The sequence below is a fragment of the Caminibacter pacificus genome, assembly GCF_003752135.1.
In the GTDB taxonomy this organism is placed as follows: Bacteria; Campylobacterota; Campylobacteria; order Campylobacterales; family Nautiliaceae; genus Caminibacter; species Caminibacter pacificus.
This window is the reverse complement of record NZ_RJVK01000001.1, coordinates 633,330-691,000: the sequence shown is the minus strand read 5'-3', so window position 1 is coordinate 691,000 and position 57,671 is coordinate 633,330. Positions and strand designations below refer to the sequence as shown.

The 57,671-nt window shown below is 33.1% G+C and carries 57 protein-coding genes, 1 tRNA gene and 2 pseudogenes (2 of these 60 cut by a window edge); 46 read left to right on the top strand and 14 right to left on the bottom strand.

The features are described 5' to 3' along the window. The 7 genes in view from EDC58_RS03600 to EDC58_RS03570 are tightly spaced (at most 9 nt apart) and all read right to left on the bottom strand, a layout consistent with a single transcriptional unit that may run on beyond the window. Positions 1-309, bottom strand: partial view of a lysophospholipid acyltransferase family protein gene (locus tag EDC58_RS03600; protein WP_123352132.1) — the 5' end (the start) only. The gene continues 393 nt to the left of window position 1, outside the view; only the first 309 of its 702 coding nucleotides appear in the window; it begins with the start codon at positions 307-309; the stop codon falls past the left edge of the window. Continuing rightward, the gene (locus tag EDC58_RS03595; RefSeq protein ID WP_123352131.1) at positions 293-1,267 is read right to left on the bottom strand and encodes a hypothetical protein; all 975 of its coding nucleotides are present in this window, start codon (positions 1,265-1,267) and stop codon (positions 293-295) included. The genes EDC58_RS03600 and EDC58_RS03595 overlap by 17 nt, the downstream gene beginning before the upstream one ends. After that, on the bottom strand, positions 1,264-2,364 hold the full coding sequence (locus EDC58_RS03590) for a M23 family metallopeptidase (RefSeq protein ID WP_123352130.1): 1,101 nt from the start codon (positions 2,362-2,364) through the stop codon (positions 1,264-1,266). Before EDC58_RS03590 ends, EDC58_RS03595 begins: the two co-directional genes overlap by 4 nt. Next, on the bottom strand, positions 2,361-3,029 hold the full coding sequence (gene purQ, locus EDC58_RS03585; RefSeq protein WP_123352129.1) for a phosphoribosylformylglycinamidine synthase subunit PurQ: 669 nt from the start codon (positions 3,027-3,029) through the stop codon (positions 2,361-2,363). Before purQ ends, EDC58_RS03590 begins: the two co-directional genes overlap by 4 nt. Beyond that, positions 3,026-3,268: a phosphoribosylformylglycinamidine synthase subunit PurS gene (gene purS / locus EDC58_RS03580; protein ID WP_123352128.1), complete on the bottom strand. Its 243-nt coding sequence runs from the start codon at positions 3,266-3,268 to the stop codon at positions 3,026-3,028. The genes purQ and purS overlap by 4 nt, the downstream gene beginning before the upstream one ends. After that, on the bottom strand, positions 3,265-3,972 hold the full coding sequence (gene purC / locus EDC58_RS03575) for a phosphoribosylaminoimidazolesuccinocarboxamide synthase (RefSeq protein ID WP_123352127.1): 708 nt from the start codon (positions 3,970-3,972) through the stop codon (positions 3,265-3,267). The genes purS and purC overlap by 4 nt, the downstream gene beginning before the upstream one ends. A 9-nt stretch (positions 3,973-3,981) precedes the next feature. Next, positions 3,982-5,241, bottom strand: coding sequence for a S41 family peptidase (locus EDC58_RS03570; protein WP_211325218.1), 1,260 nt, complete (start codon positions 5,239-5,241; stop codon positions 3,982-3,984). Positions 5,242-5,414: 173 nt separating this feature from the next. Here EDC58_RS03570 and EDC58_RS10305 point away from each other — a divergent pair, with 173 nt between their 5' ends. The 7 genes from EDC58_RS10305 to EDC58_RS03535 all read left to right on the top strand — a co-directional run bounded on the left by EDC58_RS10305 (position 5,415) and on the right by EDC58_RS03535 (position 13,739). Beyond that, positions 5,415-8,027 carry an ATP-dependent Clp protease ATP-binding subunit gene (locus EDC58_RS10305; RefSeq protein ID WP_123352126.1) on the top strand — a complete coding sequence of 871 codons (2,613 nt, stop codon included), beginning with the start codon at positions 5,415-5,417 and terminating at the stop codon, positions 8,025-8,027. 198 nt (positions 8,028-8,225) lie between these two features. After that, the gene (locus EDC58_RS03560) at positions 8,226-8,600 is read left to right on the top strand and encodes a hypothetical protein (RefSeq protein WP_123352125.1); all 375 of its coding nucleotides are present in this window, start codon (positions 8,226-8,228) and stop codon (positions 8,598-8,600) included. Between the two features lie 12 nt (positions 8,601-8,612). Then, entirely contained in the window at positions 8,613-9,194 is a 582-nt protein-coding gene (locus EDC58_RS03555; RefSeq protein ID WP_123352124.1) for a PAS domain-containing protein, read from the top strand. 2 nt (positions 9,195-9,196) lie between these two features. After that, complete coding sequence (locus EDC58_RS10380; RefSeq protein WP_123352123.1) at positions 9,197-10,642, top strand: methyl-accepting chemotaxis protein; 1,446 nt, start codon at positions 9,197-9,199, stop codon at positions 10,640-10,642. An 8-nt stretch (positions 10,643-10,650) separates the two neighbouring features. Continuing rightward, positions 10,651-11,952 carry a glutamate--tRNA ligase gene (gene gltX / locus EDC58_RS03545; RefSeq protein ID WP_123352122.1) on the top strand — a complete coding sequence of 434 codons (1,302 nt, stop codon included), beginning with the start codon at positions 10,651-10,653 and terminating at the stop codon, positions 11,950-11,952. Between the two features lie 9 nt (positions 11,953-11,961). Then, positions 11,962-12,240 carry a YggT family protein gene (locus EDC58_RS03540; protein ID WP_123352121.1) on the top strand — a complete coding sequence of 93 codons (279 nt, stop codon included), beginning with the start codon at positions 11,962-11,964 and terminating at the stop codon, positions 12,238-12,240. Next, the gene (locus tag EDC58_RS03535) at positions 12,240-13,739 is read left to right on the top strand and encodes a lytic transglycosylase domain-containing protein (protein ID WP_123352120.1); all 1,500 of its coding nucleotides are present in this window, start codon (positions 12,240-12,242) and stop codon (positions 13,737-13,739) included. The genes EDC58_RS03540 and EDC58_RS03535 overlap by 1 nt, the downstream gene beginning before the upstream one ends. Here EDC58_RS03535 and EDC58_RS03530 read toward each other — a convergent pair. Next, positions 13,729-14,175: a hypothetical protein gene (locus EDC58_RS03530; RefSeq protein ID WP_123352119.1), complete on the bottom strand. Its 447-nt coding sequence runs from the start codon at positions 14,173-14,175 to the stop codon at positions 13,729-13,731. The two genes, EDC58_RS03535 and EDC58_RS03530, sit on opposite strands and share 11 nt — an antisense overlap. Before the next feature lie 42 nt (positions 14,176-14,217). On the opposite strand from EDC58_RS03530, the gene EDC58_RS03525 reads away from it, so the two are divergent. The 12 genes from EDC58_RS03525 (at position 14,218) to EDC58_RS03465 (ending at position 24,617) form a co-directional block, all read left to right on the top strand. Then, a complete protein-coding gene (locus EDC58_RS03525) occupies positions 14,218-14,754 on the top strand; it encodes a DUF3293 domain-containing protein (RefSeq protein WP_123352118.1) in 537 nt (178 codons plus the stop codon). After that, positions 14,754-14,972: a hypothetical protein gene (locus tag EDC58_RS03520; protein ID WP_123352117.1), complete on the top strand. Its 219-nt coding sequence runs from the start codon at positions 14,754-14,756 to the stop codon at positions 14,970-14,972. The genes EDC58_RS03525 and EDC58_RS03520 overlap by 1 nt, the downstream gene beginning before the upstream one ends. Continuing rightward, positions 14,956-15,522, top strand: coding sequence for a ComF family protein (locus tag EDC58_RS03515; protein ID WP_123352116.1), 567 nt, complete (start codon positions 14,956-14,958; stop codon positions 15,520-15,522). Before EDC58_RS03520 ends, EDC58_RS03515 begins: the two co-directional genes overlap by 17 nt. Before the next feature lie 44 nt (positions 15,523-15,566). Beyond that, complete coding sequence (gyrA, locus tag EDC58_RS03510; RefSeq protein ID WP_123352115.1) at positions 15,567-18,020, top strand: DNA gyrase subunit A; 2,454 nt, start codon at positions 15,567-15,569, stop codon at positions 18,018-18,020. 43 nt (positions 18,021-18,063) lie between these two features. Beyond that, the gene (locus EDC58_RS03505; RefSeq protein WP_123352114.1) at positions 18,064-18,663 is read left to right on the top strand and encodes an LPP20 family lipoprotein; all 600 of its coding nucleotides are present in this window, start codon (positions 18,064-18,066) and stop codon (positions 18,661-18,663) included. Then, positions 18,626-18,997, top strand: coding sequence for a hypothetical protein (locus EDC58_RS03500; RefSeq protein WP_123352113.1), 372 nt, complete (start codon positions 18,626-18,628; stop codon positions 18,995-18,997). Before EDC58_RS03505 ends, EDC58_RS03500 begins: the two co-directional genes overlap by 38 nt. Further along, positions 18,994-20,109 (top strand): sigma-54-dependent transcriptional regulator, encoded by a 1,116-nt coding sequence (locus tag EDC58_RS03495; RefSeq protein ID WP_123352112.1) that lies wholly within the window; start codon positions 18,994-18,996, stop codon positions 20,107-20,109. The genes EDC58_RS03500 and EDC58_RS03495 overlap by 4 nt, the downstream gene beginning before the upstream one ends. A 10-nt stretch (positions 20,110-20,119) precedes the next feature. Then, entirely contained in the window at positions 20,120-21,148 is a 1,029-nt protein-coding gene (locus EDC58_RS03490) for an aspartate-semialdehyde dehydrogenase (RefSeq protein ID WP_211325217.1), read from the top strand. Next, positions 21,148-21,729: a YqhA family protein gene (locus EDC58_RS03485; RefSeq protein WP_123352110.1), complete on the top strand. Its 582-nt coding sequence runs from the start codon at positions 21,148-21,150 to the stop codon at positions 21,727-21,729. Before EDC58_RS03490 ends, EDC58_RS03485 begins: the two co-directional genes overlap by 1 nt. A 14-nt stretch (positions 21,730-21,743) precedes the next feature. Beyond that, the gene (locus EDC58_RS03480) at positions 21,744-22,649 is read left to right on the top strand and encodes a radical SAM protein (protein ID WP_123352109.1); all 906 of its coding nucleotides are present in this window, start codon (positions 21,744-21,746) and stop codon (positions 22,647-22,649) included. After that, positions 22,646-23,152, top strand: coding sequence for a hypothetical protein (locus EDC58_RS03475; RefSeq protein ID WP_123352108.1), 507 nt, complete (start codon positions 22,646-22,648; stop codon positions 23,150-23,152). The genes EDC58_RS03480 and EDC58_RS03475 overlap by 4 nt, the downstream gene beginning before the upstream one ends. A gap of 394 nt (positions 23,153-23,546) precedes the next feature. Then, the gene (locus EDC58_RS03465; RefSeq protein ID WP_123352106.1) at positions 23,547-24,617 is read left to right on the top strand and encodes a hypothetical protein; all 1,071 of its coding nucleotides are present in this window, start codon (positions 23,547-23,549) and stop codon (positions 24,615-24,617) included. Here EDC58_RS03465 and EDC58_RS03460 read toward each other — a convergent pair. Then, positions 24,614-25,399, bottom strand: coding sequence for a hypothetical protein (locus EDC58_RS03460; RefSeq protein WP_123352105.1), 786 nt, complete (start codon positions 25,397-25,399; stop codon positions 24,614-24,616). The two genes, EDC58_RS03465 and EDC58_RS03460, sit on opposite strands and share 4 nt — an antisense overlap. Before the next feature lie 40 nt (positions 25,400-25,439). Here EDC58_RS03460 and asnB point away from each other — a divergent pair, with 40 nt between their 5' ends. From asnB to EDC58_RS03440, 4 genes are all read left to right on the top strand, one after another. After that, positions 25,440-27,140, top strand: a complete 1,701-nt coding sequence (asnB, locus tag EDC58_RS03455; protein WP_123352104.1) for an asparagine synthase (glutamine-hydrolyzing) — start codon at positions 25,440-25,442, stop codon at positions 27,138-27,140. Beyond that, positions 27,137-27,904, top strand: coding sequence for a CorA family divalent cation transporter (locus EDC58_RS03450; protein WP_123352103.1), 768 nt, complete (start codon positions 27,137-27,139; stop codon positions 27,902-27,904). Before asnB ends, EDC58_RS03450 begins: the two co-directional genes overlap by 4 nt. A gap of 64 nt (positions 27,905-27,968) precedes the next feature. Further along, positions 27,969-29,099 (top strand): SIR2 family protein, encoded by a 1,131-nt coding sequence (locus EDC58_RS03445; protein ID WP_123352102.1) that lies wholly within the window; start codon positions 27,969-27,971, stop codon positions 29,097-29,099. After that, the gene (locus EDC58_RS03440) at positions 29,099-30,976 is read left to right on the top strand and encodes an ATP-binding protein (protein WP_123352101.1); all 1,878 of its coding nucleotides are present in this window, start codon (positions 29,099-29,101) and stop codon (positions 30,974-30,976) included. Before EDC58_RS03445 ends, EDC58_RS03440 begins: the two co-directional genes overlap by 1 nt. A 3-nt stretch (positions 30,977-30,979) precedes the next feature. Here the strand turns inward: EDC58_RS03440 and EDC58_RS03435 are convergent. Together EDC58_RS03435 and EDC58_RS03430 are read right to left on the bottom strand one after the other, a co-directional pair. Further along, a tRNA-Leu gene (locus tag EDC58_RS03435) sits at positions 30,980-31,065 on the bottom strand. 44 nt (positions 31,066-31,109) lie between these two features. Further along, positions 31,110-31,388, bottom strand: a pseudogene (locus EDC58_RS03430) (HU family DNA-binding protein); the annotation flags it as partial. 89 nt (positions 31,389-31,477) lie between these two features. Here EDC58_RS03430 and EDC58_RS03425 point away from each other — a divergent pair. The 10 genes and pseudogenes from EDC58_RS03425 to EDC58_RS10140 all read left to right on the top strand — a co-directional run bounded on the left by EDC58_RS03425 (position 31,478) and on the right by EDC58_RS10140 (position 40,644). Continuing rightward, entirely contained in the window at positions 31,478-31,924 is a 447-nt protein-coding gene (locus EDC58_RS03425; protein WP_123352099.1) for a CoA-binding protein, read from the top strand. Next, positions 31,921-33,129, top strand: coding sequence for a threonine ammonia-lyase (gene ilvA / locus EDC58_RS03420; RefSeq protein ID WP_123352098.1), 1,209 nt, complete (start codon positions 31,921-31,923; stop codon positions 33,127-33,129). The genes EDC58_RS03425 and ilvA overlap by 4 nt, the downstream gene beginning before the upstream one ends. 46 nt (positions 33,130-33,175) lie before the next feature. After that, positions 33,176-34,603, top strand: a complete 1,428-nt coding sequence (gene gatB, locus EDC58_RS03415) for an Asp-tRNA(Asn)/Glu-tRNA(Gln) amidotransferase subunit GatB (RefSeq protein WP_123352097.1) — start codon at positions 33,176-33,178, stop codon at positions 34,601-34,603. Between the two features lie 98 nt (positions 34,604-34,701). Continuing rightward, a pseudogene (locus tag EDC58_RS10405) lies at positions 34,702-36,194 on the top strand (ion transporter). Beyond that, on the top strand, positions 36,191-36,883 hold the full coding sequence (locus EDC58_RS03405) for a potassium channel family protein (RefSeq protein WP_123352096.1): 693 nt from the start codon (positions 36,191-36,193) through the stop codon (positions 36,881-36,883). Before EDC58_RS10405 ends, EDC58_RS03405 begins: the two are co-directional and overlap by 4 nt. Further along, on the top strand, positions 36,876-37,766 hold the full coding sequence (locus EDC58_RS03400) for an NAD(P)H-dependent glycerol-3-phosphate dehydrogenase (RefSeq protein WP_123352095.1): 891 nt from the start codon (positions 36,876-36,878) through the stop codon (positions 37,764-37,766). The genes EDC58_RS03405 and EDC58_RS03400 overlap by 8 nt, the downstream gene beginning before the upstream one ends. 219 nt (positions 37,767-37,985) lie before the next feature. Continuing rightward, the gene (gene tlyA / locus EDC58_RS03395) at positions 37,986-38,699 is read left to right on the top strand and encodes a 23S rRNA (cytidine-2'-O)-methyltransferase TlyA (RefSeq protein WP_123352094.1); all 714 of its coding nucleotides are present in this window, start codon (positions 37,986-37,988) and stop codon (positions 38,697-38,699) included. Next, a complete protein-coding gene (locus EDC58_RS03390; protein ID WP_123352093.1) occupies positions 38,699-39,109 on the top strand; it encodes a hypothetical protein in 411 nt (136 codons plus the stop codon). Before tlyA ends, EDC58_RS03390 begins: the two co-directional genes overlap by 1 nt. 9 nt (positions 39,110-39,118) lie before the next feature. Then, positions 39,119-40,171, top strand: a complete 1,053-nt coding sequence (gene ispG / locus EDC58_RS03385) for a flavodoxin-dependent (E)-4-hydroxy-3-methylbut-2-enyl-diphosphate synthase (protein WP_123352092.1) — start codon at positions 39,119-39,121, stop codon at positions 40,169-40,171. After that, positions 40,168-40,644 carry a hypothetical protein gene (locus EDC58_RS10140; protein ID WP_180937088.1) on the top strand — a complete coding sequence of 159 codons (477 nt, stop codon included), beginning with the start codon at positions 40,168-40,170 and terminating at the stop codon, positions 40,642-40,644. The genes ispG and EDC58_RS10140 overlap by 4 nt, the downstream gene beginning before the upstream one ends. Here the strand turns inward: EDC58_RS10140 and EDC58_RS03375 are convergent. Next, the gene (locus EDC58_RS03375; protein ID WP_123352091.1) at positions 40,641-40,889 is read right to left on the bottom strand and encodes a hypothetical protein; all 249 of its coding nucleotides are present in this window, start codon (positions 40,887-40,889) and stop codon (positions 40,641-40,643) included. The genes EDC58_RS10140 and EDC58_RS03375 overlap by 4 nt on opposite strands. A 37-nt stretch (positions 40,890-40,926) precedes the next feature. Between EDC58_RS03375 and EDC58_RS03370 the strand changes: the two genes are divergently transcribed. From EDC58_RS03370 to EDC58_RS03360, 3 genes are all read left to right on the top strand, one after another. Further along, positions 40,927-42,333 (top strand): replicative DNA helicase, encoded by a 1,407-nt coding sequence (locus EDC58_RS03370; RefSeq protein WP_123352090.1) that lies wholly within the window; start codon positions 40,927-40,929, stop codon positions 42,331-42,333. A 130-nt stretch (positions 42,334-42,463) separates the two neighbouring features. Next, positions 42,464-43,534, top strand: a complete 1,071-nt coding sequence (locus EDC58_RS03365; protein WP_211325216.1) for a ComEC/Rec2 family competence protein — start codon at positions 42,464-42,466, stop codon at positions 43,532-43,534. A gap of 10 nt (positions 43,535-43,544) precedes the next feature. Beyond that, a complete protein-coding gene (locus tag EDC58_RS03360) occupies positions 43,545-45,476 on the top strand; it encodes an IGHMBP2 family helicase (RefSeq protein WP_123352088.1) in 1,932 nt (643 codons plus the stop codon). Positions 45,477-45,487: 11 nt separating this feature from the next. Here the strand turns inward: EDC58_RS03360 and EDC58_RS03355 are convergent, their stop codons facing one another. Beyond that, positions 45,488-46,558, bottom strand: coding sequence for a peptidoglycan-binding domain-containing protein (locus EDC58_RS03355; protein ID WP_235823161.1), 1,071 nt, complete (start codon positions 46,556-46,558; stop codon positions 45,488-45,490). A gap of 175 nt (positions 46,559-46,733) precedes the next feature. Here EDC58_RS03355 and EDC58_RS03350 point away from each other — a divergent pair, with 175 nt between their 5' ends. From EDC58_RS03350 to EDC58_RS03330, 5 genes are read left to right on the top strand one after another with little or no spacing between them, the layout of a single operon-like run. Continuing rightward, complete coding sequence (locus EDC58_RS03350) at positions 46,734-49,166, top strand: bifunctional diguanylate cyclase/phosphodiesterase (RefSeq protein ID WP_123352086.1); 2,433 nt, start codon at positions 46,734-46,736, stop codon at positions 49,164-49,166. Between the two features lie 46 nt (positions 49,167-49,212). Beyond that, positions 49,213-50,346 carry a class I SAM-dependent rRNA methyltransferase gene (locus EDC58_RS03345; protein WP_123352085.1) on the top strand — a complete coding sequence of 378 codons (1,134 nt, stop codon included), beginning with the start codon at positions 49,213-49,215 and terminating at the stop codon, positions 50,344-50,346. Further along, positions 50,346-50,819, top strand: coding sequence for a SixA phosphatase family protein (locus tag EDC58_RS03340; protein ID WP_123352084.1), 474 nt, complete (start codon positions 50,346-50,348; stop codon positions 50,817-50,819). Before EDC58_RS03345 ends, EDC58_RS03340 begins: the two co-directional genes overlap by 1 nt. Further along, the gene (locus tag EDC58_RS03335; protein WP_123352083.1) at positions 50,800-51,327 is read left to right on the top strand and encodes a hypothetical protein; all 528 of its coding nucleotides are present in this window, start codon (positions 50,800-50,802) and stop codon (positions 51,325-51,327) included. Before EDC58_RS03340 ends, EDC58_RS03335 begins: the two co-directional genes overlap by 20 nt. Further along, on the top strand, positions 51,314-53,116 hold the full coding sequence (locus tag EDC58_RS03330; RefSeq protein ID WP_123352082.1) for a menaquinone biosynthesis decarboxylase: 1,803 nt from the start codon (positions 51,314-51,316) through the stop codon (positions 53,114-53,116). The genes EDC58_RS03335 and EDC58_RS03330 overlap by 14 nt, the downstream gene beginning before the upstream one ends. Here the strand turns inward: EDC58_RS03330 and EDC58_RS03325 are convergent. After that, positions 53,109-53,405 (bottom strand): hypothetical protein, encoded by a 297-nt coding sequence (locus EDC58_RS03325; protein WP_123352081.1) that lies wholly within the window; start codon positions 53,403-53,405, stop codon positions 53,109-53,111. The two genes, EDC58_RS03330 and EDC58_RS03325, sit on opposite strands and share 8 nt — an antisense overlap. Positions 53,406-53,440: 35 nt before the next feature. Here EDC58_RS03325 and EDC58_RS03320 point away from each other — a divergent pair, with 35 nt between their 5' ends. The 5 genes in view from EDC58_RS03320 to EDC58_RS03300 are tightly spaced (at most 9 nt apart) and all read left to right on the top strand, a layout consistent with a single transcriptional unit that may run on beyond the window. Then, complete coding sequence (locus tag EDC58_RS03320) at positions 53,441-54,292, top strand: AAA family ATPase (RefSeq protein ID WP_235823160.1); 852 nt, start codon at positions 53,441-53,443, stop codon at positions 54,290-54,292. Next, positions 54,252-54,992, top strand: coding sequence for a DUF58 domain-containing protein (locus EDC58_RS03315; protein WP_123352080.1), 741 nt, complete (start codon positions 54,252-54,254; stop codon positions 54,990-54,992). Before EDC58_RS03320 ends, EDC58_RS03315 begins: the two co-directional genes overlap by 41 nt. Continuing rightward, positions 54,961-56,685, top strand: coding sequence for a transglutaminase TgpA family protein (locus EDC58_RS03310; protein WP_123352079.1), 1,725 nt, complete (start codon positions 54,961-54,963; stop codon positions 56,683-56,685). Before EDC58_RS03315 ends, EDC58_RS03310 begins: the two co-directional genes overlap by 32 nt. Continuing rightward, positions 56,685-57,320: a Crp/Fnr family transcriptional regulator gene (locus EDC58_RS03305; protein ID WP_123352078.1), complete on the top strand. Its 636-nt coding sequence runs from the start codon at positions 56,685-56,687 to the stop codon at positions 57,318-57,320. Before EDC58_RS03310 ends, EDC58_RS03305 begins: the two co-directional genes overlap by 1 nt. Before the next feature lie 9 nt (positions 57,321-57,329). Further along, positions 57,330-57,671, top strand: the 5' portion of a protein-coding gene (locus EDC58_RS03300; protein WP_123352077.1) for a KamA family radical SAM protein. Its footprint extends 921 nt past the window's final position; only the first 342 of its 1,263 coding nucleotides appear in the window; the start codon lies at positions 57,330-57,332; its stop codon lies beyond the right edge, outside the window.

Sequence of the window (57,671 nt, the reverse complement as noted above, 5' to 3'; positions counted from 1 at the left end):
ATATTTGATAACGGGGGTTTCACCAAGCTCTTTTTTTGCTACCCAGATAAGTTTTTCGGGGATTATCGTTTCCATAAGAGCGATATCCATATTGTGAGTGTGATTTCCTATAAGTAGCTGCGCTTCAGGGTCAAGTTTGCCTTCTATTATTATCTCTTTTGCGAACATTTTAGTGAGGATTTTGGAGCAAGTTTTTCTATAAAAAAGTTCGTTTTTTGGGTTTATACCGCAAAGTATCGACGTAATAAAAACGCAGAGAGCTCCAATTATTATTTTGAATATGGAAATAATACTATTTAGTATCTTCATCTCTCACCCATCCGATTTTGTTGTTAATTTTTACTTTAATATAACCTTTTAATTTTTTAAGTACTTCTACTTTTCTTCTTTGGTGAGTAATATAAATGACCGTGGATTGTTTAGTCGGTAAGATATATACTTTTGTGTTTTTAGGAAGTGTGACGCTTCCTTTTGGAATATAAGGATACACAAGAAGTGCGGAAAGAAGAATAGGGAATATCAAAAGCCAAATTTTTTGATAGATAATAAAAATCAAAAGAGTGAATGCAATTAATGATAATATTAAAATGTTTATAGGTGTGAAAAAGTTGTTTTCTTCAGGGTTAATATTTGTTTGAGTGCTTATCGTTTCGTCTTTTAAAATTATCGGTATCGTTATTTTATTAAAAGTATTTGTTTGAGTGTTGAAATAGTAAAAAGTCAATTTTTTTTGGTTTTTCGGAAGAATTACGTAATAAGACGCCGAATTAGCATCTCTTATAGTTATATTTTGTTCGTATGGTAGTTTGAAATCGGAGATATTACAATTTTTGCAAAAAATATCAAATGATAAAATAGTCGAGTTTTCATCGTTTTTTGCGGCTATAGGGTTTTTTACTACCAAGTTATCGGCAAACACTCCGCAAAACATTTTATTAGGTGAATTTAATGTTCTAACTTTGATATATTTATTTAAATCTAGCTCTTTATAAAATTTTCGACCTATTAAAATAACTTTAGGAATTTGCGGAGTGATTTTTGTTTTTAAATTTAAAATATATAAGTAGTCGTTTTTTTTAGTAAGATTTACTTCCATATTTTCTGGTGGAATTATAGTTAAATTATTTGCTTTTGAAAGGGCTATTCTGATATTGAAATTAGCAATTTGATTTTGATAATAAAAAGGTTTTATGTTTTCAAATTTAATTATTGCATCTGTTTTTGCAAATAAAAAAGTGAAAAAAAGAAGAAAAACTAACTTTCTCATTTGCTCGCTAATTGATATTCGTTTTCAAATTTTTTAATGTAACTGAAAAATTGTTTTCTTCTTTTACCCCATAGAGTGATTTTTGCAGATTTTCTGATTCTAAGCGGATTTATCCAATGTCCGTAATGCATAACTCCGAAGTGAAGGTGAGGTCCTGTGGAAAGCCCGCTGTTTCCGAGATATCCTATTACTTGTCCTTGTCTTACCCATTGACCGATACGAAGACCTCTTGGCCAGCCGTGTAAATGTCCGTATAGAGTGATATATCCGTTTGCATGTTTAATTTTTACTACTCTACCATATCCTCTTACCCAGCCTTTATAAATTATTTTTCCGTCGGCTACTGAGTGAATAGGAGTTCCAATTCTATTTACGTAATCAATACCGTCATGCATTCTCCATTTATGAAGAATAGGATGAAATCTTCTTCCAAAATAAGATGAAATTCTTTTGTAATGAAGTGGGGCCGGTAAAAACATACCTCTTAAACTTCTCGCTTTTTCATCATAATATCTACCGTCGTAAGGATTATAAAAAGCTTGATAGTTGAATTGCTTGTTTTTTATATTCGCATATAAAATTTTAACGTCTTTAACTTCACCGAATCTTGTTTTTTCTTCATAAATGATTTTTATTTTTGTATTTTTCGGAATATGTCTGAAATTAATTTTATCGCTGAATATATTGATAAGTTTTGAAGAAAGCTTTCTAATGCCGGTAGTTTTATAAATATCATAACTTAAATAATTATTAAGAGTAATATCGGCACTTTTGATTTCGGTGTCATATATAATTGGAACTACTTTTGTTATGTATTTGCCGTTGTTGTTAATTATTTGAAGTTGTTCTTTTGAGTTTAAAGGAATTAACGCTTGTTTTAGAATATTGTTATCTTTTAAAATAAATATTTTTTCGCCTATTGGAAGTCTTCTGACTTTTCTTTTTAAATTACTTGGTAGGTTGTAATAAATGCTTACAGGAAGTGAGTTGTTTTTTAAGAAGTCATAAAACGTGTCTTTATGACCCCATGTTTTTATATCCACTTTGTAAGCAAGTGCGAAAATCGGTACTAAAAGTATCAGTAAAAATTTTTTCATTTAAAAAAGCCCTTTAACATTTTGATTCCGTCTTCGCCTCCTAAAATACTCTCCATCGCACGTTCAGGGTGCGGCATGAGGCCGAAAACGTTTTTGTTTTCGTTACAAATTCCGGCAATTGCGTCAACACTGCCGTTTGGATTGAGTTCGTTTCCGTGTTCGTCACAATATTTTAGCAAAACTTGTTCCGAATCGTACATTTTCTTTAAAGTATCATCGTCAACTTTATAATTTCCTTCAGCATGTGCTATAGGAATATTTACGATATCTCCCACATTTAGTTCGCTTAAAAATTTATTATTGTTATTTACTACTTTTAAATGGTGATATTTTGATATGAAATGCAAAGAATCGTTTCTTGTCAAAGCACCCGGCAATAGATGAGATTCTACGAGTACCTGAAATCCGTTACAAATTCCAAGAACGTATCCGCCTTTTTTTGCGAAATCTTTTACTTCGTTCATAATTGGGGAAAATCTTGCAATCGCACCGCTTCTTAAATAGTCACCATAGCTAAAACCACCCGGTAATACGACTAAATCCGGATTTTTTAAGTCGTGTTCGTTATGCCAAACAAACTCGACTTTAGCTCCTAGTTTTTCAAAAGCCCATTTCGTGTCTCTATCACAATTCGTACCGGGAAAAACGATTACACTTACTTTCATTCTTTAACCTTGATTTCATAATTTTCGATAACAGGATTTGCAAGAAGCTCTTTTGCCATCTCTTCAACTTCTTTAATCGCTTCTTCTTTGTTGTCAGTATCTATATCAATAAGAATTTGTTTTCCTACTCTTACGTCGTTTACGTTTTTAAATCCTAAAGTTTCAAGAGCGTGATGTACCGCTTTTCCTTGAGGGTCTAATACGCCTTTTTTAAGATGTACGTTTACTGCAACTATCATTTTACTTCCTTTAGTCTATTTAATACTTCGGTATATGCTTCTTTGATATCTCCGAGATTGAATCTGAATAAATCTTTGTCAAGTTTTTGACCTGTTTTTTTATCCCATAATCTACAAGAATCCGGTGTAATTTCATCCGCTAAAATAATATTTCCGTTTTCGTCTTTTCCGAATTCGATTTTAAAGTCTACTAAAATTAATCCCACTTTGTCAAAGAATTTAGTTAGAAAATCATTAACTTTTCTTCCGTAATCTCTAAGAAGGTCAAGTTCTTTTCTATTATCTACAAGATTTAAAATCATCGCGTGGTCGTCGTTGATTAAAGGGTCGTTAAGGTCGTCGTTTTTATAATAAAACTCAACGATTGTAAAAGGGAGTTTTTCACCTTCTTTTAATCCTAATCTTTTAGCAAGACTACCTGCTGCTATATTTCTTACTACCACCTCGATAGGAATAATTTCTACTTTTTTTACAAGTTGTTTTGTTTCGTCTATTTGTTTTATTAAGTGAGTCGGAATTCCTTCTTTTTCAAGCGCTTCGAAAATTAAAGTCGTAATAGCGCAATTAAGTGCTCCTTTTCCGGCTTCTTGAGAAGCTTTTTCTCCGTTAAACGCCGTTAAAGAGTCTTTGAATTCACAGATAACTTCGTTAGGATTATCAGTCTTGTATATTCTCTTGGCTTTTCCTTCATAAAGTAATTCCATATCAGCTCCTTATTTTTTCGATTCGTTTTGGATTATTAAAGCTTTTAAAATATCAGCACCCGTTAATAATTGCAAATCACCGTTAATTTTTTGTAAATTCTTAGGATTTTCTTTTTTTGTTTTTTTATGTTCTATTTTTGCAAGTTCGGCTTTTAGATGCGCTTTTAGATTCGCTTCTTTGATGAGTTCCGCAGGTTCTTCTTTTTGAATTTTTGCAGGATGAACGACAATATCAGGTGTTACGCCTTTTGCTTGAATAGTTCTTCCGCTTGGCAAATAATATCTTGCGACTGTGAGTCTAATCGCTTCGTTTTTATTAACCGGAAGAATTGCTTGAACGCTTCCTTTACCGAATGTAGTTTCACCTACGATAATCGCTCTTTTGTGGTCTTGTAAAGAACCGCTTACGATTTCGCTCGCACTTGCGCTTCCACCGTTTACAAGTACGACTATAGGAATATTTTTATATGTTCCTGCGCTATGAGCGTAATATACTTCGTTTTCGCTTTTTACTCTACCTTTTTGAGATACCAAAACTCCTTTGTCTACAAATAAATCAAGAGTTCCTACCGCTTGATTTAATAAACCTCCAGGATTGTTTCTTAGGTCTATAATTATTCCTTCTTTTCCTTCTTTTTTAAGATTCGCAAGGATTTTTTTGAGGCTTGGTACGACGTTTTTATCAAAAGATGAGATTCTTATATATTTAATTTTTGGGTAATTTTCCAAATCTTTCGCTTTTACCGATTTTACTTTGATGATAGCTCTTGTGATTGTTACGGTGAAAGGTTTTTGTCCTTTTCTAACGATAGTAAGGGTAATTTTCGTACCCGGTTTTCCTCTCATTAGGCTTACCGCTTCATCAAGACTCATATCAATAGTTGCTTTGTCGTTGATTTTTAGAATAATATCTCCGGCTTTTAGTCCCGCTTTATATGCAGGTGTGTCGTCTATCGGAGAGATAATTGTCAAAACTCCGTTTTTCATACCTACGACGATACCTAATCCTCCGAATTCTCCGTTTGTTGAAATTTTGAGTTCTTTATACGCTTTTTTATCAAGATAGCTTGAATGTGCGTCAAGTTCCGGTAATAAACCTTTTAGAGCTTTATTAATAATAGTAGTAGTGTTGATGTCGTCGACATAATACGCTTCAATCATATTGACGACTTTTACGAATTTTTCATATGCGGCAAGTCTTGTTTGTTGAGATTCTCTTGCGGAAAGTAATGAGACTACAACAAACAGGGCTAAAACAAATTTTTTCAAGCAATCTCCTTGTGGGTTTTTGAAATTCTATTATAAAGGTAGTGAAAAATCAAGAAATATACCAAATCTTAATATTTTTTTAATTAAAAGTAAAAAAAACAATTTAATAACCTTGACATAAAATGACTAAACTTGATATAATTACAGCAACTAAAACTTTTAAGGAGGAGAATATGGAAAAATTATTCGAAAAATTAACTAATCAAATGATGGAAGCGATTGAAAGCGGGCTTAGTCTTGCACTTCATAATAAAAACCCTGAAGTACATCCTTTACATGTATTATGGGGGCTTTTAACAAATACGAATACCGTACTTAATCAAGCCCTAAATAAAATGGGTGTTGATAAAGTAGCTATCGAGCTTGAAGTAAAAAGTGCGGTTGACAGACTTCCGAAAGTCGATAATATTACAAAAGAATCAATCAGAATCGGAAGAGAGCTTATCCAAAGTCTTCAAAATGCGGAAGCTTTGGCAACAAGAATGGGAGATAAATTTATTGCCGTTGATACTTGGCTTATGGCAAACCTTGATATGTTTAAAGACACTCTTGGTAAATTCGTAGATTTAATGGAACTTAAAAAAACCCTTGAAGCAATAAGAGGGGATAAAAAAATCGAAAGCAAAAGTGCGGATGAAAATCTTGACGCACTTAACAAATACGGAATCGATTTGACTGAAAAAGCGAGAAAAGGTGAGCTTGATCCTGTAATCGGAAGAGATGAAGAGATTAACAGAATGACTCAGATTCTTATCAGAAAAACTAAAAACAATCCGATTTTACTTGGTGAACCGGGAGTTGGTAAAACAGCTCTTGTAGAAGGTTTAGCTCAAAGAATCGTTAAAAAAGAAGTACCGACAAGTCTTCAAAACAAAAAAATAGTAGCGCTTGATATGACGGCACTTATTGCGGGTGCGAAATATAGAGGTGAATTCGAAGACAGATTAAAAGCGGTAGTCGATGAAGTGAAAGCGAATCCTAACATTATATTATTTATCGACGAAATTCACACAATCGTAGGGGCGGGTGCGAGTGAAGGTAGTATGGATGCTGCAAATATCTTAAAACCTGCACTTGCAAGAGGAGAGCTTAGAACTATCGGTGCGACGACATTAAAAGAATATAGAAAATATTTCGAAAAAGACGCGGCGCTTCAAAGAAGATTCCAACCTGTAAAAGTTGACGAACCGAGTGTAAACGAAGCGATTAGAATCTTAAGAGGTCTTAGAGAAAGACTTGAAGCGCATCACCATGTATTGATTAAAGACGAAGCGATTGTCGCAGCTGTAAAACTTACTGACAGATACATTACGGATAGATTCTTGCCGGATAAAGCGATCGACGCGATTGACGAAGCGGCGGCTGAAATTAGAATGCAAATCGAAAGCGAGCCTTTTGAACTTGCAAAAATTAAAAGAGAAATCGAACAATTAATGGTTGAAAAAGAAGCACTTCAACTTGAACTTGAAAGTGCCGGAAATAAAGAAAAAATTCAAAAAAGAATAGAAGAAATCGAAAAAGAACTCGCAAATCTTGAAGAAGAGAAAAGAAAACTCGAAGCTAAATTCGAAGAAGAAAAAAGAGTTCTTAAAAAAATTGCCGAAATTAAAGAACAAATCGAAAAACTTAAAAACGAAGCGGAAATTGCAAAAAGAGAAGGTAATTTCCATAAAGCCGCAGAAATTGAATACGGCAAAATCGTAGAGCTTAGAAAAGAGCTTGAAGAATTAGAGAAAAAATGGGAAGAAATGCAAAAACAAGGTACGCTTCTTAAAAATGCGGTTGATGAAGAAGCGGTTGCCGATGTTGTAAGTAAATGGACAGGTATTCCTGTTAATAAAATGTTACAAAGCGAACTCGAAAAAATCTTACACATCGAAGACGAACTTAAAAAATGGGTTGTCGGACAAGACGAAGCTGTTGCGGCGGTCGCAAGAGCTATTAAAAGAAATAAAGCCGGACTTGGAGATCCGAACAGACCAATCGGTAGTTTTATGTTCTTAGGACCGACAGGGGTTGGTAAAACAGAAACCGCTAAAACATTGGCGAGATTCTTGTTTGACGATGAAAAAGCGCTTATCAGATTCGATATGTCAGAATATATGGATAAAATAAGCGTATCAAAACTTATCGGTGCGGCGCCTGGATATGTAGGATATGAAGAAGGAGGACAATTAACCGAAGCCGTTAGAAGAAAACCGTATAGCGTAATTCTATTCGACGAAATAGAAAAAGCACATCCGGATGTATTTAACATCCTATTGCAAGTACTTGATGACGGTAGACTTACAGATAATAAAGGTGTGACTGTTGACTTTAAAAACACAATTATTATCTTAACAAGTAATATTGCAAGCGATATTATTATGGAAATCAAAGACCCTAACGCAAGAAAAGAAGCGGTTTGGGCTGAGCTAAAAAGAAGAATGAAACCGGAATTCTTAAACAGACTTGATGAAGTGGTGGTATTTAATCCGCTTGGAAAAGAGCAAGTTAAACAAATTGTCGATATCTTGCTTAGAAAAATTAAAAGCAGACTTGCTGAAAGAGATATCGATCTTGAACTTACTGATAGAGCGAAAGATTTTATCGCGGAAGTCGGATTTGATCCGGTATTCGGTGCAAGACCTCTAAAAAGAGCGCTTGCTGAAGTGGTGGAAGATAAATTAGCGGAACTTATCCTTGAAGGTAAAGTAAAAGAAGGCGATAAAGTCGAATTCGACGTAGATGAAAATAACATTATCGTAAAAGTAAACGGAGTTGAAGTTGCAAGGGACCCTAAATAATCCCTTGCTTCTTTTTTTGTTATTAATTTATAGTATCAGACACTTATAGTAAAATTTTCTTATGAATTTTTGTTCATTTTATGGTAAAATTTTTAACCTTCGGCACTTTAACGGCACTTTAATGGGGTTAAATACAGATATTTAACTTTAATTTTACATTAATTTGACGATATTAAAAACGTAATTAAAGGAGTAGGTATGTATTTCGGTTTGTTTGGTATGCATTTGTTGTTTGTTATTAGTTGGGTGGTTTTTTTGCTTTTGCTGATTAAATCAATTCAAAACGACACTAAAGACAAAGTTATCTTTACGTTATTGTCACTTTTTTTTATGGTTGCGGTTTTAGGTGTGGGAACGAAAATGATGCTTTTAAATCCGAATGTTGCTAAAGTTGGTATTTGGCTTCATGTAAAGCTAAGTTTTGACATTTTGTTAATGATTGAAAACTTGGTTTTGGCTTTTGTAGTATTTAAGAAAAAAACTATATCTTCAAAAGCTCTTGAAATTATGTTTTGGTTAAGTTATTTGGTGTTTATGTTCATGGTGTATTTGAGTGTATTCAAACCGATGTAAAAGGAATAAAGGATGAATGAGCAAAAAATTGCTGAAAAACTAAAAGCGGGAAAAAGGCTTTCGAAGCTTGACGCTCCTAAGAAATTAATAAATAAAGAAAAAGTTTTGAGTGATAACGACTTTATCGTCTCTAAAACCGATACCAAAGGGTATATTATTTATTGTAATCGCATTTTTGTAGAGATGGCGGGATGGAGTAGGTTCGAGCTTATCGGTGCGAACCATAATATTATTCGTCATCCCGATATGCCGAAAATCGCCTTTAAGATTCTTTGGGATTTGATACAAAACAAACAAGAATTTTTCGGATTTGTAAAAAATCTAAGAAAAGACGGTGGTTTTTATTGGGTTTTTGCTTATATTACGCCGGATTTGGATTTGAACGGAAATATAGTGAGTTATACTTCTTTTAGAAAAAAACCTCCAAGAAAAGCAATTGAAGTTATGAGCGATATTTACAGACAGCTTGTAGAAGCTGAAAAAACGGGCGGAATTAGTGCAAGCTACGAACTTCTAAAAAAACTTCTTAACGCAAACGACGAAAATGTAATCGATAAATATCAAAAATTAGTTTTTGATTTACAAAAGGGATAAAAATGAACAGAGTAGTTATAACCGCAATTTTAGTGATAGTTGCCTCATATTTGGTATTTAAAGGAGAGTATATAGGTGCAATCGGAGCATTACTACCTCTTGTATTCGTATGGTGGCCAAAAAAAGAAGTAAAAAACGAAAATACGCTTGATAAAATACAAAATGTAGTTGAAAAAGCATATAACGGAGAAATTTATCACAGAATAATTTTGGATGACGATAAAACCAAAGAGGAAAAAATCGGATGGCATATTAACGAAATGCTTGACCAAATCGAAGATTTGCTTAGAGAATCGCAAAATACCATTAAAGCGATTATAGAGGGTAAAGATTACAGATATATTCTCCCAAGCGGACTTCACGGAGAATTTAGAAACGTGGCTTATGAATTCGAAAAAGCTATCGAATCTCTTAAAATTTCCAAAAAAGTTGAATTAATTGCGAATTTGGGTAAAAGATTTACCCAAATAGATGGTGGAGTTCCTGAAAATTTAAGAAGAGTGGGTGAGTCCATTTATAAAATCGACGACTCTTTTAAAGAAATTGCTTTGAAAGTTAAAAATTCTTCAAAACAGGCAGATGAGACATATTATATTATGCAAGAGAGTAAAAACGATTTTGAGGAATTAAGTCAAAAAGTAATGGAAACTTCCAGCGAAATAGAACAAATGGCTAGTCAGATTAGTTCAATTTCGGATATCGTTGAGCTTATTAAAGATATTGCCGACCAAACGAATCTTTTGGCTCTAAATGCCGCAATCGAAGCCGCAAGAGCGGGAGAACACGGAAGAGGGTTTGCGGTAGTTGCCGATAACGTAAGAGAACTTGCCGAAAAAACTCAAAAAGCTACCAATGAAATAGCTATTACGATTCAAACTCTTCAACAACAATTTATGAATATCAGCGATAATACTTCAAAAGTCGTGCAAATCAGTGAAAAATCTTATAAAACACTTGAAAATTTCGAAAATCTACTTAATATCTTGCAAAAAGAACTTTTAGATGTAAGTAATATTTCGGATATTAATACTTTAAAACTTATTTTTATTACTTTCAAACTTCATCATATTATTTACAAATCAAACGTCTATTCGTCCGTAACAAGAGAACATGTCGAAGATTTCTTGCTTGATATAAACGCCGAAAACTGTATGCTTGGAAAATGGCTTGAAGTACCAGAAATAAAAGAAATACTTATCAAAACAAAATATTATAGTAGGTTTAAAAAATACCATGAAGAAATACATAATATCGGACATGAAGTGTTGCTTAGAGTGAAAAAAGAGGGAGTGACAAGAGAAAATGAAGATTGGTATTACGATAAACTTGTAGAGCTTGAAAAATATGCTAAACTTCTATTCGAAGAATTCGAGAAATTTGTCGAAACTGCAAAAGAAGAAAAATTATTGGAACAAATTCTCGATGCAAGTAAAAAAATCCATATTTAAGGAGAAATATGCTAAGATTCGCTCCCTCTCCTACGGGTGATATGCACGTAGGGAATCTAAGAGTTGCCATATTTAACTACATAGTCGCCAGACAAAAAGGCGAAAAACTTTTAATCAGAATAGAAGATACGGACAAAGAGAGAAATATAGAAGGTAAAGATAAAGAAATTCTTGATATTTTAAATCTTTTCGGAATCAAATACGACCAAGTCGTTTATCAATCCTCAAACTTTCATATTCATCAGCAAATGGCAAAAAGACTTCTTGAAAACAAAAAAGCTTTTGTCTGTTTTTGTGATGAAGAAGAGCTTAATTTTCAAAGAGAAAAAGCCAAACTTGAAAAAAGACCTTACAGATATAGTGGAAAGTGTGAAAATCTGACAAAAGCTCAGGTAGAAGAGCTTATGAAGAAAAAAAAGCCGTTTGTTATTAGGATTAAAAAACCTGAAAATGATATTGAATTTAAAGACCTGATAAAAGGCGATATGAAATTTACCCCTTTTGAAGTCGATAGTTTTGTGATTTTAAGAGGAGATTATACTCCTACATACAATTTTGCGTGTGCTATTGACGATATGCTTTATGATATCTCTTTGGTTATTCGCGGAGAAGATCATCTAAGCAATACCCCAAAACAAATCCACATAAGAAATTCTTTAGGTTATGATAAAGAAATCAAATATGCTCATCTGCCTATAATTTTAAATGAAGAGGGTAAAAAACTTTCAAAAAGAGAAAATCACGCATCTGTAAAATGGCTTTTGGAAGAAGGGTATTTACCTGAAGCTATAGCGAATTATTTGATTTTACTTGGGAATAGTTTTGAACGTGAAGTTTTTACACTCGAAGAGGCGATAGAATTTTTCGATTTAACGAAAATTTCACGCTCACCTGCTAAATTCGATATTGAAAAACTAAAATTCTTAAATAAAGAACATATGAAAAGATTAAAAGAACTTCATAAAATTATCGGAGCTCATCCTTCTTATGAAAAACTTTTGGAAATTTTCAGAGACGAAAGCGATACTCTAAAAGAGATAAAAGAAAAATTTGATAAAATATTCAAACCGGCCGAAGACGATGAATTTAAAGAGCAAAGAGAAATTTTAAAAGAAGAGATTTTAAAAGGTGAGCTCGAAGAAAATTATGACGAATTTAAAAAACGTCTTATGAAAAATACGGGGCTTAAAGGTAAAAATCTGTTTATGCCTTTAAGAGAACTTTTAATAAACCAAAAACACGGAGCGGAGATAAAAGATTTGTATTCCGCAATGAAACCGTATTTAAAAGAAGTGATAAAAACAAGATAGAGGGGAGATATGAATACGATACTTATAAGCATTTTACAATTTATAAACGTGGTGATTGGCATTTACATTTGGGTTGTGATAATCGCTGCATTGATTACATGGGTACAGCCGAATCCGTTTAATCCTATCGTTAGGTTTTTATATTCGGTAACGGAGCCTGTGTATGCGTTTATCAGACGCTATATACCTACTACGTTCGGGGGATTTGATATTGCGCCTATTATTTTGATTTTGGCTCTTCAATTTTTACAAATTTTAATAAATAACATAATAGCGTCGCTTTATTAATGAAAAAGTTATTATTTTTAATCCCTCTTTTTCTTTTGGCTTACGATGTTAATCTAACAAATCTTCTCGTAAAACCAAAAAGTTATGTCAGGGACTTTTATTTAACAGAGTTTATGAAAGAGACGAACAGCTCCTCGCTTGCTTTTAAAGCTTATCACGCTTTATACAAAAAAAGAATGAAACACCTAAAAATTCTTTCTAAATTCGACTTTTTCAAACCTATGTATCAATGTGTCAATCCTTCGATAAATGATATAAAAAATATTAATATCGCTTGTATTTTAGATAACGGGCTTTGGCTAAGCAGTATGGCAAAACTCTCTCCTGAGGATTTGAGTTATCTATATTCGAAGTTGCCTGAGGGAAAAGAAAAAGAAGCGGTTTGGGCTTTTTTGAATCATAACTATTCTAAAATTTTTAAAAATAGAGACTTAGGGTATTATTTTATTTTGAATTATCCAAATAAAGTAATTGACCAAGAAATAAACGATTTTTCACCTTTTTACGATAAATATTTTCATCTTTTCGTAAAAAGTGCAGTAAAGCACGATTTGCCGAAAATTCAAATTTCTCTAAACAAAATTCCGTATAAACGTTTCTGTGACAAAACCAAATGGTGGCTTTTTATTAACGCTTTGAGTTTGGGAGATGAAAAAAGAGCTGTTAAGATTTTGAAATCCGTAGAGAAGAAAAAAAGCAAACACTTTTTTTGGCTTTGGCGTCTAACTAAAAAAGATAAATATTTAGATAAACTTTTGAATAACCCCAGAGTCGATTTTTATACCTTATATGCTCACGAAGAGAAAAACATTCCTTTTGATATAAGGCACAAAGTAGTTTATGATACGATAAAAAATCCAAAATACATCCAAACCGATCCTTGGGACGTTTTGAAGTTTTGGGATGAGTTTAGAAAAAGAAGAGATTTGTATAAATTCGCAAAAGAGCTTGATAGTCAAAAAAGCGAAGCTTTAAAAGCGTTGGTGCTTGATAAAGCTCATCATTTTAGAGTCAATTATTTCATAACACCTAAAATGTATAGTGACCAAAACAAAAGTTTTCAAGCGTTCGTTTATGCTATCGCAAGACAAGAGAGTAGATTTATTCCGGCAAGCGTTAGCAGTAGTTATGCTCTTGGAACGATGCAGATAATGCCGTTTTTGGTAAGAGCGATGAAAGGTGACGTTTTTGGGCAGTTCGATTATAATCAAAACGTACGTCTTGGAGTAAAACATCTCAAATGGCTGTTTTCAAAGCTCCATAATCCTTTAATGGTAGCTTATGCGTATAACGGAGGAATCGGATTTGTAAAAAGAAGAGTAATTCCGGTATTTAAATACAAAGGTAAATACGAGCCGTTTTTAAGTATGGAAAAGGTACTTTTTGACGAAAGTAGGGAATACGGGAAAAAAGTATTGGCTAATTATGTGATTTATTCTTATATTTTCGGAGAAAAAAACGTAACTCTTCACGAGCTTTTAGGGAAGACTAAAAAGTAAAGTTTACGTCTCCCCAATGTTTTGAGTCGTATTCGATTTTAAAAGGTGCCGACGTATTTGTCTCTACTAAATAATATTTCATCCAGCTGTTATAAAAAGGAAAATGTTTATATAGTACGAATTTAGGGATATTTTGAGAGATTTTCGAAGGTTTTTCTCCGTTGATAGTCAAATTGAATTCGTCGTTGTTTAATGTGTTGTCGAAATTGTTATATACACCTACTAAAAATGTTGGATTTTTGAACTTATCTTGGTATAATGGATTTAGATATACGACGTCGATTAACGCTTTTGTTTCCAATGAATTTAAAATTTGTCCGCGCTGTGTGTAGCGTAGGGTTTTTTCGTAAAGCGGGTCTTGTTTAAAAGCCGTTTTTATACTACAAGCGGTAAGTAATACCATAAACGGCAAAAGTAAAAATGCGAATTTTTTCATTAAAGCCCTTTTTTAAGTAATTATATCAAATAAAGGTAAAAGATGAAGTTTAACGTAATCGGAATAGGGGATTATAAAGGCAGATGTATTTATGATGAAGCGGAAGACGCTTTGATGATTGACGATGAGGTTGTTGTCGATTTTAAGAAAAAATACAAAGACTATCTAAGATATACGAAATTTTTGATAAATAATCCTTGGGGTAGAGAGTGGATAAGCTTTCAATTTATTCCGAGCAAAAAAAGCGTATTACAAAGGCCTTTTGCAATAATTACGGCTCATAATCCGAAAAATTTGATTCTTAACGATTTTTTGAATTTTATAAAAAATACCGAGCTTGAGGGTGTAATTAAGACGCTCGGATATGAATATATGACAAGTATCGGCGAGCTTTTCGATTATAAAGAAGAGTCTTTTATAATTTATGATATTGATAAGGACGAGGCTATTAGAATTGCAAATATGTTCGACCAAGATTCTATTTTTTATAACAGCGGAAGTGAAATTACTATTACAAAATGTGAAACGAAAGAGGATATTTTAAAATATAATTACGAAGTTCATTTTAAAGGAGCGTAATGAGCGAAGATTATAAAGACAGAAAATTAACGCCTGCCGAAAAAGCCGGAGTAACGGCCGCGCTTTTGATGTTTTTCGGAGTTGGGATGATAATGGGCGGAAGTGCTGCGGGAAATAACGGGCTTTTTTGGAGTGGCACCGGTATTTTTGCGGTAGGTAGCGCTATTGCTTTATATCTGCTTTTTAAATATAAACCGAAGGATGAGGGAGATTTTTAGTTGTATAAAATGCGGGGATTTTTCTTTTGAAATCATATGTAAAAATTGTCAAAAAAAATTCCTTACTTCCTCTTTTTATGAAGAAGACGGAATAGTCAGTTTTTACGATTATTATGCTATTGAGGATTTTATAAAATACAAGTATCATAAATTCGGAAGTTTCGTTTATAAAATCCTTGCAAAGAATTCGTTTAATGTTTTTGCCAAAAAGTTCGAGTTAAAAAGAAATTTTTTTGCAATTCCTATCGATGATAAAATCGAAAAAGGTTTCTCTCACACCGCTATTTTAGCAAATGCCTTAAAACCCGCCTTTAAACCGCTTTTTTCAACACTACACGCAAAAAACGAAGTAAAATATGCCGGTAAAAGCTTGGAATTCAGACTCAAAAACCCAAGAGACTTTATATATAAAGGCAAACAAAACATAAGCGTAGTTTTGGTCGATGACGTTGTAACTACCGGTATGACGATAAACGAAGCAAAAGAGATTTTAAGTAAAAACGGGGTGGATGTGGCTTTTAGTTTGGTTTTGTCGAATTTGAAAGCTTAATTTGGTATAATCTACCTTAAAAACTTCCAAAAAAAAGGATATTAATGCAAGTTATTCCGGTTAAGATTGAAGAGACGTTAGCGAAAAGTTATCTTGAATATTCAATGAGTGTAATTGTGGGAAGAGCGCTTCCCGATGTAAGAGACGGACTAAAACCCGTTCACAGAAGAATTTTATATGCTATGTATAAAATGGGTATCACTTCAAGCAGCGCTTATAAAAAGAGTGCGAGAATCGTCGGGGATGTTATAGGTAAATATCACCCTCACGGAGATAGTGCGGTTTATGAAGCGCTTGTCAGAATGGCGCAGGATTTTTCAATGAGAATGCCGCTAATCGACGGGCAAGGAAACTTCGGTAGTATCGACGGCGACAACGCGGCGGCGATGAGATATACGGAAGCCAGACTTACAAAAATAGCCGAAGAACTTTTAAAAGATATCGATAAAGATACGGTCGATTTCGTACCGAACTACGACGGGACTGAAAAAGAGCCGGTCGTACTACCAGCGAGATTTCCGAATCTTCTTGTAAACGGAAGTAGTGGTATTGCCGTAGGGATGGCGACAAACATTCCTCCGCACAACTTAACGGAGCTACTTGATGCGTTGATTTATATGATTGACAACAAAGAAGCGACTCTTGATGATATTTTGCAATTCGTAAAAGGTCCTGATTTTCCGACAGGCGGTATAATTTTCGGAAGAAGCGGAATAATCGAAGCTTATAAAACCGGAAGAGGAAGTATAAAAATAAGAGCAAAACACCATATCGAACATAGAGGAAACAGAGAAATTATCGTAATAGACGAGCTTCCTTATCAAGTTAATAAAGCGAAGCTTATCGAAAAAATAAGCGACCTTGTTAAAGATAAAATTGTTGAAGGTATCAGCGAAATTAGAGACGAGAGTGATAGAGAAGGTATCAGGGTTGTAATAGAGCTGAAAAAAGATGCGATGAGCGAAATAGTACTCAATAACCTATACAAACACACTCAAATGCAAGTAAGTTTCGGTATCAATATGCTTGCGATTATCGACAAAGAGCCTAAACTTTTCAATTTAATGGAGATTTTAAATACGTTTATCAAATTCAGAAAAACCGTAGTTATCAGAAGAACGATTTACGAACTTGAAGAGGCTAAAAGAAGAGCTCATATTTTAGAAGGGTTGTTAATCGCTCTTGCGAATATTGATGAGGTTGTAGAGATTATTAAAAAATCGGCCGATGCTAAAGAAGCAAAAGCAAAACTAATGGATAGATTCTCGCTATCTGAAGTGCAAGCTCAAGCTATTCTTGATATGAAACTAAGCCGCTTGACTTCACTCGAAACTGAAAAACTTCAAAAAGAGTATGACGAATTAATGGAAAAAATTGCATATTTGACGTCAATTTTAAAAGAAGAGAGCGTACTAAACGGCGTAATTAAAGAAGAGTTTATCGAAATTAAAAACAAATATCATTCTGATAGACTCACTGAAATAGAAGACGACTATGACGCGATAGATATCGAAGATTTGATTCCGAATGAAGATATGGTCGTAACAATTACTCACAGAGGGTATGTAAAAAGAGTGCCTCTCAAAACTTACGAAAGACAAAATAGAGGCGGAAAAGGTAAAAAAGCCCTTACTACGTATGAAGACGACTTTATCGAAGATTTTTATATTGCAAAAGCTCACGATACGCTTATGATTATTACGGATAAAGGTCAGCTTCATTGGCTAAAAGTTTATAAAATTCCTGAAGGTAGCAGAACGAGCAAGGGTAAAGCGATTGTGAATCTTATTAATCTTGATAAAGATGAAAAAATCCAAACAATTATTAAAACGAGTGATTTTGATGAAAACAAATCTTTAGCGTTTTTCACTAAAAACGGAGTTGTAAAAAGAACGAATTTAAGTGAATTTAAAAATATAAGAAGTACGGGAGTTAGAGCTATTACTATCGATGAAAACGACGAACTCGTAACGGCTAAAATCGTAAAACCTGAAGATAAAGAGCTCTTTATCGTAACAAAAAAAGGTATGGCGATAAGATTTCCTGTGGATACCGTAAGAGAGATGGGAAGAAGTGCAAGAGGTGTTAGAGGTATTACGTTTAAGATAGAAGGTGACGAGGTTGTAGGAGCGTTGAGTTTAAGAGATGAAAATCAAGAAATATTAACTGTTAGCGAAAAAGGTTTCGGGAAAAGAACCGAAGCTAACGCATATCGTCTCACCAATAGAGGCGGTAAAGGTGTAATAGCTATGAAACTTACCAATAAAACGGGTGATTTGGTAGGTGTTGTGGCTACTGAAAAAGATCATGATTTAATGCTTTTGACAAGCAAAGGAAAGATGATAAGAACTGCGATTGAGAGTATCAGCAAAACTGGTAAAAACACTCAAGGTGTCAGAATAGTAAAACTTGATAGTGACGATAAAGTTGTAAGCGTCGCAAAAACTCCTTCTGAAAAATCTCTTGAAGAATCGGAGCTTCCTTTAGAAAACGATTAAGTTTTCCTCTCCTTTTTCCGATATAAAAGAAAAAGGAGTTGGAATGAATAAAATCTATAAAATAGCAGGGATGCTAAGCGGGACTATGTTACTTGCGGGGTGTTGTTGTATGCAGCCTCAAAGCCAATGTAATAGCTGCAACGATACAAAACCTAATCCTATAAATTATCAAGCGGTAAATAATCAGGTGATTCCTCAGTACGAATTACCACAAAAACCTCAAACTCCAAAAGTTGAAAAGAAACTTTCCGGGGCGTGTGTTATTACCAATATTCCCGGACTTCAAAAAAATTGTGTCTTAAGAGTAGAAGCGGTGGGTGTAGGTGTGGCACCGGCAGAAGGCATGGAATCTACGGCGCAAGCTATGGCGATGGCAAGAAGAGCCGCGATTTTGGAAGCGTATAAGGCTCTTGCCGAAAAATTGTACGGAATCAAAATCAACGGACGTGAGACTCTTAAAAATATGATGTTGCAAAACGAATCTCTTAGAGCATATATCCAAGGCGTGATAAGAGGTGCTAATATAGAAGAGGAATCTTATAACAATGGAATGTATAAGGTTGTTATGAGTTTGAAAGTAAATGTTAAAGAATGGAATAAATACCTTGAAGAGAATCCTCCTTATTCTCTTAGCAGTATCTAGTTTTGCAAGAGATTATTATATCTCTTTTGATTTCGTCTCGAAAAACGGGCAATTAAGAGCGGAGCATTTCAACTGCTCCGAAGCTCTTTTTAATACCGATTCTTCAAAAAAACTTTTTTTGATTCTTCCTTTACATAAAGATATCAAATCTACCTGTTTGCGATATAAAGATGAAATAATTTCAAAACTTTTAAAAAAAGAGATAGTAATTTCCGGTAGTGACGATTTTTCTTCAAAAATCAAGATGAAAACCAAACTCGTCTTTTTGCCTCAAAGATTTGATATTATTATAAAAGGTGATGAAGTATATTTTTATATAAAGGAAGAGGAGTGAAAATAGCTATTGTCGAAGACGATATAAATATGAGAAAATCGTTATCTCTTGCACTAAAAAGCGAAGGATATGACGTAATTGAATTTAGAAACGCCGTAGATGCTTTGAAAAAACTCGATGAGAGTGTCGATTTGGTAATTACGGATATAACTATGCCTAAAATGGACGGTATCGATTTTGTTAAAGAGTTAAACGGAAAATACGAAGTGATTATGATTACGGGAAATGCCACTTTAAATAGAGCTATTGAAGCTTTGAGGCTTGGGGTTAAGGACTTTTTGACGAAACCTTTTGAAATAGAAGATTTGCTGGGAGCTATTAAAAGAAACGTTATTGTTAAGGAAAAAACGAAAACGAAAAATAAAAACGTAAAACACAAATTCGTCGCAAATGACGAAAATACTAAAAAAGTTCTTGAAATGGCGAAAAAAGTGGCTCCGACAAATGCAAACGTTATGCTTCTTGGTGAAAGCGGAGTGGGGAAAGAGGAATTTGCAAAGTTTATTCATGAAAACAGCGGGAAAAAAGGAAAGTTTATTGCGATAAATATGAGCGCGATTCCCGAAAACTTGATTGAAAGCGAGCTTTTCGGGTATGTTAAAGGGGCTTTTACCGATGCGACGAGTGATAAAAAAGGACTTTTCGAATTAGCGGAAGATGGAACTTTGTTTTTGGATGAGATTGCCGAAATGCCTTATAATTTGCAAGCTAAACTTTTGAGGGTGTTGCAAGAGAGGGAATTTTATCCTTTAGGAGCTACTAAGCCGAAGAAATTAAACGTAAGAATAATAAGTGCGACCAATCAAGATATCGATAAGTTAATCAAAGAAAACAAATTCAGAGAGGATTTGTATTATAGATTAAATACTATACCGATTAAAATTCCTCCACTAAGAGAGAGAAAAGACGATATAATTCCAATTGCAAAAGAGATACTCAAAAAAACTATAAAAGAGTACTCTTTGGAAGATAAGAAATTTAGCGATGAAGCTATTGAGAGATTGCTTGAATACGATTGGCCCGGAAATATCAGAGAATTAATAAACGTTGTAGAGAGGGCTGCGATTTTGAGCGAAGGAAACTTGATAAAAAAAGAGGATTTATATATTTAAAGGAGTGCGAATGTATAACGTAGCTATTGCCGGTGCTACCGGAGCTGTAGGTGAAGAGCTGTTAAGAATTTTGGAAGAGAGAAATTTTCCGGTTAAAAAATTAGTGCCTCTTGCAAGCGCAAGAAGTGTGGGAAGAGAAGTTGAATTTAAAGGCGAGGTTTTAAAAGTAAAAGAGCTAACTTGCGATGTCTTTAAAGAAGAAGAAATCGATATCGCATTTTTCAGTGCGGGCGGAAGCGTTAGTGCGAAATTTGCTCCTTGTGCGGCTGAAGCCGGTGCCGTTGTTATTGATAATACTAGCTATTTCAGAATGGACCCGGACGTACCTTTGGTGGTACCTGAAGTGAATCCGGAAGATATTGCGCTATGGAATAAAAAAGGGATTATTGCAAATCCGAATTGTTCAACAATTCAAATGGTAATCTCACTTGCTCCGCTTCATAAAGAGTTCGGAATTAAAAGAGTGGATGTTGCGACTTATCAAGCGGTAAGCGGTGCGGGTAAAAAAGGTATGGAAGAGCTTTTTGAGCAAATGAGAGCTCTATTTAATTTCAAACTTGATAAAAAAGTGGAAGAAAGAGAAGTTTTCCAACACCAAATCGCTCTTAACGTAATTCCGCATATCGATAAATTTATGGACGGAGGCTGGACTAAAGAAGAGCTTAAAATGGTAAACGAAACCAAAAAAATTATGCACGCCGATATTCAAGTGGCTCCGACATGTGTGAGAGTACCCGTACTTAGAAGTCACAGCGAAGCTATTACGATTTATTGTGAAAAAGATGTTGATGTCGATAGAGCAAGAGAAGTGTTAGCGAATTTCGAAGATGTAAAAGTTATCGACAATCCTGAAAAAAACGAATATCCTATGCCGATAATCGCAACGGATACGGATTATGTTTATGTCGGTAGAATCAGAAAAGATTTGTATGACCCTAAAGTGTTGCATTTCTTTAACGTTGCCGATCAAATCAGAGTCGGTGCTGCGACAAATGCTGTTAGAATTGCTGAAAAATGGATTGAAATGGAGGGGAAATAATGGAACATACAAGTAATAATCATGAGAGAAACGAAGGGTTTTTATTAAAAAATCACGACCACAAAAGAGGAATTATCGAAGCTATTTTTGAAGCGAGTTTGTGGAAGAGTAGATTAATCGCGATTCTTGCGGTTATTTTCGGAATGATAGGTGCGGTTTCTTTGTTTTTGATTGCAAGTGCGGATGTTTGGCATATGGCTGTTATCACGTATAAATATTTCTTTATGCATTATCACCCTGAAAACTTCCACGAAGAGTTGATAGGCGGAATTATCGGGGCTGTGGATTTATATTTGATAGCCGTTGTGCTTTTAATCTTTTCATTCGGTATTTACGAGCTGTTTATTAGTGAAATCGATGATGCGGAAAATAGCGAAATCGGAGCGAAAATCCTTGCAATTCACAGTCTTGACGAGTTAAAAGACAAACTCGGAAAAGTCGTTGTAATGGTATTGATCGTTAGTTTCTTTAAAAAAGTTATTCATATGGATTTCAATACTCCGTTATCGATGCTTTATCTTGCGGGAAGTATTTTAGCGCTTGCGCTTGCTCTTTATTTTATGCATAAAGGCGAACATTAATTTAAAGGATACGGATGAAATATATTTTCGGCCCCGTTGCTTCCAGACGCTTTGGTATGAGTCTGGGAGTCGACCTCTCTCCTGACAAAAAAAGATGCAATTTCGATTGTATTTATTGTGAGCTTGAGCCTGAAAAACTTGTCGATTTTTATGATAATCCGCCAGAAGTTGAAGAGATAATGGAGGATATTAAAAAAGCTGTAAAGAGGTATGATTTTGATTTTTTAACAATTACGAGCAACGGCGAGCCGACTTTGTATCCATATTTAAGCGAGCTTATCGATGAGATAGATAAAATCAAACAATTTAAAACGCTTATTTTGAGTAATTCATCGACGATAAATAAAAAAGAGATACAAGAAGCTCTTAAAAAACTTGATATCGTAAAACTTTCTCTTGATGCGGTCACACCGTCTATTTTTAAAAAAATAGACAGACCTCACAAAAGTATAAAAATCGAAGATATAATCGAAGGAATAAAAAATTTTAGAAAAATTTACGATAAAGAGCTTATTATCGAGATTTTGGTTGTCAAAGGTATTAACGACAAAGAGGACGAGTTTAAAAAATTAAACGACGTATTAAAAGATATCAATCCGGATAGAGTGGATATTTCTACAATAGACAGACCTCCGGCTTATAATGTGGAGGGTGTGAGTACCGATAGATTGTTTGAGCTGTCGAAATATATAGAAAATCAAAATATTTTTATTCCGACAAGAGAAAAATTGGATTTTAAAATTGAAAATTTGACAAAAGAAGAGCTTTTAACGACTCTAAAAAAAAGACCTTTTAGCGAGAGTGACGTAAAAAATATTTTTGACGAGCATACTCAAAGAATATTTAACGATTTATTAAAAGAGAATTTGATTGAAGAAGTGTGGGTTGGGGGAATAAAATTTTATAAGGCGTACGTATGAGGGAACTTCTTAATTTAATAAGAGTTTTAATATCTGTGGATGTGGGAATAGTGGTGTTTTGTTATTTGGAAGATAATCAAATATGGCTATATAATACGCAAATAGCTTTTTTTGCCACTTCATTAATCGTTCTTGGTAGTTTTATCGGGTATTCTAATATGGTAAGACGCCAAATAGAAAACGGAAACGTCGGAGAAGACATACTCAAAAAATATGACGATCAGTTTGATTTGTATGATGAAGAAGATGAAATTAAAGAAAAAGAGCTTGAAAAATATAAGAAAAAAAAGTTAAAATGGTACGAAGCGCTTTTGTTTTCATTTAAAGGCGGGTTTAATCTTATAAGAATTTTAGGTTATGTTGCCCTAATAGCCGGATTTTTATGGTTGAAAAATGTAGGGATATTTGATACTATGAGCTTTTTATTCGGAGTTAGTGTCGTACCTGCTGTAAGCTTGGTATATCTTTTTATAACCTCAAGAAAATATAAATCTCGACAATAACCTCTTTTTCTCTTAACCGATAAATTTTTAGTAGTTGTTAAAGGTAAAACATGGGAAAAGTATTTTATTGTATATGTAGAAATTCGGAGTCAGAGGTATATCATATTTTTATTTGTAAATTAAATTTGCTTACGAAGAAATGTTATTTTGTAGATACGACTTCAATTTGTAAAGAATACATACTTTCTAGTGACCATTATTGCGTAATAGATTGTATGAATGCTAAAGAAGCAAGAGAAGAGTGTGCTATTTTAGCGAATAAAGGTGAAAAACTTTGTCCTGAGTGTGTTTCTAATTTGTATAGATAATTTAGGTTTGTTTATTGACATCCCCTCAACTTTTGTTATATAATAATTAAAAGAAAATTAAATCAAAAGTTTTTAAGGAGGGGATGATGGCAAGAATCTACGGAAGAGTGGAATCAGTAGAGGATATCAGAAGAATTAATTGTATTATTAGAGACGAAATGTTAAACGTAAAAGAAGCGGCGGAACTTACCGACCTTAAAAAAAGAAGTGATTATTTATGTACTCTCACTTATTCTCCTTTTTGGCAAAAAAAATTCGGTGATAAAATAGAAGAATTAAGAAATGTAGCTTTGGAAGAAAACAGAGTAACTGTAAAAACTGCAAACTACGTAGCAAAATATAAAAACTTCGATAGAAGCTATGAACCTTGGAAAAGCGAAATCAATATCGAAGACGAACTCAAAAAAATTCCTGAAAAAATCGTCGAAGAACTTACTAATTCACTATTTAGCTTGAAACTCGGCGTAGATATTTTAGAAGAGCTTAGAAAAGAATTCTGTGATATTAGAAAAGGTATGGTTTTATGCGAAAATGTCGAATGTTTGGATAAATTAAAAAAAGCTGTCGATATTTTATCTACATTGCCTTATCTTGAGAGTTTCGAAGAACATTTTGACGAAGGAGTTTTAGCAGCTATCGATAAACTTATAAATGCCGAAAAAGAAAGAAGTGTGGAACTTGCGAATATCGTAGCGGAAGTAAACGGATGGGATAGATTTTACGAATCAATCAGCGACCAAGATTTCGAAACTACGGCTGAGGATTATTTGGCTAAACTCCTTGAAGAAGAAGAAAAAGCAAGTACATACGTTCCGACAGAGCTCAGATATAAAGGCGGCGCTAAAGTATTGTGGCTTGTATACTATCATCCTGGTAAAAAAAGAGAGTATGCAAAAAGATTATATTTCCCTGCCGATGCGTTTGATTTGAGAGTGGAAGGGCCTGGCGAATTTAAAAACAGATTTGGAAATAAAGTATACGGCGTAAAAATTACATATAAAATGACAATAAGACCGACAACAATCCACGTAAGAGGTCATGAAATTCACTTGCCACAAAGAGTGGTAACTAAAACAAAAGTGGTACCGATTCCTCAAATCGCACAAAATGTAAGAATAGTAGAAGAAAAACCGAGCTCAGCGATGGATATCGCCTAAGCCTCGGTGCTTAGGTGTGCAAAATAAGCACTGAAAAACGTATAGTAAGTAAGAATCGTAGTAATTCCCACTAAAATAGGAATAATGATAAGCCCTAAATTCGGATTGTTAACAATTGCCGGGAAAATTACAAAAAGATAAGTAAAACCGATAAGCGTGTAAATAACCGAAATGATGATACTCCAAACCAAATAGATTACGAAATATTTTAGATTAAACGTATTTATCCAATATTTGAAATCAATTAAAGAAGATATCATACTCAAAAACGCTCCTCTAAATGTTTCTTGAGATAGAGCTTCTCCGAATTTTCCTAAGAATACATAAGAATAAAACATCAAATAGATAGAATAAAATCCTAAAAGTATTTGTGTTAAAACCGGAGAATTTTCTACTGAAACGATTATTTGATGAGGATCGGCGATAATATACATTGTGTTAGTGAATTGTAAAATAAGAACGAAAAACATAATCCAAAACGTCAAAATAATCAAAAGAGCGACCAAAATACCGCTGGCAGTTGGAATGAAATGAAATAAAAACGTAGAAAAAGAGTTTCTTTTTAGGTTGTCAAAATAGCTTTCGATATCTTTTGAGCGAGTGACTAAAAAAATTAAAAATGCTCCGATACTCAGATAAATTAGCTTTTCAAACAAAAACGCTACAATGCTGATTACCGGAAAAGCTTCGATAACGGTTAGAATCGAGACGGTTAAAATTACAAGCAGAAGTTTTTTCCACTCCGCAATTGTTGTAAATGTGTACTTAAAAACTTCTCTCATTTATATCCTTTTTGTAAAATTCTATCAAAAAAGGTCTGTTTTGTGTGCGATTTTCGGAATAATAGGAAAATATGAACTCTCCGAAGTAAAAAAATCCCTCGATTTAATGCTTCACAGAGGAAAAAAGTATCAAAAAATTTTGGAATTTAAAGAGGGAGTTTTCGGATTTAATCGTTTGGCTATCGAAAATATCGATAAAAATCTCCAGCCTTTAAAAACGGGAGATAAAGTTTTCGTATTTAACGGAGAGATTTATAATTATAAAAATTTAATAAAAAAATACGACTTAAACGTTAATAGCGAAATAGAAGTTATTGCAAAACTTTGGGAGATTAGAGGAGTTGATTTTATAAAAGAACTTGAAGGAATGTTTGCAATTGCCGTTTTTGATAAAAAACTTTATCTTTTTAGAGACGAATTCGGCAAAAAACCTCTATATTTTACGAAAAACGGAATATTTGCAAGTGAGATAAAAGCAATTTTGCCTTTTGTTTCAAAAGAGTTGGATTTTGAGGCGTTGAGCGAATATTTGGCTTTTAACTCTTCAATCGCTCCAAAAACGATTTATAAAGGTATATTTAAACTTCCTGCCGGATGTTATTATGACGGAGAGATAAAAAGGTGGTTTGATTTTGAAAGAGTGGAAAATAAAAGTATCACAAAAGAAAACGTATCTGCTGAAGTCGAGAGGTTATTGATCGGAAGTATTGAAAAGAGGTTTATGGGAGATGTCGAAATAGGGTCTCTTTTAAGCGGAGGGGTCGATAGCAGTCTGATTGTCGCACTTGCGAGTAAATATAGGAAAATCGATACTTTTAGCGTGGGGTATGAGGGATTTGAAAATTACGACGAAAGAAAATATGCTAAAAAAGTTGCGGATTATTTGGGAATAAAAAACTTCGATGTAACGCTTAGAAAAAAAGATTTTTTCGATAATTTCGAAAACGTACTTTTTCATATGGACGAGCCGATTGCCGATAGCAGCTTTTTTGCTGCTTTTCATTTGGCTAAAAGCATACCTTTGAAAGTTGTTTTTAGCGGAGAGGGAAGTGACGAGTTGTTTTTGGGGTATAGGAGGTATGAGGAATTTTTAGGATTTTTTAATGCCTTTTTACCGAATAAAAAGTGGCTTAAAAAATACCTTGAAAGATATCCCGAAGATATAAAAGAGTGGGAGGTTTTTAGGAGATTTTTTGCCGATGAGGTGGTATTTAGAGGTATCAACGAAACGTTTTTCCAAAGACAAATAAATAAAGCACTTAGAAAAAACGCTTTTGAAGTCGATTACGAGAGATTTTACAAAAATTGGGGTAGTTTTTATTTTACTTATTTCGATATGAAAGTATGGCTTGGTGAAGTGCTTTTGATGAAACTTGATAAAATGTTTATGTCAAATACTATAGAAGCGAGAAGTCCGTTTTTGGATAGAGATTTGGTAAACTTCGTTTTTACTTTGCCAGAAGATGTTAGAGGCTCTAAAAAGTGGATTGTAAAAGAAATATCTCAAAAATATCTTCCAAAAGAGATTGTCTATCGTAGAAAAAAAGGCTTTGCCGTTCCGTTTTACGAGTGGCTGAAAGAAGAAAAAGAGCTTAAAAGAATCATAGATATAAACAGAAAAAATAAAATTTTTAACGAAGAATATTTAAAAGAGATTATAAAAACGGGACATAAACGTTACAAACAGCATATTTGGAGTTTGTATTTGTTTAGCCGTTGGTATGAAAAGGAGTTTTTGTGAGATTTGAGATTAATAAATATTTACTTGACGATATCGAAAACAGCGAACACCCGAGCGATTTTGAAATAGCAAAAGATTATACTATTTTGATTTTGAGGTTACCATTTATAAAAAATGACAAAGTGGACGTTGCAAACTATGCGTTTTTGATAAAAGACGATAAAGTTTATATTTTCGATAGAAAAAAAGATGATTTCGATTTGCTTGGAGATTTTATGGATTTGCATAATTTTTTGGATGTTAGGGTTGATAAAATCCTTGCGAAAATAAATAAACTTCATATGCAAATCGCGAAAATGGAAGACGACCTTTACGAAAACAGAATCGATAAATCGTTTGCGAACGAATGGCTTAAATTTAAAAAAGATTTGGTTTTGATAGAAAGACTTATGGGGCATGCGCTTATCGCTTTTGAGAGATTTTTAAAATATTATAAAAGTGAAGTGGATAATTTTGCATTTAAAGACTTAAAAGAACACTTCGAAAGAGCGCTTAGATTTGCCAAAAACGCAGTTGAAAAGCTTGATTATTTGTATGAGTTTTTCAGAGCTAAACAAGATGAAAAAATGAATAAGATTATGTTCGTACTGACACTTCTTTCGGGTATTTTCCTACCACTGACACTTATTACCGGATTTTTCGGTATGAATACGGGCGGCTTGCCTCTGACAGACGATCCTTACGGAACGATAAAAGCTGTTATTATCGCATTTATACTTGAAGTACCTATAGTTTGGATTCTTTGGAAAATGATGAGGGGGTAATGTTTTTAGCTTTTTTCTAATTTTTTATATAATTTAATAAAAAAGTTTTTGAGAGGAAATTGGTATGGAATTGAAAATAAATAAAAAAATAATTGAAAATTCAAATATTAATTTTTTAATAGGGTCAGGTGCTTCTGTTCCTTTTTTTGGTGTATTATCGAATATTGAAAATTGGTTAACCGATTTAGATAAAGATAAAAATATTAATGAAGAGGAATATTTATTATTGAAGTTTCTTTTTTATCGAGAATATTATCAAATAGCTATGAAATCAAATATAGATATTTTAAAAAATACTACAGAAATAAATTTTCTTCGTGTGAAAAAAAATTATGAAAATTTTTTTAAAATAATAAGAGCGTTGATTTTTGAAAGGAAAAGTAATTTATTTTCAAAACAAATTAATGTTTTTACTACTAATATTGATATTTTTCATGAATATGTTTTAGATCAATTAAATTATGATTTTAATGATGGTTTTTTTGGAAGATTTAAACCAAAACTTGATTTAAGTAGTTTTAGAAGGACATTTCATAAAGAAAGTTTATTTTTCAATAAAATGTCTGAAATACCAATATTTAATATTTATAAATTACATGGTTCAGTAAATTGGAAATACGATGAAGGAGAAATAATACTTGATTTAAATTTATCATTATTAAAAGAAATAAATAAATTATTAAATTCAATAAATATTACAGCTATAGAAGATCAAACTAAAACTTATGATGAGATTAAAAAAATTATTACTAAAAATGATTTTGAAATTTTACAAAAAAAGAAAGATATAATAAAACAGTTTATTGAAAGTTATGAAAAATTACAAATTATTAATCCGACTAAAGAAAAATTTCAAGAAACTGTTTTTAAAAAGACTCATTATGAATTATTAAGAATTTTTTCTAATGAATTAGAAAAAGAGAATACTATTCTAATTGTAATTGGTTTTTCTTTTGCTGATGAGCATATTAGAGATATAACTATTAGAGCATTAAATTATAATCCATTATTAAATGTATTCGTTTATGACTATGATGGCAATGGGGTCAAACATATTGAAATTGAGAATACTAAAATTAAAAACAATAATTTACATATTATAAAACCACAAGAAAACTATCAATATGATTTTGAAAATATAAATCATGATTTTGAAAATATTTTGAAAGAGATTAAAGAAATTAAGGAAGATTAATGAAGGAATTTGAAAAAGAATCAGTTTTTCGAATAGGTGAAGTTTATTCGGTTGATGGAAGAAAAATAAAAATAAAAGTAGATAAAAATAAAAACTCTTCTTATATTTTTTATCAAGGGCAAATAATTAAAAATATTTCTGTTGGAAGTTATATAAAAATTGTTAAAGGTTATATTAAAATTATTGGAAAAGTTGAAGGAGAATACATTGAAGAAGATAAAAGTATAAATTTAGCTTATTATAAACAATCTGAAAAAATTAATAGATATCTATTAGTTAGTTTGCTTGGATATATTGAAAGAAATAAATTTTTTCAAGGTATAAAAGAAATGCCTTTAGTTTTTAATGAGTGTTATTTATTAGATAATAAAGAATTTAATATGGTACATAATTTTTTAGATTTGGGAGAAGAAGAAAATTATGGAAGTATAGTTATAGGTAAATTAGCTTTAGAAGATAATCAGGATATTAAAGTAAGTATAGATAAACTTTTTGCAAGTCATATAGGTATTTTTGGTAATACGGGTAGTGGAAAGTCTTATACTTTAGCTAAATTATATCATGAATTATTAGAAAAGTTCAAAAATAATAAGAATTTTCACAAGACATCAAGATTTGTCTTAATAGATTTTAATGGAGAATATTTAATTGATGATAAAGAAAGAGATTATACAATTATTGAACCTGAATACAAAAAAACATTTAATTTAAATACAAGAAATTCAAAAGATAAGTTTCCTATATTAAAGAAATATTTTGAAGATATAGAGTTTTGGGCCATTTATTTGAATGCTACTGAAAAAACACAAATTCCTTTTTTAAAAAGGTCTTTTAAAATGGAAGTGGATTTTGAAAACTTTAAAATTTATTTTTTAAATTTTATAATAATGATGCTTGAAAAAAAGTTTGCAATGTCAGATATACAAAATTTTTTAGAAGAAATTGGGAAAATATTACATATTAATGATCAAGAAGATTATATAATGTTTATTAATTTTATTAATAGTTTTATCTATCATTCTTCAAGTGAAGTGTATTATATACAGCCTAACAACACTTATTTTAATAATGATAAACGCTTATATTTTAATGATCATAGAGAAGAGTTGGTTAAAGAAATTAAAAATTATAATTTTAATAGTTTTCCGGAAAAAATTGAGGATAATTTTTTAAAAATTCCTTTAAAAATTATTTTTCAATTTTATAATGATAAACTTGAAAAAAATATGAATATGGAATTTATTGCACCATTATTAAAAAGACTTAGAAGAATAAATTACTTAGAAAAAGTAATAGAAGTTATAGATAATTACAGTGAAAATAGTTTAAATCTAATGAATATAATTTCGTTAAAAAATGTTAATTCTGAGATAAAGAAAATTTTACCTTTATTGATTGTTAAACAACTTTATGAAGAACAAAAGGTTAATAAAAATTTAGATAATAAGAAATATTTAAATATAATTATTGATGAAGCACATAACATATTATCTCCCATTTCTAATAGAGAAAGTGAACAGTGGAAAGAATATAGATTAGAAACATTTGAAGAAATTATTAAAGAAGGTAGAAAATTCGGAGTTTTTTTAACTATTGCAAGTCAAAGGCCTTCAGATATTTCTTCAACAATAATTTCACAATTGCATAATTATTTTTTGCATAGATTAATTAATAATAAAGACATTGAAGCGGTAGAAAGAACAATTTCTTATTTAGATAGATTGTCATTTGAATATTTATCTATATTACCTACGGGTACTTGTATTCTCGCAGGTTTAGCAATACCAATGCCAATTATCATTTCAGTTTATGAAATAAAAACAGGTTATGAACCAAAAAGTGAAACAATAAAGCTAGTAAAACATTGGATTGATTAAAAGTGGTACCAGCGGAGGGACTCGAACCCTCATGGGCAAGGCCCACCGGATTTTGAGTCCGGCGCGTCTACCAGTTCCGCCACGCTGGCGTTTGGGGATAGAATTATATCCTATCCCCTAAATAAAATCAAGATTAAGAATTAACAGTTTCTTTAAGTTTTTTACCAACTTTGAATTTTACAGATTTGCTTGCAGGGATTTTAACTTCTTTGTTCGTACCTGGCACTCTCGCAACTCTCGGAGCTCTTTTTACAACTTCGAAACTACCAAAACCGATAAAACTTACTTTGTCACCTTTTTTTAGTGCCTCTTCGATTGCTTCGATGCTCGCATCGATAACTGCAGATACATCTTTTTTGCTAAGTCCCGTCTTTTGCGCTACTACCGCTACTAAATCAGATTTTTTCATTTTTCCTCCTTTTTTGGCTTTCTAAAAATTTTACTCTTTTTTTTCCCTAAAAATCAAGAGTTTTGATATAATTTTGCTAAAAAAGGTGAAAAATGGAGGCTTGTGAACTACCAAGCAGCTCTAATGCTGATAAAAAACTCTGCGAAATTCTTAAAAATTCCAAAGTTATAGTGGTTGTCGGACTTTCACCAAAAGAGCATAGAGCATCAAATCAGGTTGCTAAATATATGCAAGAAAAAGGATATAAAATTATTCCCGTTTATCCGAGAGAAGAGTTTATTTTGGGAGAAAAAGTTTATAGAAGTCTTGATGAGATAGATTTTGAAGTGGATATCGTAGACGTATTCAGAAAAGGAGAAGATACGCCTCCTATAGTCGAAAAAGCGGTAAAACTTCCGGGAGTAAAATGCGTATTTTTACAAGAAGGCGTAACAAACGAAAAATCAAAAGAGATTGCTGAAAACGCCGGTATATTTTATGTAGAAGATAAATGTCTTATGGTCGAGCATATGAGATGTGAAAGAGAGGGACTTTTATGATTCCTCTTGAAAAAATAAAAAAAGCTCACGAAAGAGTTAAAAAAGTAGTATATAAAACTCCTTTTGCATACGCGCCGGTTCTTTCTCAAAAAGTAGGAAACGAAATTTTTTTAAAAAAAGAAAATCTCCAAACTACGGGAGCTTTTAAGCTAAGAGGCGCTTTTAATAAAATAGCGTCTCTTTCGGAAGAGAAAAGAAAAAAAGGGGTTATTGCAGCAAGTGCTGGAAACCACGCGCAAGGTGTTGCGTTTAGTGCGAACTATTTTAATATTCCTTCAATTATCGTAATGCCGGAAGCTACGCCTTTGACTAAGGTTAGCGGTGTCAAAGAGTACGGCGGGGAAGTCGTACTTGCCGGAAATAATTACGACGAAGCGTACGAATATGCCGTTAAGCTGGCAAAAGAGAAAAATATGGAATTTATTCATCCGTTTGCCGATTACGACGTAATGGCAGGTCAGGGTACTATCGCTCTTGAAATGCTTGAAAAAGTCCCAGATTTGGATTATATCGTCGTACCTATAGGAGGTGGAGGACTTATTAGCGGTATCGCAAGTGCCGCAAAACAGATAAACCCTCATATTAAAGTTATAGGTGTGACAGCAGCGGGTGCTCCTGCTATGAGGCTTAGCTTTCTATCCGGCAGCGTGCAAGATACTACGTTTGTAAAAACAATTGCCGACGGAATTGCGGTAAGAGACACTTCACCGATTACTTTTGAAATAATAAAAGAAGTGGTTGACGACATTGTAGAAGTGGATGACGAAGAAATTGCGAATGCTATTTTATTTTTAATGGAGAGACAAAAACTTGTTGTTGAGGGTGCCGGTGCCGTAGGAATTGCCGCACTTTTACATCATAAAATAAAATTCGGTGCGCCTAAAAAAGTGGGGGTGGTGCTAAGCGGCGGAAATATCGACGTTACTATGATTAATTTGATTATAGAAAAAGGTCTTTTAAAATCTCATAGAAAAATGAAACTCGTAATTACGCTTGTGGATAAACCGGGAGCTTTAATGAGACTTACAGAGATTTTAGCCGAAGAAAAAGCAAATATCGTCTCTATCGGATATGATAGAACGGATTTGAATCTTGCAATCGGAGACGCAAACGTTTCTATTGCGCTTGAAACAAGAGGTTTGGAACATCAAGAATCTATAAAAAGAGCGCTTCATAAAGCCGGATTCAGATTCGTAGTTGAATAGTAAAGCCGAGTTAAAATATAAATAATAGGAATTCAAAGGAGTAAAAATGTCATCAAAATATGAAGTTGTAATAGGTCTTGAAGTTCACGTTCAGCTAAATACGAAAACAAAAATTTTCTGTAATTGTCCTACAAGTTTCGGAGATGAACCTAATACCAATACATGTCCGACGTGTCTCGGGCTTCCGGGAGCTTTGCCGGTTATGAATAAAGAAGCGGTAAGAAAAGCGGTTATGTTCGGAAAAGCGGTAAATGCCACTATCAATAAAAGAAGTACGTTTGAGAGAAAAAACTACTTTTATCCTGACCTTCCAAAAGGCTATCAGATTTCTCAATTCGTAGTACCGATCGTTGAAAACGGAGAGTTGTTTATCGATACGAAAGAAGGTACGAAAAGAATAGGAATTACAAGAGCGCATCTTGAAGAAGACGCAGGAAAAAATATCCATGAAGGCGATTATTCCAAAGTCGATTTGAATAGAGCCGGAACACCTCTTTTGGAAATTGTTAGCGAACCTGATATGAGAAGCAGCGATGAAGCTATCGCTTATCTTAAAAAATTACATGCTATCGTTAAATATTTAGGCATTAGTGATGCGAATATGCAAGAAGGAAGTTTTAGGGTTGATGCCAACGTTTCGGTAAGACCTAAGGGACAAAAAGAGTTCGGTACGAGAGTTGAGATTAAAAATATCAACTCGTTTAAATTTATCAAACAAGCGATCGATTACGAAGTGGAAAGACATATCGAAGCGTACGAATACGACGAATATGAAGAAGAAGTGGTTCAAGAGACAAGATTATTTAACAGCAAAACGGGAGAGACTCGCTCTATGAGAGGAAAAGAAGAGTCTGCGGATTACAGATATTTTCCTGACCCTGACCTTTTGCCTCTTGAAGTACCTGAAGAGTTCTTCGATATCGAAATTCCGGAGCTTCCGGATGAGAAAAAAGAGAGATATATGAAAGAATTTGGATTAAAAGAATACGATGCGGGCGTATTAACGGCGGAACCTGAGCTTGCTAAATTCTTTGAAGAGATGATTGAGCTTGGTGTAGAGCCGGCAGCGGCGAACAGATGGCTTGCTATCGAGCTTTTAGGAAGATTGAATAAAGCGGGAATTTCTATTGAAAATTCACCTGTAAGTCCTAAGAAATTGGCATTAATCGCTATTAGAGAAAAAGAAGCGGTTATCAGTGGTGCCGGTGGTAAAAAAGTACTTGATTTATTAATGGAAGAAGATATCGAAGTTGACGTAGCTATTGATAAACTGGGGCTAAAACAAGTAAGCGACGAGGGAGCTATTGAAAAAATAGTTGATGAAGTACTTGCGGCAAATGCCGATAAAGTAGAAGAGTACAAAGCCGGAAAAGAGAAACTTTTCGGTTTCTTCGTAGGACAGGTAATGAAAGCGAGTAAAGGTAAGGCAAATCCTCAAATCGTAAATAAAATCTTAAAAAGCAAGCTGTCTTGAGAAAAGAATCTCCTATCGTAAAAGCCTTAGTGGCTTTTGCTTTTTATTTAGATAGCAACAAAACATATAAAAAAATCAAAACTTTCTTTTGGCGTTTGATGAATGACGATACGTTTGCACCAAAAAGAGTATTTGATTTTTTTATGTTCTTTTTGGTGCTTATCAGTGTCGGGATATTGCTTTATGACATAAAAAACGACGTTTATCCTTTTTTGGAGGATTTTGATTTTTATTTTGTCACTTCGGTATTTTTAGTGGAATATATCATTAGACTTTGGGTTTATAACGATATTCATAGAATAATTATAGAAGAGTATGAAGAAGCTAACTTCTTAGGACGGAAGTTTAGTGTCTGGAAAGTAGTAAAAGAGATTGTGTTAAAAAAATGGGAATATATACGTTCTCCTTTTGCGATTATCGACCTTTTGGCTATTCTTCCGGGATACAGACCTCTTAGAATTTTTAGGATTTTCGTAATTTTCAGACTTTTTAAGCTCTTGAGATATACAAAAAGTATCAATACCTTTCTTGAAGTACTTGCAAATAAAAAATTCGAACTTTTCATATTATTAATTGCGGTAGGTTTCGTTACATTTATCGGTGGTGCCGTAATTTATGTATTCGAAGCCCACGCAAATCCTAAAATAGACAACTTTTTTGACGCTATTTATTGGTCGCTTATTACTATTTCTACGGTAGGTTACGGAGATATTACCCCTGTTACCCATGAGGGTAAAGTTTTGACGATGATTTTGATTATCATCGGTATCGGTTTTATCTCTTTTGCAACTTCAATTATCGCATCGGCTTTTACGGAAAAGCTTGAAGAACTAAAAGCCGAAAGAGTCGTCAGACAAGTAAAATCTATGAACGACGTCTATTTGATATGCGGTTTTTCAAACGAAGCGGAGATTTTGTGTGATAGGTTTCATAGAGATAATCAAGATTTCGTAGTAGTGGATATCGATGAAGATAGAGTCGCAAAAGCGACTCTTAAAGGATACATTGCAGTAAAAGGCGATATTACACAAAAAGAATTTTACAAACGTTGGATTTTGATAAAATCTCCAAAGTGTTTATTCTAACGAACAACGATATTGCCAACTCTTTTATGATTTTGAGTATCAAAGCGTATAAAAAAGAGATAGAAATAATCGCTCTTTCAAACGATGAAAAAAATATCTCGAAAATGAAAAAAGCGGGTGCTACTTATGTGGTTGTACCTACAAGAGTGACGGCTCTTTTGATGGCCGAATATATTGGTAGCCCTATAACTTTTGAGGTAATAGATGCGATTTTGACCGAAAAAAGAAATGCGATAATCGATGAAATTATGGTTATCGAAGGTTCGATTCTTGATGGTAAACTTATAGGTGAGATTGATTTTGATAAATACAAACTTATACTTTTCGGAGTATTAAAAGTAAACGAATCGCCTCTTTTAAACGAAACGCTCCAAATAGAGCACGGGCATTTTTATTTCAACCCGCCTTTTGATTTAAAACTTGAAGCGGGAGATATTTTGGTTGTTATGGGATATAGTATTAGTGTTAATTATTTCAAATATCTTGTAGAAAGAAGTAGTATATGAGAGTATTGTTATTCGGATTTGACGATTTCGGTGAAAAAGTAGCGAGTTATATAGAAAAAAAGAATCTTGAAATTATAGTTTTTGATGAAAAAGAGTATGAAAAAGCAAAAGATAAACTTTATGACGTGAGATTTTATCACTCTATTGACGATGCCGTAGAAGAGCTTGAGGATTTTGATGTCGTATTGGCCGTACTAAGAGATGAAGATAAAAACCTCTTTTTGTGTCTTTCTTTAAAAGATAAGTTTCCGAATAAAAAATTAATCGCAAAAGTATCCAATAAAGACAACGATTATAAATATAAGCTTGCAGGTGTGGATAAGACGATCAACCCTTATGAAGTTACGGCAAATAGAATTATGACTATACTTAAAAAACCGCTTACTTTAAAAGTTATCGAAGAGATAATTTTTGAAGATAATCATTTGGCCTTTGCCGAAGTTGAGATTCCTAAAGGTTCGTTTTTGGACGGAAAATATATAAAAGATATTTACAAAGAGATTTCTTCGAATTATAATATATTGATTATTGCTATTGTGGATAAAGAGATGAGCGAAAACGTGCAGTTTATAACAAGAGGAGTAAACCATAAAATCGATGCCGGAGATGTTTTGATAGTGGTGGGAGATATGGAAGAGATTGAAAGATTCAAAGAAGACTTGGATTTATTAAGGATTGCAAATGGTTAGTGTAATAGGAGCGGGTGCTTGGGGAAGCGCTTTATATCATGCGATAAAACAAAAAATTAAAAACGCGGTCATTACTTCAAGACACAAAAGAAACATAGAAGGTTTCGTTTCTTTAGATGAAGCTTTTAAAAACGAATATTTAATAATAGTAATAGCCGCACAATCTATAGATGATTTTTTAAGAGAAAATAGAGAAAAGATAAAAAATAAAAAAATTCTTGTCGCAAGTAAAGGAATAGATAATAAAAAACTCAAATTTTTAAACGAAATATTCGAAGAATATACCGATAAAAACAATATTGCGTTTATTTCCGGGCCTTCTTTTGCAAAAGAAGTAAAACAAAATAAACCGACAGCCCTTGTTATAGCTTCTAAAAATCTCAATTTAGCCGAAAAGTTTAGCGAGTTTTTTCCTCCGTTTATAAAAACTTATATCGATGATGACGTAGAGGGTGTTGAGGTTGCAGGTGCGTATAAAAACGTAATAGCTATTGCAGCAGGGGTTTGTGAGGGGCTTAATTTGGGAAGTAACGCAAAAGCCGCTTTAATTTCAAGAGGACTTGTTGAAATGGCGAGATTCGGAGAATTTTTCGGGGCTAAGAAAGATACGTTTTTAGGAGTTGCGGGAAGTGGGGATTTGTTTTTGACGGCAAATTCTACGATGAGTAGAAATTATAGAGTCGGACTTAATCTTGCAAAAGGCAAACTTCTTGAAGATATTTTGGATGAACTCGGAGAAGTCGCCGAGGGTGTTTTTACTTCAAAAGCGATATATCTTTTGGCTCAAAAACACGACATTTATACGCCTATTGCAAACGAAGTTTATAAAATATTGTATCAAAAGAAAAACGTACTTGATAGTTTGAAAGATTTGATGAGTTAACCGCAAAAAGCGGAAAAAGAAGTTATTAGTCTTTTACAGGTGATTTTTTAGTTGCGTCAATTGCTATATAAAGCATTGCTCCTGTAGCTACCACACATAAAACAAGCGCCATAAATCCACTAAATCCCATTTTTTCTCCTTTATTGTTTTGCTAAATTATAGCAAATTATGTGAATATGTGAATAACTTTTGATAAAATTTTGAAAAAAAGTAACAAATATGAGGTTAGACGAAGCAATTGTGAATAGGGGTTTATTAAAAAGTCGCAATAAAGCCAAAGAACTTATCAAAAATCAAAAAATAAAAGTAAACGGAAAAATTATTACGAAACCTTCTTTTAAAGTCTCTCAAGAGGATAAAATCGAGCTTTTGGAAGATAAAGTTTATGTCAGTAGAGCCGCTTTGAAGTTAAAAAATTATCTTGATAAATATAATATTGACTTTAAAGACAAAGAAGTTTTGGATGTCGGGGCGTCTACTGGCGGGTTTAGTGAAGTGAGTTTGGAAAAAGGCGCAAAAAAAGTTGTTTGCGTGGATGTGGGAAGTAATCAATTGGATGAGAGTTTAAAAAACAACCCTAAAATCGAAAATTACGAAAATACCGATTTTAGAGATTTCGAATACGATTCAAGCTTTGATGTCATAGTTAGCGACGTTAGTTTTATTTCGCTATTAAAACTTATAAAAAATATAGACAAACACGCAAAAGATGATATTATCTTGCTGTTTAAACCTCAATTTGAAGTGGGAAAAGATGCAAAAAGAGATAAAAGAGGCGTGGTAGTAGACAAAGAAGCTATAAAAAAAGCCAAAGAAAACTTTGAAAAAGAGTGTTTGAATTTAGGGTGGAAGCTTATAAGAAGCGAAGAATCGAGCATAAAAGGAAAAGAGGGTAATACCGAATATATTTATCATTTTAAGAAAGGAAATTAATGGATATTACTTTTTTGATAAATCAGTGCTTAAAGCTTGATTATTCCAAAAAGGCGATAATCGAAACGAAAATAGATAATTTACAAAAGGTGAATAATATCTTGTCGCTAAACGGCTGCAAACTTATAAAAACAAAAAACGAAAAATTTATATTGATTAAAACACCAAAACCTCTTGCGATATTTAATCCGGACGTAGAAATTAAAGATATTATAAAATCTAAAGAAGATATTCCTAAAAAACTTAAAAAAATTGAAAAAATAATCAAAACTTATGCTATAAACGAAGATACGAAAGAAGAGCTTATGAAATTTTTGAATAAGCTTGAGGGTATAGTTAATGAAAAATTAAAAAAAGAGATAGAAAATATCAAAAAAAATATAAGAGTAAAATCAACAGCTTTTGCATAAAGGAAAAACGTGATAAAAAGATATCCCACAAGAAAAATAAAAGTAGGAAATGTAGAAATAGGAGGAGATGCTCCTATTTCGGTACAATCAATGACTTTTTCAAAGACAAAAAATATAAACGATACTCTTGAGCAGATAAACAGGCTCTATTTTGCGGGTGCCGATATTGTAAGAGTTGCGGTGCTTGACGAAGAAGACGCAAATGCTCTGAAAGAAATAAAAGAAAAATCACCTCTTCCGATAATTGCGGATATTCATTTTAATTATAAACTCGGTTTAAAAGCTGCGGAAGTTGTGGACGGACTTAGAATCAATCCCGGAAATATTGGCGGAAAAGAGAGAGTAAAGGAAATCGTAAAAGCGTGCAAGGCAAGAAATATTCCTATCAGAATCGGAGTAAATGCCGGAAGTTTGGAAGAACACCTCGAAAACAAATACGGACAAACTCCAAAAGCAATGGTCGAATCCGCTCTTTGGCATATTAAGTTTTTGGAGGATTTGGACTTTTTGGATATCAAAGTTTCTCTAAAAGCCAGCGACGTTCAAAGAACCGTAGAAGCATATAGGATGTTAAGACCTCTTGTGGATTATCCTTTTCATTTGGGAGTGACCGAAGCCGGGACGAAATTTCACGCCACAATAAAAAGCGCGGCGGCTTTTGGGGCGTTGTTGCTTGATGGGATAGGCGATACTCTTAGGGTTTCGATAACGGGTGAGCTTGAAGAAGAGATTAGGGTAGGAAAAGCGATACTTAAAGATTTGGGACTTTCAAAAGAAGGCGTAAATATTATCTCATGTCCTACTTGCGGTAGGATTGAGGTGGATTTGCCGCCTATCGTAGAAGCTGTTGAAGAGGCCACAAAAGATATCAAAAAACCTCTTAATCTTGCGGTTATGGGGTGTGTGGTGAATGCTATCGGTGAAGCCAAAGAGGCCGATGTTGCGATTGCATGCGGTAAAGGGTACGGGCTTATTATAAAAAAAGGCGAAATTATCGGAAAATACAAAGAAGACGAGTTGCTTGATAGATTTTTAGAAGAAGTAAAAAAGGAGAGTGAATGAGTGCTACTACTTTAATTTATATCGTAGGGATTTCGATATTTTCTATGGCGTTTATTTTTATGTTTTTGATTTTAAAACCTACACGTGTTACAAAAGAAAAACTTATAAAAGTTTTAGGAAAAGAGGCTGCTGAAAGAATACAGCAAGCAAAAGATATCGAAGATATCAAAAAAGTGATTATGTCATTGAAAAAGAGTAGAAAAATAAAACTCAAAACCCTTGCTGAATCTCAAAACTTGGTGGACGCTTTAAAACTAATCAATGAAGTGCTGCTTGAGAATAAAAATTTCGCTTCAAAAGAGAAAGTCGAAGAGATTTTGGGTGAGAGTGCGAAAGCTTTTAGAGAAATACCCAAAGAAGATTTCGAAGAAGCAGTAAAAAAATTGGATAAAGAAAAAAGAGCGAAATTACAAGAGTTGTTTTTGAGTATGGATAATAAAGAGATTGCGGAAAAATTAAAAGAGTATTTTTAAAGCTCTTTATATTTAAGCTCCGGATTTATGATAACTTCTTCGATATCTATTACCAAATCCGGTTTTGTTTTTTCTATCTTTTTGAATTTGTCGTAATTTTCAGATAAAATAATACCGATTTCAATCGGGTTAATTGTCGATTTTAATTCTTTAATCAACTCGTCGCTATCGGTTTGGATATATATCTCTTTTAGGTCGATGGAGTGGATTTTGTCTTTGTACGGATATGAAATTTTAATAATCATTTGAGTCCTTTTTAAACTTTCTATAAGGAGATATCGGTTGAATTTATATAATCTTGACATCGAAAGAGGAATTTTAAGTGCGATTTTGTTTGACGGAAAGGTTTATGAAGACGTGGCGGCTATTTTGACGCCTAAGGATTTCTATCTTCCTTTTCATCAGGCTGTATTTGAAACTATGGAGGAGCTTTATAAAAAAGACCTCCCGATTGACGAAGTTTTCTTAAAAGACGAACTTAGTAAAAAAAACAAATTTGACGAAGAGTTGTTTTTTGAGATTTTGGGAACGGCTCCTATTGAGGCGGTTGAAGCGTACGCCAGAGAGCTTAAGGATATGGCTACAAAAAGAGAGCTTATTCATCTCTCAAACGAAATTAAAAAAATGGTTTTGGAAGAGGATAAAAGAGCTATTGAAGAAGTCGAAGCCATTCAAAGTAAACTTTTTAGTATCGCTACGTCTAATCTTTCGGGGGATTTTAAAAACTCCAGGAAAATTATGAACGATACGCTTGAATTTATAAAAAAACAAGCCGCAAAGAAAAATAAAATCGTAACTGGACTTGATACCGGATTTAGCGAACTAAACAGAATGACAAGCGGTTTTGGTGAAGGGGATTTGATAATTTTAGCGGCTCGTCCTTCTATGGGTAAGACGGCTCTTGCTTTAAATATCGGACTTAACGTTTTAAAACAAAATAAAGGAGTTGCTATTTTCTCTCTTGAGATGCCCGCAGAGCAGTTGATGCTTAGGATGTTGAGTGCTGCCGGGAGAATTCCTCTTCAAGATATAAGAAAAGGAAATTTATCTTCTGAAGATTGGAGTAAACTAAGCGTCATAGCTGATGATTTGGCCGAAAAACCTCTTTTTGTGGATGATGAGGGAAATATCAACATTCATACGATAAGAGCGAAATTAAGAAAACTAAAAGCTCAAAATCCGGAGCTTTCCTTGGCGATTATCGACTATTTGCAATTAATCGCTTCGGACCAAAGAGAGAGACATTTGGCAATTGCCGAGATTAGTAGGAGTTTGAAACTTTTGGCGCGTGAGCTTGAAATACCTATAATCGCACTTTCTCAGTTAAATAGGGCGCTTGAGAGCAGACCGAATAAAAGACCTATGTTAAGCGACCTTAGAGAATCCGGAGCTATAGAACAAGATGCCGATATTATTATGTTTATTTATAGAGACGACGTATATAAAGCCATGGAAGCCAGACAAAAACAAAAAGAGGCTATGGAAAAAGGAAAAGCGGTTGAGGTGGATTTTCAAGAAAAAGAGGTGGAAGATGCCGAAATTATTATAGGAAAACAGAGAAACGGACCGACAGGTACTGTGGAGATGCTTTTCCATAAAAAATATACGTTATTTACCGATAAAGTGAGCGAAGTTAACGAAATCGAAATGAACGAAGCCGACATAAACGTAGATATGCCGCAAATTTAAAATGGCTTTTTTATCGAAAAACCGCTTTTGGTTTTTGGCTTTTTTTCTTTTATTTGTAGTTCGGTGTCAGATAAGTTTTTTTGAATATTTAAGTTTTAAAAATCATAAATTTTTAAATGTAGAAGCAAGAGTGATTAATCAATATAAGAAAGAGGGCAAAAATTATCAAATTTTAAAACTAAAAAACAATAGTCTCACTTTTTATACGACTTCAAGAGAAAATCTAAAAAATCTACTCAATGAAAAAGTGAAATTAACCATAATAACTTCAAAAGTTTCATTTTTCGAATATCTTTTTACTTTTTATGCTCCGAGTTTTAATATAAAATTGCTTTCGGCAGATAAAATCGATCTTTTTATAGAAAAACAGCACTCTTCAAGTGTTATGAAAAATCTATTTAAAGCGTTGTTTTTAGGAGAGTCTATTGATTTTTCGACAAGACAAAAGCTATCAAGCTTAGGAGTTTCTCACCTTTTTGCATTAAGCGGATTACATTTAGGGTTTATTAGTTTTGTGTTGTATTTTGTTTTTTCGCCTTTATATAAAATTTTTCAAAAAAAATTTCCTTATCGAAACAGATTTTTTGATTTGGGGATTTTGGTTTTGGCGGTGGAATTTGTCTATCTTTATTTTACCTCTTTTCCGCCGTCGCTTATTCGAGCGTATGTTTTGGAAGTGCTGATTTTTATTTTTGCGATGCGTTTTAAGGAGCTGTTTTCTTTAAATATCTTATTTTTTACGATATTGTTTTCTTTTTTAATCTTTTTTTCGAAAATATTTTCAATAGGCTTTTTATTAAGTTTTTTGGGTGTGTTTTATATTTATCTATTTTTCAAGCATGTGAAATTCTCGTTTTTTAGTTCCGTTTTTTTGAGTTTTTATATGTTTTTGGTGATGTTTGTTTGGTCTCATTATTTTTTTGGAAATTTTAATTATTTTCAATTTTTATCTCCATTGGTTAATATAATTTTTTCGTTTTTTTATCCTTTGGAGATTTTTTTGCATTTGATAGGATTCGGAGGTGTTTTTGATGATTTTATTTTGAAATATCTCTCTTTGGGAAGCGAATTTTATGAAGTGAAGATATCTTTTGTTTGGGTGGTTATATTTGGTATTATGTCGCTTTTGGCTTTTTTTAGTAAATATCTTTTTTATGGTATAAATTTATTAGCGTTTTTTATAGTTATTTTGGCGATTTAAGGAGAGGAAATTGAAATATATATTTGAAAACGAACAGGAATATAAGGAATATTTTAGCGAGCTTATCGAAAAAGAAAGAAACGCCGAAAAAGAATTTCATATTAATGAGATTAAACGTCTAAGCGGGACTGAGAGACAAAAAAGAGGCCGTGCGGTTTTGGGCCTTAGAATGAGATTTGTCGGGGAATTTTTGGATTTTAAAATTTATCGCTTCAATAGAAACAATATGCCCGAACATCAAATAAAAGTGGGAGATATCGTACTTGTTAGCAAGGGTGAGCCTTTAAAATTTTCCCAAGAAGCGACCGTTAGTGCGGTAGGAAAAAACTTTATAGAAGTTTATAGTAAAGAGCAAATTTTTAGGAGCAAACTATACAGACTTGATTTGTATGTAAATGATATTACTTTTAAAAGAATGCAAAAAGCTCTTGATATCGTAGCCGAAAAAAAATCTCTTTTTGACACTCAAATTTTAATAGGTAAAAAACAGCCAGAGATAAAAAGTGTGAATATTACAAGCGAAACATTAAACTCTTCTCAAAACGAAGCTTTAAAAAAGGCTGTAAATTCGGAAGTGTTTTTGATTCACGGGCCTCCTGGGACGGGTAAGACTACGACACTTGCGGAAGTAATCAAACAAAATATTGGCAAAAAGATTTTGGTGAGTGCGGATAGTAACGTAGCTGTTGATAACGTGCTTGAAAAATTAAAAGATTATAATGTCGTAAGAATAGGTCATCCTGCTAAAATCGAAAGTAATTTGATGAAATACTCTTTGGATGTAAAAATCAGACGCGATAAGAGATACAAAGAGGTTGAAAAACTTATCAAAAAAATAGACGATTTGAAGTATCTTCAAGAAAAAAGATGTAAAAAACCGACTCCAGGTAGAAGAAGAGGGATGAGTGACGAAGAGATTTTAGAACTTGCAAAAAAAGGCAAAGGAAAAAGAGGTGTTAAGGCCGAATGGATAAAAGAGATGGCCGAGTGGATAAAAATACAGCAAAATATCAATAAGCTGTATGATAAAAAAAATGCAATTGTAGAAGAGATAATGAATGATATTTTGGAAAAAGCCGATGTGATTTTTTCTACCAATTCGGGTGCCGGAAGTGAATTTTTGGAAAATAGAGAGTTTGACGTGGTATTTATCGACGAAGCGGCGCAGGCTATGGAGCCGAGCTCTCTTATTGCTCTTGTAAAAGGAAAAAGAGTCGTTTTTGCGGGAGACCATAAACAACTGCCTCCTACCATTTTGAGTAATGATGAGAGATTAAAAGTTAGTATTTTCGAGAGGTTTTCTCATATTTATCCCGAAGCTATGCATACTCTTGAAATTCAATATAGAATGAATGAGAAAATAAACAATTTTCCGAGTTGCGAATTTTATGATTGTAAAGTCAAAACTTTCGAAGAGATTAAAAATATTACTATTGAAGATTTAGGCATTAAAGAAAGTGAAAAATTCGCAGGTTTCGAGCCGTATGTATTTTTTGACACTTGTGGTAAATTTTTGGAAAAAGTAAAAAAAGATTCTCCATCAAAATATAACCCTTTAGAAGCGGAATTTGTAAAAGAGCTTGTGAAGGAATTTTTGGATAAGGGAGCAAAAGAAGAGCATATCGGAGTAATAACTCCTTATAAAGACCACGAAGAATACATTAAAAATCTGCTTGAAAAAGAGAATGTTCGTATAGAAGTGAAATCGGTAGATGGTTTTCAAGGTAGGGAAAAAGAGATTATTATTGTTAGTTTGGTAAGAGCGAACGATAAAGAAGAAATTGGATTTTTGAGCGATGTAAGACGTCTAAACGTAGCAATAACAAGACCTAAAAGAAAACTTATAATAATCGGAGATGCAAAAACTCTAAAAGTACATAAAACTTATGAAAATTTGATTGAGTATGTTAAGAAAAACGGAGTTTATAAAGAGATAAACTAAGAGGGAGCCTCTTAGTTTTTATATTCGATGCCTAATTTTTTAAGTGTTTCAAGAGTTAGAGCACCGCTTGCAAGGTTGTTGTCTTTTTGATAAGCATTAACCGCTTCAGTAGTTAATCTTCCGTAAATTCCGTCGATAGGACCTTTGTAGTAACCTTTTTCTTTAAGAGCTTTTTGTAGTTTAATTACTAAATCTCTTGTAAGGTTTGTTTTACATACGATTGGTTGCCATACAAGTTTAGAGTTTTCAACTTTAACTCTTTCAGTAATTGTTCTGTATTGAGCAGGGATAGTTTCTTTAAGAACTTTTGGCTCTTGAGCAAGTTCATATACTCTGATGTTTGCTTTTTTAGCAGGAATGATTTGTTTTTTGCAAGTAGCGTTTCTATCTACTACTTTAACTTTGATAGTTTTGTAAACCGCAGGAACAGTTACTTCTTTTACGTGAGCAGGTTCTACAAGAACTCTTTTTGTAATAGTTTTATATTTAGCAGGAACTTTTACGTAACACATAATGTCAGTTACTTTAGAACCGTTAAGAGCTTCACCTTTTTTCCATACAGTGTGAGCAGGCTCTACAAGTACTTTTTCAGTAACAGTTTTGTATTTAGCAGGAACTACTACGTATTTTTTAGTTTCAGGTTTTACAAGTACTTTTTTTGTTACAGTTTTATATACAGGTTCTGACGGAAGAACTCTATAAGCTTCTTCTCTTACTAGTACTTGCTCGGTTGCAGGTTTGAATTGTGCCGGAACGATTTTGATTTTTTCACCAGCTTCTTTTACTAAAACTCTTTTTGTTTCAGTTTTGTATTTCGGTGGAATTACCACTTTCGCATAACAATGTCCAGGTTGTGCGTTTGGAGGATATGGGTTGTTTACTTCTTCTTTTACGATTTTAGTCTCAATAACTTTTTTTACGATAACTTTTGGTTGAGTCTCTTGAGTCGTTTGAGTGTTTTGTGTCGTTTGAGCAGTTTGAGTAGCTGTTGTGTTCGTTGGCGCTACTTCAGTTTTGTTTGCACATCCGCTAAGAACGAATGCACCTGCAAGTGTCATACCGAGCAGTACTTTTTTGTTCATCTTCATCCTTTTTTTAGTGGTTTAATATACGATTAAAGTTTTATTAAAACTAAATGATACAAATATGATATTTTTTGCTTAGGGGTAAAAAATTAACTTAAAAATTAATATTCGTTACATATTTTCTAAATTAAAAATCTCAAATGTCGATTTTTAAAACAAAAAAGGCTTTAGTGTGGACGTCTCAATATTAAATCAAATCACCAAGTACGGTTTTATATTAAAACAAGGTTCGAAAGTTTACGCAAATAAAAGAGTGATAGAATTATTAGGGTTGAAAAAAAGAAATATTTTAAACGATTTGAATAAAATAGAAGAGATAAAAGAGTTTTTAAATTCAAAAAAAAGCGTTTTTAAAGAAATCGTGACAATAAAAACCAAAATCGAAACTAAACATATAAATTTTTATATTAAAAAAACAATTGACGGATTCATACTTTTAGCGGATGATTTTACGAAATATATTAGAGAAAAACATATTACCGATATCGTTATTTATATGAACGATGTTTTGGCAAAGTCTAAGAATGAAAACGAACTTTACGAGAAATTTATCAAAGCCGTAATTAAAAAAGCCAAATTTAACGCCTGTTTTGTTATGAAAAAGCAAAAAAACGCTCTTATCCCTGTAGCTTGGGGTAACGATACTGACGGACTTGATTGTATAAAAGACGTAACAATACCACTTGATGAGCAGACTCCTCTTTTAAAAACTCCGGTAGCAAAAGCTTTTTTAGACGGAAATATCTATTTTAACGACGATACGAGAATAAACCCGGATGTAGAACCTTTAAGAGAAGAGATGTTAAAAAGAAATTATTTAAGTTCTGTAGGTATTCCTATATTTAAAGGAAAAAAGGTAGAAGCAGTTATCTGTATTTGTAAAGATGAAGTCGATTTTTTCAAAGGGTATAAAAAACTTATCGAGTACATCTCAAAAGCTCTTTCGAAAACTCTTGAGAACCTGGAAGAGATAAAATTTAAAAACGTTTTGTTAAATGCAATTAACAAAGGACATGAGTGGGTTGTTATAACCGATAAAAAGGGGAAAGTAGTTTTTGTAAACGAAACGGTGGAGAAAATCACCGGTTATAAAAAATCGGAGCTTATAGGGAAAAATCCTAAAATTTTCAAAAGCGGACTTCATGACGAAATTTTTTATAAAGAGTTATGGGAAACTATAAAAAAAGGAAGAATTTTCGAAAGTATTATTATAAATAAGAAAAAGGACGGCTCTATTTTTTATCTGCTTGATAAAATAGTTCCTGTAGGGGATTATTATATTTCTCTTGGAAAAGATATTACAAATGAAAAAAAATATTTTCATTTGATTGAAGAGCTTAAATTCAAAGACCCGATTACGGGACTTTATAATAAAGAAGGATTTTTCAAACACGCCAGAGATTATCTCAAAAAATTCAAATACGAATCGCATATCGTTTTGGTAGTAGACGTTTATAATTTTAATGTTATCAATCACAAATACGGTATTACAGAAGGTGATGAGGTATTAAAACAGCTCGGTAAAAAATTAAGAACCGTATTTTTCGAAAGGGATTTGATATATAAATTTCATACGGTTAATATTACGCTTGGAAGATTCAACGGGGACGAATTCGCTATATTTTTGGAAAAAGCGGATGAAGAGTGTATTCCTAAGATTTTGAATAAACTCTATGAAGTTTTCAGTGGTACGTATAAAGTTAAAAATGAAAAAATAAAACTCGATTATAACGCCGGAATTTCGGTTTATCCAAAAGACGCTTGCGATATTGAAGATTTGTTAAACAATGCTTCTATCGCTTTAATAAACGCAAAAAAAGAGGGGCCTAATATCGTAAAACTTTATTCAAAAGAGTACAGTAAAGAGATTTATAAATTCAATGATATTCTGAACTTAATAAAAACTTCTCTTGAAAAAAATAGATTCGAACTTTTCTTTCAGCCTATAGTCGATGCCGAAAAAGAAAATATAGTTGCGGCGGAGGGGCTTTTGAGAATAAGAGAAAAATCTAAAATCATTACTCCCGGAGTTTTTATAGACGTACTTGAAAATAGCAATTATTCTTTAAATGTTTCAATGAAAATGCTTGATAACATCGAAAATATTCTAAAAAATACGAAAAACGTTAAACTCTCTTACAATCTTTGCGAAAAACAATTCAGAAACACTCAAGCGATAGACAAACTGATAAATATCGGTAAAAAATTTCCTTATAGACTTCAAATCGAGCTTATCGAAAGAGTACTTATAAACGAAAAATTATATTCTCAAAAAGTTTTAGAAAAGCTAAAAGACAACGGAATATTAATCGCAATTGACGATTTCGGTACCGGATATTCTTCGCTAAGCTATATAAGAGAACTTCCGGTGGATATAATTAAAATCGATATCAGTTTTATTCGAAAAATGATGCAAAACCATAAAGATATGGCGATTGTGAAAACGATTATCAACCTCGCAAAAGAGCTTGATATCAAAACGGTTGCCGAGGGAGTGGAAGACGAATCGCAAGTTGCTATTTTAAAGGCCCTGGGTTGTGATTATATTCAAGGATTTTATTATTACAAACCTATGCCGAAAGAGGAGTTTTTAAAACTTCTCTAATTGCGCTTTTTATTGATATAATACAAAAAACTCTTTTGGAGAAAAAATGAAAATTTATATCAATAAAAGCGCGTATGAAAAGTTAAAAAAAAGATTTTTATGGATATACCAAAACGAAATTACGAAAGCTCCCGAGTGTGACGCCGGAAGCGTCGTAGATGTGTATTATAAAGATACTTACGTAGCAACCGCTTTTTATAATTCTCTAAGCAAAATAAGCGCAAGAATCATAAGTTTTGAAAAAACTCATCTTGATAAAAACTTTTTTAAAAAAAGAATAGAAAAAGCGATAAAAAAAAGAGAGCTTATAAAAAACACCAACTCCTTAAGACTTATTCACTCAGAAGCCGATTTTTTACCGGGACTTATAGTCGATAAATACGGAGATAATTTGGTAGTTAGTTTTACGACTGCCGGGATGGATAATTTCAAAGGAATAATTATCGAAATTTTAATAGAGCTTTTAAACCCGAAAGGCATATATGAAAAAGGCGATAAAATAAGAGAAAAAGAGGGGCTTGAAGTTATAAACCAAACTCTTTACGGCAGTGTGGATGATGAATTTGTAATAGTGGAAAACGATAAAAAGTTTTTTACTTCACTAAAAGAAGGACAAAAAACCGGATTTTTTTTAGACCAGAGAAAAAATAGAAAAATAGTAGGAGAATTCGGAAACGAAAAAACTCTTGATTTATTCGCAAATGCTGGGGGATTCGGAATCTATGCGAATGCGAAATTTACCAAATTCGTAGAAATCTCAGCCCTTGCTTGCTCTCAAATAGAAAAAAACTGCACTCTTAACAATCTAAAAAATTATCAAATCATAAAAGCGGACGTATTTAAATTTTTGGAGAATGAAAAAGAAAAATACGACCTTATAATTATAGACCCTCCGGCTTTTGCCAAAACCAAAAGCGCAAGAAAAGGAGCGATTAAAGGCTGGAAATATTTAATTGTTAACTCCTTAAAACTTCTTGAAGAGGGAGGGTTTTTGGCATTATTCAGCTGTTCGCACTCCATTACTTCAAAAGACCTTTTGGATTTGGCTTTAAGCAGTGCCGTAATTGAAAAATGCGACTTGGAAGTAATCGAATTTTTAAAACAAGACATTGACCACCCGTATTTGCTAAACGTACCGAATTCTTTGTATTTAACAGGCGTACTTTTAAGGAGAGTTTAATGAAAATTTTATTTATAAGACATTCGCTTGCAGTGGATAGGGACGAATTTAGGGGGCACGATTTTGAGAGACCTTTGAACGAAAAAGGAAAAAAAAGAGCCAAAAAATTTTTTGAAAAAGTAAAAAAAATCTATCCGGATATCGATTATATAATCACCTCAACGGCACTTAGAGCAAAACAAACCGCAGAAATTTTAAAAAACTTTTATCCTCAAGCTGTGTATGAGGAGACGCCTCTTTTGCTGCCGGGAGCAGGTTTGGAGGAGCTAAAAAAAGTATTGAAAAATGAGGGAGTAATAGCGATAGTCGGGCATGAGCCGGATTTGAGTAACTTCATAAAAGAGATAATGTATGCTCCGAATCTTAAAATAAAACTCCAAAAGCCTTCGTTAGCCGAGCTTGAAGAGGGTGTTTTAAAATCGCTATTACAATACAAACAATTAAAGGCTCTTGATGAAAAAAATCATTCTTAAAATAATAGACGAAACGGCAAAAAAGCAAGATAGTGACTTGATAGAGACTTTTAGCGTTTATTTGGCTAATATTGTGAGTGCGAACGAAGATTTTGAGAGAGTTTCTTTAAAACTTTTCGATTTGAATCGTTTTAGCAATAACGAAATAGAGATATTAAGAGATTTTTTCGACTCTTTAAAAGAGGGTGAGTATCTGATTTCTCACAAAGAAGAGATTATAGAGAATTTTTCTATGTTTTTTAATGAAAAAAGTGCCGATAATTTGGCTCTATTTTTTGCGCCGTTCATCTCAAGAGACGCACTTCTTTCTCAAAATCCGGATAAAATACGAAACGATTTATTAAAATACCCCAAAGAAATAAGCGAAGCGATAATAAAATCGCTTGAAATGCTCTCTTTGGCTAAAAAAATAGACGATAACCAAGAGATTTTAAAAGAAGTTTTGAATACCATAATCATTTTAAACGTAGTAATGAAATTTTTCGGAGGCGATAATGACATTAAATGATTTGCAAAAACACATAAAAATAATAGACACTCCACTTGATATAAACCTTGAAATACCTCATCTTGCGTATATAGAAGCTAAGAAAAAAGAGCCTAAGATTTTGATGTTTACCAATCCGATTGAGGGTGATAAAAAATTCGATATGCCGGTTGTTATGAATATTTTTGCAAACGATGAGGTGGTAAGAGATATTTTCGGGCGCGACCTTGATGAGATTGCCGGTGAGATTGAGAGCCTTATAAAAATGAAACCTCCAAAAACTCTTAGTGAAAAATTAAAAGCGTTCGGGAAGCTCTTTGCGATAAAAAACACAATCCCTAAGAGTGTAAAATCGGGAGATTGTCAATATCACGTATATGAAGGAGAAGCTGCAAAACTTAGCAATTTACCTATTCTTAAAACATGGGAGCTTGACGGCGGAAAATTTATTACAATGGGGCAGGTTTATACCAAAAGTCTTGACGGAAGCGTTAGAAACGTAGGAATGTACAGACTTCAGGTGTATGATGACAAGCGTCTCGGGCTTCATTGGCAGATACATAAAGATAGCGCTCATCTTTTTTGGGAGTATAAAAAAGCAGGCAAAAAAATGCCCGTTTCGATTGCCATAGGGGGAGACCCTCTTTGGACATGGTGTGCGACGGCTCCTATGCCTCCCGGGATTTTTGAGGTAATGCTTTACGGATTTGTAAGACGCGAAAATCCTAAGCTCGTCAAATGTATAACCAACGACCTCGAAGTACCAGCGGATGCGGATATAGTGATTGAGGGATGGTGTGACCCTAATGAAATGGAAATAGAGGGAATGTTTGGAGACCATACCGGATATTATACGCTTAAAAAACCTTTTCCTGTTATGCATGTCGAAGCTATTACGACAAAAAAAGACCCGGTGTTTTACGCGACGGTTGTCGGAAAACCACCTTTGGAAGATAAATATATGGGGTATGCTACCGAGAGAATATTTTTGCCTCTACTTAAAACCACTTCGCCCGATTTAATTGATTACGCAATGCCTGAAAACGGAGTTTTTCATAACCTGATTCTTTGTAAAATAGCTCCGAGATACCCGGGGCATAGTATGCAAGTTATGCATAGTCTTTGGGGTGTGGGGCAGATGAGTTTTGTAAAACACGCAATATTTGTCGCAGAAGACGCACCTGAACTTAGGGATTATGAAAACATTACAAGGTATATTCTTAATAATTTCGACCCGCAAAAAGTACTTATCAGCAAAGGCGTGGTGGACGAGCTTGACCATTCGAGCGTAGAAGAGTTGGTGGGCGGTAAGCTTGGAGTGGACGCAACGTATTCAATGGAAAATGGAAAATGTAAAATGGAAAATGTTGTAGTGCTAAGTGATGAAGAGTTGTTTGAGAAAATAAAAGCGCTTGATGAGAGTGTGGAGGAGATAAAGCAGTATATGACCGATACGAAAAATCCTATTTGTGTAATTAAGTTTAATAAAACAAAGCCCGCAAGGGAGATTTTCGATAAGCTAAAAAAACTCAAAAATCACTTAAGAATTGTGGTGTTTATAAATACTCCAGAAACATTCAACCCTTATATGCTTGTATGGAGAGTGACAAACAATATCGATGCTTTAAGAGACGTGTGGATTGAAGAAATAATAGGAATCGACGGAACGAACAAAAGCGAAATAGACGGGTTTAATCGCGAATGGCCGCCTGATGTGGATACTACGCCGCAAGTTTTGGAAAAACTTAAAAGTTTGGGATTGATTGAGGGAATAAGCGAAGAGGAGCTTAAAAAATATCAGGTTATATAAGAGTCGTTTTTACGAATTCTTCGAACTTTATTAGCTCTTCTTTATCTTCGCTTTCATAAATTACTTCTATTTCCATATTGTTTGAAGTATAAATCAAAAACGTACATTCGGGTTTTAGAGGATTGTTTATTACCGGGTTTAGGGTATAAAAAAGAATCGCTTCTTTTTTGATTTTTAGCTCTTTTATCTCTTTTGAGTTTAGTTTCACTATCGAATTAATACTTTCTTTATCCGTTTTTAATATAATAGCGTTAGCGGAGTCGTCAAATTCGATTAATTTATTATACATCGAAGTCCTTTTTTTTGAAATTATACAATAAGGAGTTGAAAATTATTAACCAAATAATATCCGAAATAGAAAAAGTGATAAAAGGTAAAAAAGAGAAAATCAAAATCATCCTCGCTTCATTTTTTGCCGATAAACACGTTTTGATAGAAGACGTCCCGGGAGTTGGAAAAACAACGCTTGCAAAAACGATTGCCAAGGTTTTGGGGCTTGAATTCAAAAGAGTCCAATTTAGCGCCGATATGCTTCCAAGTGATATTGTGGGGGTTAATTATTTCGATATGCAAAAAAAAGAGTTCGTTTTTAAAAAGGGGCCGATTTTTACCGAAATTTTACTTGCTGATGAGATAAACAGAGCCACTCCAAAAGCCCAAAGCGCACTTCTTGAAGCTATGGAAGAGAGACAAGTGAGTGTGGACGGGAAGACATATAAACTAAGTGAAAATTTTTTCGTAATAGCCACACAAAACCCAAAAGAACACGGAATATATCCTCTTCCTCTTTCACAGCTTGACAGATTCGGGATTTGTATATCTTTGGGGTACCCTGAGAGGGAATTTGAAAAGCTTATATTAAAATCCGAAAGAATAGAAATAAACTCTTTTAGCGGTATCGAAAAATATAAAAGAAAAGCAAAAGAGATTTTCACAGATGAAAAAATATACGATTTGGTTTTGGATTTGGGGAAAATAAGCAGAGATATTTTTGAGACGGGTCTATCTACAAGAGCGCTTATTACGCTTCTTGAGATTTCAAAAGCTTATGCGATGATTGAGGGCAGGGATTATGTGATAGACGAAGACGTTTTTGAGATTCTCAAATACGTCACACCTCACAGATTGGAAGAAAATGCGGATAAAAAAATTATTCGACTCTACTATCAGGGTTAAAAAACATACCAAATTTTACGTAGCTCTATTTTTGATAGCGCTTTTTTTTATTGCCGGTTTCGTACATAATAACAACATCGCTTATATTGCGATGTTTTTTATTTTTTCGATTTTGTTTGTCAGTATGATAATGGGTAGGGTTTATATTAAAAAAGCCGAAGTTTTTATTCCTGATATTAAAATTTTTGCAAACAAAGAAGCGAATATCACTTTTTCATCGCCTTACTTGGTGGATATTGCACCAAAAAAAATCAAATTTTCAAAAAGAGGCTATCAAGAAGGCGAATTTTTTATAAAAAGCGATTATCCAATAGGAATTGCGACTTTTTACAAAAAAGTAAAAAAGAGATTTTTAGTATATCCAGAATTAAAAGGTGTTTCTTTAAAAGAGTATTTCGGCAAAGGTGAAGATTTTGAGAAGTTAAAAGAGTATGAGGGTGAGAGTATGAAATATATTCATTGGCCGAGTGTCGCAAAAGGCGACATAAAAGCCAAAAAATTTTCTTCGGGAGAGAATAAAAAAAGTGTTTTTTATTACGATTCGATAAACGGAGATAAAGAGATGAAAATTTCTCAGCTTGCGTTGTGGGCTTATGAAGCTTTTAGGGACAATATAGAGTTTCAAATAGTTTTGCCGTCAGTTATTATAGATTCGAAAGAGGGTTTTGATGAGGTTTTTAAAAAACTTGCGTTATATTGATATTTTACTTTTCGTATCGTTTTTGCCGCTTTTTTTCGCACTTCCTCTATTTATGAAAGCCTTTGTGGTTTTGGGAATTTATTTGGCATACAAAAAAAAGACGCTTTTAATTGCAATATTAGGATTTGCGGCTATATTTTTTAGTTTTAATATTTTCGAGCTTAAAAACTTCGACGTTTACGTTAGGTTTTTGGTGTCGCTTTTGATTTGGGCCGTATTGATGCAGCGAACGAAAGAGGAAAATTTCTATCTTAAAATTTCACCTTATCTCTTTTTCGGTTTTTCTATCGTTATTTTCCAAAATATTTATATGCTGATTTATGTTATTTTCGAAATATTCGTCTTTTTATATTTTGCCGTAAAAGAACATTCAAAAGAACCTCTTAAAACTTCTTTAAAAATTTTTATTTTTTCTTTGCCGGTAGTTGTGATTTTGTTTTTGTTTTTTCCAAGAGTATCACAAAAGCATTTTTTATTCGGATTTACCTCAAATACGGCAATTTCGGGCTTTAGTAACGTAATAAATACGAATACGAAATCGATAAAACTCCTTAATTTACCGGTACTTGAGTTAAAACTCCCGAAAAGTTACGGAAAACTCTATTTAAGAGGAGCAGTTTTTTATAAGCAGATAAACGGAATTTGGGTGAAAGGTTTTTCAAAAGATAAACTTATAAGTTTCACTAAGCCCGTAACCTATACGCTAAAAGAGTACCCGACTTTGAATAGAGTAATTTTCGGAGTCGATTTACCGATTCAAAGCAATTACGGATATAGAGACGGGAATTTTATTTTTTATTCCAAAAAAACGATAAAAAGACCTCTTTTTGTAAAAATGACAAGTGTGTTGAATTATGAATTAAAACCGCTTTTTTTGCCAAAAGGCGCTTTAGAATACGACAAAAACTACAACAAAAACGCTCAAAAACTCCTAAAGCCTCTTTTAAAAGAGAAAAATATAAACGAACGATTAAAAAAACTTATAGAAATTTTTAAAGCCCAAAAAGTTATTTATACGCAAAATCCGGGCAAAATAGACGGAAAAAATATCGTTGACGAGCTTTTTAGTAAGAAAAAAGGTTTTTGTATTCATTTTGCGTCCGCTTTTGCCATTGCGGCGAAAATAGTAAAAATTCCAAGCAGGGTCGTTAGCGGATATATGGTGAGTAATAATAAAAACGGATACTGTAAAGTCTACGAAAAAAACGCTCACGCATGGGTCGAAGTGCTTATAAATGACAGGTGGAAAAGAATAGACCCTACTGATTTTGCATATAAAGTGACAAAAGAAGTAAGAAACGAATATAAAATCGATAAATTTGACTTTTATATGTCATATGTAAGATTTTTGGTTGAAGAGTGGGTTTTAAGGTATAATACGTTAAAACAAAAGAAATTTTTCAAATTTTTAAAAGCTCATTTTTTTGAATTTTTAGCACTTTTTTCTTTTTTCGTTGTGTTGATTTTCGTTTTTGCAAAGAGAATAGATACGAAAAAAGAGTTACTCCAAGAGCTGTATAAAAAGCTTGGCGCAAAACCGCAAAACCAAAGCGTTTATAAGTTTCTAAAACAATTTAACGACCCGAAACTCGATGAAATAAACGAGCTTTATAACAAAATCACGTTTTACAAATCGACCAAATCCGATATCAAAAAATTAAAACGTCTTATTAAAGAGTATAGGAGAAATTAATGAATTTAAAGAGTTTTTTTCTTTTTAAAGGTCTTGATGATAAAGATATTGAAGAAGTGAAAAAATTCACAATCGTAAAAAAATTAAAAAAAGACGAAATAGTTTTTTACGAAAAAGAAAATCCGGCATACTTACATCTTTTGGTTGAGGGCGTTGCAAGAGTATATAAAGTCGATAGCAAAGGAAACGAGCTTATTATTCATAAATTCAGTCCCGTAAGTCTTATAGCCGAGCTTGCTAATCTTGAAAATATGCCCTATCCGGCAAACTGCGCTATGGATAGTGACGGGGTGATTTTGAAAATAGAGTTTGAAAAATTTAAAAAGTTTATGAAAAAAGGTGATGTCTGTTTTTCTATTATGAGTTCTCTGCTTAGAAAAATGAAATATCTCGACGGGCTTATTCAAGCCAATTTGGTACTTGATACCGAGACGAAAATTGCAAAGTTTATTTATGAAAACCCTGAAGCTTTTGAAGATTTAAAACAGCATTCGATTGCGAGTCTTTTGAATATAAAACCCGAAACTTTAAGTAGAAAGTTGAAAAAATTCAAAGAACTCGGTATTATAGAAAATATAGGCTCAAAACTGAAAGTAAAAAACAGAGAACTTATAAAAGAAAATTTCACATGGTAAGGAGGTGCATTGAAATACAGAGCATATAACGCGAAAAGTTTTAAACAAATCGAGCAAGTAAAAACCTATATGAAACCTGAAGACATAAAAGAGATAGAGATAGCTTCGCTTGTTTTTCCTTTTAAGGTCAATAATTACGTCGTGACTCTTATCGATTGGCAAAACTACAAAGACGACCCGATTTTCAGACTTGTTTTTCCTCAAATGGAGATGTTAAAACCTGAACATAAAGAGAAGCTTTTAAAAGCGTTGGATGACGAGGATAAATTACAAAAAACTATCTACGATATCAGAATGAGCCTAAACCCTCATCCGGCGGGACAACAGGCAAATATTCCGGAAATTAACGGA

What these genes read in the sequence shown, in the direction of transcription:
- EDC58_RS03595 (WP_123352131.1), bottom strand. Translation starts at nt 1,267, where the DNA reads ATGAGAAAGTTAGTTTTTCTTCTTTTTTTCACTTTTTTATTTGCAAAA.
- EDC58_RS03590 (WP_123352130.1), bottom strand. Translation starts at nt 2,364, where the DNA reads ATGAAAAAATTTTTACTGATACTTTTAGTACCGATTTTCGCACTTGCT.
- purQ (WP_123352129.1), bottom strand. Translation starts at nt 3,029, where the DNA reads ATGAAAGTAAGTGTAATCGTTTTTCCCGGTACGAATTGTGATAGAGAC.
- purS (WP_123352128.1), bottom strand. Translation starts at nt 3,268, where the DNA reads ATGATAGTTGCAGTAAACGTACATCTTAAAAAAGGCGTATTAGACCCT.
- purC (WP_123352127.1), bottom strand. Translation starts at nt 3,972, where the DNA reads ATGGAATTACTTTATGAAGGAAAAGCCAAGAGAATATACAAGACTGAT.
- EDC58_RS10305 (WP_123352126.1), top strand. Translation starts at nt 5,415, where the DNA reads ATGGAAAAATTATTCGAAAAATTAACTAATCAAATGATGGAAGCGATT.
- EDC58_RS03560 (WP_123352125.1), top strand. Translation starts at nt 8,226, where the DNA reads ATGTATTTCGGTTTGTTTGGTATGCATTTGTTGTTTGTTATTAGTTGG.
- EDC58_RS03555 (WP_123352124.1), top strand. Translation starts at nt 8,613, where the DNA reads ATGAATGAGCAAAAAATTGCTGAAAAACTAAAAGCGGGAAAAAGGCTT.
- EDC58_RS10380 (WP_123352123.1), top strand. Translation starts at nt 9,197, where the DNA reads ATGAACAGAGTAGTTATAACCGCAATTTTAGTGATAGTTGCCTCATAT.
- gltX (WP_123352122.1), top strand. Translation starts at nt 10,651, where the DNA reads ATGCTAAGATTCGCTCCCTCTCCTACGGGTGATATGCACGTAGGGAAT.
- EDC58_RS03540 (WP_123352121.1), top strand. Translation starts at nt 11,962, where the DNA reads ATGAATACGATACTTATAAGCATTTTACAATTTATAAACGTGGTGATT.
- EDC58_RS03535 (WP_123352120.1), top strand. Translation starts at nt 12,240, where the DNA reads ATGAAAAAGTTATTATTTTTAATCCCTCTTTTTCTTTTGGCTTACGAT.
- EDC58_RS03530 (WP_123352119.1), bottom strand. Translation starts at nt 14,175, where the DNA reads ATGAAAAAATTCGCATTTTTACTTTTGCCGTTTATGGTATTACTTACC.
- EDC58_RS03525 (WP_123352118.1), top strand. Translation starts at nt 14,218, where the DNA reads ATGAAGTTTAACGTAATCGGAATAGGGGATTATAAAGGCAGATGTATT.
- EDC58_RS03520 (WP_123352117.1), top strand. Translation starts at nt 14,754, where the DNA reads ATGAGCGAAGATTATAAAGACAGAAAATTAACGCCTGCCGAAAAAGCC.
- EDC58_RS03515 (WP_123352116.1), top strand. Translation starts at nt 14,956, where the DNA reads ATGAGGGAGATTTTTAGTTGTATAAAATGCGGGGATTTTTCTTTTGAA.
- gyrA (WP_123352115.1), top strand. Translation starts at nt 15,567, where the DNA reads ATGCAAGTTATTCCGGTTAAGATTGAAGAGACGTTAGCGAAAAGTTAT.
- EDC58_RS03505 (WP_123352114.1), top strand. Translation starts at nt 18,064, where the DNA reads ATGAATAAAATCTATAAAATAGCAGGGATGCTAAGCGGGACTATGTTA.
- EDC58_RS03490 (WP_211325217.1), top strand. Translation starts at nt 20,120, where the DNA reads ATGTATAACGTAGCTATTGCCGGTGCTACCGGAGCTGTAGGTGAAGAG.
- EDC58_RS03485 (WP_123352110.1), top strand. Translation starts at nt 21,148, where the DNA reads ATGGAACATACAAGTAATAATCATGAGAGAAACGAAGGGTTTTTATTA.
- EDC58_RS03480 (WP_123352109.1), top strand. Translation starts at nt 21,744, where the DNA reads ATGAAATATATTTTCGGCCCCGTTGCTTCCAGACGCTTTGGTATGAGT.
- EDC58_RS03475 (WP_123352108.1), top strand. Translation starts at nt 22,646, where the DNA reads ATGAGGGAACTTCTTAATTTAATAAGAGTTTTAATATCTGTGGATGTG.
- EDC58_RS03465 (WP_123352106.1), top strand. Translation starts at nt 23,547, where the DNA reads ATGGCAAGAATCTACGGAAGAGTGGAATCAGTAGAGGATATCAGAAGA.
- EDC58_RS03460 (WP_123352105.1), bottom strand. Translation starts at nt 25,399, where the DNA reads ATGAGAGAAGTTTTTAAGTACACATTTACAACAATTGCGGAGTGGAAA.
- EDC58_RS03445 (WP_123352102.1), top strand. Translation starts at nt 27,969, where the DNA reads ATGGAATTGAAAATAAATAAAAAAATAATTGAAAATTCAAATATTAAT.
- EDC58_RS03440 (WP_123352101.1), top strand. Translation starts at nt 29,099, where the DNA reads ATGAAGGAATTTGAAAAAGAATCAGTTTTTCGAATAGGTGAAGTTTAT.
- EDC58_RS03425 (WP_123352099.1), top strand. Translation starts at nt 31,478, where the DNA reads ATGGAGGCTTGTGAACTACCAAGCAGCTCTAATGCTGATAAAAAACTC.
- ilvA (WP_123352098.1), top strand. Translation starts at nt 31,921, where the DNA reads ATGATTCCTCTTGAAAAAATAAAAAAAGCTCACGAAAGAGTTAAAAAA.
- gatB (WP_123352097.1), top strand. Translation starts at nt 33,176, where the DNA reads ATGTCATCAAAATATGAAGTTGTAATAGGTCTTGAAGTTCACGTTCAG.
- EDC58_RS03405 (WP_123352096.1), top strand. Translation starts at nt 36,191, where the DNA reads ATGAGAGTATTGTTATTCGGATTTGACGATTTCGGTGAAAAAGTAGCG.
- EDC58_RS03400 (WP_123352095.1), top strand. Translation starts at nt 36,876, where the DNA reads ATGGTTAGTGTAATAGGAGCGGGTGCTTGGGGAAGCGCTTTATATCAT.
- tlyA (WP_123352094.1), top strand. Translation starts at nt 37,986, where the DNA reads ATGAGGTTAGACGAAGCAATTGTGAATAGGGGTTTATTAAAAAGTCGC.
- EDC58_RS03390 (WP_123352093.1), top strand. Translation starts at nt 38,699, where the DNA reads ATGGATATTACTTTTTTGATAAATCAGTGCTTAAAGCTTGATTATTCC.
- EDC58_RS10140 (WP_180937088.1), top strand. Translation starts at nt 40,168, where the DNA reads ATGAGTGCTACTACTTTAATTTATATCGTAGGGATTTCGATATTTTCT.
- EDC58_RS03375 (WP_123352091.1), bottom strand. Translation starts at nt 40,889, where the DNA reads ATGATTATTAAAATTTCATATCCGTACAAAGACAAAATCCACTCCATC.
- EDC58_RS03355 (WP_235823161.1), bottom strand. Translation starts at nt 46,558, where the DNA reads ATGAACAAAAAAGTACTGCTCGGTATGACACTTGCAGGTGCATTCGTT.
- EDC58_RS03345 (WP_123352085.1), top strand. Translation starts at nt 49,213, where the DNA reads ATGAAAATTTATATCAATAAAAGCGCGTATGAAAAGTTAAAAAAAAGA.
- EDC58_RS03340 (WP_123352084.1), top strand. Translation starts at nt 50,346, where the DNA reads ATGAAAATTTTATTTATAAGACATTCGCTTGCAGTGGATAGGGACGAA.
- EDC58_RS03335 (WP_123352083.1), top strand. Translation starts at nt 50,800, where the DNA reads ATGAAAAAAATCATTCTTAAAATAATAGACGAAACGGCAAAAAAGCAA.
- EDC58_RS03330 (WP_123352082.1), top strand. Translation starts at nt 51,314, where the DNA reads ATGACATTAAATGATTTGCAAAAACACATAAAAATAATAGACACTCCA.
- EDC58_RS03325 (WP_123352081.1), bottom strand. Translation starts at nt 53,405, where the DNA reads ATGTATAATAAATTAATCGAATTTGACGACTCCGCTAACGCTATTATA.
- EDC58_RS03315 (WP_123352080.1), top strand. Translation starts at nt 54,252, where the DNA reads ATGCGGATAAAAAAATTATTCGACTCTACTATCAGGGTTAAAAAACAT.
- EDC58_RS03310 (WP_123352079.1), top strand. Translation starts at nt 54,961, where the DNA reads ATGAGGTTTTTAAAAAACTTGCGTTATATTGATATTTTACTTTTCGTA.
- EDC58_RS03305 (WP_123352078.1), top strand. Translation starts at nt 56,685, where the DNA reads ATGAATTTAAAGAGTTTTTTTCTTTTTAAAGGTCTTGATGATAAAGAT.